This window comes from Hydrogenophaga sp. A37 (assembly GCF_002001205.1).
Classification (GTDB): domain Bacteria; phylum Pseudomonadota; class Gammaproteobacteria; order Burkholderiales; family Burkholderiaceae_C; genus Hydrogenophaga.
In genome coordinates, this window is the sequence record NZ_MUNZ01000071.1 from 1 (window position 1) to 53,384 (window position 53,384).

61 protein-coding genes and 1 tRNA gene (1 of these 62 running past the window's edge) are annotated in these 53,384 nt (G+C 64.6%); 37 read left to right on the forward strand and 25 right to left on the reverse strand.

The annotated features are described in order from the left end of the window. Positions 1-121: 121 nt before the first annotated feature. Together B0E41_RS05085 and B0E41_RS05090 are read left to right on the forward strand one after the other, a co-directional pair. Positions 122-1,084, forward strand: coding sequence for a phosphatidate cytidylyltransferase (locus B0E41_RS05085; protein ID WP_077329609.1), 963 nt, complete (start codon positions 122-124; stop codon positions 1,082-1,084). Between the two features lie 76 nt (positions 1,085-1,160). After that, positions 1,161-2,570 (forward strand): DUF2130 domain-containing protein, encoded by a 1,410-nt coding sequence (locus B0E41_RS05090; protein ID WP_077329611.1) that lies wholly within the window; start codon positions 1,161-1,163, stop codon positions 2,568-2,570. Positions 2,571-3,117: 547 nt separating this feature from the next. Here B0E41_RS05090 and B0E41_RS05095 read toward each other — a convergent pair. The 4 genes from B0E41_RS05095 to B0E41_RS05110 all read right to left on the reverse strand — a co-directional run bounded on the left by B0E41_RS05095 (position 3,118) and on the right by B0E41_RS05110 (position 5,717). Then, positions 3,118-3,753 (reverse strand): ImmA/IrrE family metallo-endopeptidase, encoded by a 636-nt coding sequence (locus B0E41_RS05095; RefSeq protein ID WP_077329613.1) that lies wholly within the window; start codon positions 3,751-3,753, stop codon positions 3,118-3,120. Between the two features lie 22 nt (positions 3,754-3,775). Further along, a complete protein-coding gene (locus B0E41_RS05100; RefSeq protein ID WP_077329615.1) occupies positions 3,776-4,135 on the reverse strand; it encodes a hypothetical protein in 360 nt (119 codons plus the stop codon). Between the two features lie 460 nt (positions 4,136-4,595). Further along, a complete protein-coding gene (locus tag B0E41_RS05105; protein ID WP_077329617.1) occupies positions 4,596-5,309 on the reverse strand; it encodes an RES family NAD+ phosphorylase in 714 nt (237 codons plus the stop codon). Between the two features lie 12 nt (positions 5,310-5,321). Further along, on the reverse strand, positions 5,322-5,717 hold the full coding sequence (locus tag B0E41_RS05110) for an antitoxin Xre/MbcA/ParS toxin-binding domain-containing protein (protein ID WP_077329619.1): 396 nt from the start codon (positions 5,715-5,717) through the stop codon (positions 5,322-5,324). 289 nt (positions 5,718-6,006) lie between these two features. Here B0E41_RS05110 and B0E41_RS05115 point away from each other — a divergent pair, with 289 nt between their 5' ends. From B0E41_RS05115 to B0E41_RS05125, 3 genes are read left to right on the forward strand one after another with little or no spacing between them, the layout of a single operon-like run. Then, positions 6,007-6,465, forward strand: coding sequence for a hypothetical protein (locus B0E41_RS05115; protein WP_143433677.1), 459 nt, complete (start codon positions 6,007-6,009; stop codon positions 6,463-6,465). Positions 6,466-6,477: 12 nt separating this feature from the next. After that, the gene (locus B0E41_RS05120) at positions 6,478-7,287 is read left to right on the forward strand and encodes a DUF2145 domain-containing protein (RefSeq protein ID WP_253194623.1); all 810 of its coding nucleotides are present in this window, start codon (positions 6,478-6,480) and stop codon (positions 7,285-7,287) included. Positions 7,288-7,333: 46 nt separating this feature from the next. Next, a complete protein-coding gene (locus B0E41_RS05125; RefSeq protein ID WP_077329624.1) occupies positions 7,334-8,440 on the forward strand; it encodes a zinc ribbon domain-containing protein in 1,107 nt (368 codons plus the stop codon). A gap of 22 nt (positions 8,441-8,462) precedes the next feature. Here the strand turns inward: B0E41_RS05125 and yiaA are convergent, their stop codons facing one another. From yiaA to B0E41_RS05160, 6 genes are all read right to left on the reverse strand, one after another. Beyond that, positions 8,463-8,906, reverse strand: coding sequence for an inner membrane protein YiaA (gene yiaA / locus B0E41_RS05130; RefSeq protein WP_077329626.1), 444 nt, complete (start codon positions 8,904-8,906; stop codon positions 8,463-8,465). Between the two features lie 32 nt (positions 8,907-8,938). Beyond that, positions 8,939-10,132, reverse strand: a complete 1,194-nt coding sequence (locus B0E41_RS05135) for an MFS transporter (protein WP_077329627.1) — start codon at positions 10,130-10,132, stop codon at positions 8,939-8,941. A gap of 48 nt (positions 10,133-10,180) precedes the next feature. After that, positions 10,181-11,347 (reverse strand): tRNA guanosine(34) transglycosylase Tgt, encoded by a 1,167-nt coding sequence (gene tgt / locus B0E41_RS05140; RefSeq protein ID WP_077329628.1) that lies wholly within the window; start codon positions 11,345-11,347, stop codon positions 10,181-10,183. 152 nt (positions 11,348-11,499) lie between these two features. Then, complete coding sequence (locus tag B0E41_RS05145) at positions 11,500-11,871, reverse strand: c-type cytochrome (RefSeq protein WP_077329629.1); 372 nt, start codon at positions 11,869-11,871, stop codon at positions 11,500-11,502. 134 nt (positions 11,872-12,005) lie between these two features. Beyond that, entirely contained in the window at positions 12,006-13,292 is a 1,287-nt protein-coding gene (locus tag B0E41_RS05150) for a PQQ-dependent sugar dehydrogenase (protein WP_077329630.1), read from the reverse strand. 414 nt (positions 13,293-13,706) lie between these two features. Further along, the gene (locus tag B0E41_RS05160) at positions 13,707-14,645 is read right to left on the reverse strand and encodes a LysR family transcriptional regulator (protein ID WP_077329632.1); all 939 of its coding nucleotides are present in this window, start codon (positions 14,643-14,645) and stop codon (positions 13,707-13,709) included. Between the two features lie 108 nt (positions 14,646-14,753). Here B0E41_RS05160 and B0E41_RS05165 point away from each other — a divergent pair, with 108 nt between their 5' ends. From B0E41_RS05165 to B0E41_RS05175, 3 genes are read left to right on the forward strand one after another with little or no spacing between them, the layout of a single operon-like run. After that, entirely contained in the window at positions 14,754-16,058 is a 1,305-nt protein-coding gene (locus B0E41_RS05165) for an aromatic ring-hydroxylating dioxygenase subunit alpha (RefSeq protein WP_077329633.1), read from the forward strand. Further along, positions 16,055-16,546 (forward strand): aromatic-ring-hydroxylating dioxygenase subunit beta, encoded by a 492-nt coding sequence (locus B0E41_RS05170; protein WP_077329635.1) that lies wholly within the window; start codon positions 16,055-16,057, stop codon positions 16,544-16,546. The genes B0E41_RS05165 and B0E41_RS05170 overlap by 4 nt, the downstream gene beginning before the upstream one ends. Before the next feature lie 2 nt (positions 16,547-16,548). Continuing rightward, positions 16,549-16,860 (forward strand): non-heme iron oxygenase ferredoxin subunit, encoded by a 312-nt coding sequence (locus B0E41_RS05175; RefSeq protein WP_077329637.1) that lies wholly within the window; start codon positions 16,549-16,551, stop codon positions 16,858-16,860. A gap of 12 nt (positions 16,861-16,872) precedes the next feature. Here B0E41_RS05175 and B0E41_RS05180 read toward each other — a convergent pair whose 3' ends face one another. From B0E41_RS05180 to queA, 4 genes are all read right to left on the reverse strand, one after another. Then, positions 16,873-17,361, reverse strand: coding sequence for a DUF2269 domain-containing protein (locus tag B0E41_RS05180; RefSeq protein WP_077329639.1), 489 nt, complete (start codon positions 17,359-17,361; stop codon positions 16,873-16,875). Between the two features lie 61 nt (positions 17,362-17,422). Continuing rightward, positions 17,423-17,794: a DoxX-like family protein gene (locus B0E41_RS05185; protein ID WP_077329641.1), complete on the reverse strand. Its 372-nt coding sequence runs from the start codon at positions 17,792-17,794 to the stop codon at positions 17,423-17,425. A 5-nt stretch (positions 17,795-17,799) separates the two neighbouring features. Beyond that, entirely contained in the window at positions 17,800-18,924 is a 1,125-nt protein-coding gene (locus tag B0E41_RS05190) for a saccharopine dehydrogenase NADP-binding domain-containing protein (RefSeq protein WP_077329643.1), read from the reverse strand. Between the two features lie 9 nt (positions 18,925-18,933). Next, positions 18,934-20,037: a tRNA preQ1(34) S-adenosylmethionine ribosyltransferase-isomerase QueA gene (queA, locus tag B0E41_RS05195; RefSeq protein ID WP_077329645.1), complete on the reverse strand. Its 1,104-nt coding sequence runs from the start codon at positions 20,035-20,037 to the stop codon at positions 18,934-18,936. 79 nt (positions 20,038-20,116) lie between these two features. Between queA and recG the strand changes: the two genes are divergently transcribed. Beyond that, positions 20,117-22,216, forward strand: a complete 2,100-nt coding sequence (gene recG, locus B0E41_RS05200; RefSeq protein ID WP_077329647.1) for an ATP-dependent DNA helicase RecG — start codon at positions 20,117-20,119, stop codon at positions 22,214-22,216. Between the two features lie 5 nt (positions 22,217-22,221). Here recG and B0E41_RS05205 read toward each other — a convergent pair whose 3' ends face one another. Next, on the reverse strand, positions 22,222-22,707 hold the full coding sequence (locus B0E41_RS05205) for a hypothetical protein (protein WP_077329649.1): 486 nt from the start codon (positions 22,705-22,707) through the stop codon (positions 22,222-22,224). 149 nt (positions 22,708-22,856) lie between these two features. Here B0E41_RS05205 and B0E41_RS05210 point away from each other — a divergent pair, with 149 nt between their 5' ends. Together B0E41_RS05210 and B0E41_RS05215 are read left to right on the forward strand one after the other, a co-directional pair. Beyond that, positions 22,857-23,816: a hydrogen peroxide-inducible genes activator gene (locus tag B0E41_RS05210; protein WP_077329651.1), complete on the forward strand. Its 960-nt coding sequence runs from the start codon at positions 22,857-22,859 to the stop codon at positions 23,814-23,816. An 81-nt stretch (positions 23,817-23,897) separates the two neighbouring features. Beyond that, entirely contained in the window at positions 23,898-24,821 is a 924-nt protein-coding gene (locus B0E41_RS05215) for a 4-hydroxybenzoate octaprenyltransferase (RefSeq protein ID WP_077329653.1), read from the forward strand. 323 nt (positions 24,822-25,144) lie between these two features. Here B0E41_RS05215 and B0E41_RS26465 read toward each other — a convergent pair whose 3' ends face one another. From B0E41_RS26465 to B0E41_RS05230, 4 genes are all read right to left on the reverse strand, one after another. Continuing rightward, a complete protein-coding gene (locus B0E41_RS26465; protein ID WP_143433679.1) occupies positions 25,145-25,594 on the reverse strand; it encodes a hypothetical protein in 450 nt (149 codons plus the stop codon). A 262-nt stretch (positions 25,595-25,856) separates the two neighbouring features. Beyond that, positions 25,857-26,684 carry a pyrroline-5-carboxylate reductase gene (gene proC, locus B0E41_RS05220; RefSeq protein ID WP_077329655.1) on the reverse strand — a complete coding sequence of 276 codons (828 nt, stop codon included), beginning with the start codon at positions 26,682-26,684 and terminating at the stop codon, positions 25,857-25,859. A gap of 26 nt (positions 26,685-26,710) precedes the next feature. Next, a complete protein-coding gene (glpK, locus tag B0E41_RS05225; RefSeq protein ID WP_077329657.1) occupies positions 26,711-28,204 on the reverse strand; it encodes a glycerol kinase GlpK in 1,494 nt (497 codons plus the stop codon). Between the two features lie 29 nt (positions 28,205-28,233). Further along, positions 28,234-28,995 (reverse strand): DeoR family transcriptional regulator, encoded by a 762-nt coding sequence (locus tag B0E41_RS05230; protein WP_077329659.1) that lies wholly within the window; start codon positions 28,993-28,995, stop codon positions 28,234-28,236. 155 nt (positions 28,996-29,150) lie between these two features. Between B0E41_RS05230 and B0E41_RS05235 the strand changes: the two genes are divergently transcribed. From B0E41_RS05235 to B0E41_RS05360, 26 genes are all read left to right on the forward strand, one after another. Further along, on the forward strand, positions 29,151-30,308 hold the full coding sequence (locus B0E41_RS05235) for an ABC transporter ATP-binding protein (RefSeq protein WP_077329661.1): 1,158 nt from the start codon (positions 29,151-29,153) through the stop codon (positions 30,306-30,308). Between the two features lies 1 nt (position 30,309). After that, positions 30,310-31,383 carry an ABC transporter ATP-binding protein gene (locus B0E41_RS05240; protein WP_077329663.1) on the forward strand — a complete coding sequence of 358 codons (1,074 nt, stop codon included), beginning with the start codon at positions 30,310-30,312 and terminating at the stop codon, positions 31,381-31,383. 61 nt (positions 31,384-31,444) lie between these two features. Beyond that, on the forward strand, positions 31,445-32,335 hold the full coding sequence (locus B0E41_RS05245) for a sugar ABC transporter permease (protein WP_077329665.1): 891 nt from the start codon (positions 31,445-31,447) through the stop codon (positions 32,333-32,335). Then, positions 32,332-33,144 (forward strand): carbohydrate ABC transporter permease, encoded by an 813-nt coding sequence (locus B0E41_RS05250; protein ID WP_077329667.1) that lies wholly within the window; start codon positions 32,332-32,334, stop codon positions 33,142-33,144. Before B0E41_RS05245 ends, B0E41_RS05250 begins: the two co-directional genes overlap by 4 nt. Then, a complete protein-coding gene (locus tag B0E41_RS05255; RefSeq protein ID WP_077329669.1) occupies positions 33,144-33,452 on the forward strand; it encodes a DUF2160 domain-containing protein in 309 nt (102 codons plus the stop codon). The genes B0E41_RS05250 and B0E41_RS05255 overlap by 1 nt, the downstream gene beginning before the upstream one ends. 101 nt (positions 33,453-33,553) lie before the next feature. Further along, positions 33,554-35,287: an ABC transporter substrate-binding protein gene (locus tag B0E41_RS05260; RefSeq protein ID WP_077329671.1), complete on the forward strand. Its 1,734-nt coding sequence runs from the start codon at positions 33,554-33,556 to the stop codon at positions 35,285-35,287. Positions 35,288-35,361: 74 nt separating this feature from the next. Next, positions 35,362-36,948 (forward strand): glycerol-3-phosphate dehydrogenase/oxidase, encoded by a 1,587-nt coding sequence (locus B0E41_RS05265; RefSeq protein ID WP_077329730.1) that lies wholly within the window; start codon positions 35,362-35,364, stop codon positions 36,946-36,948. Between the two features lie 210 nt (positions 36,949-37,158). Then, complete coding sequence (gene rplN / locus B0E41_RS05270) at positions 37,159-37,527, forward strand: 50S ribosomal protein L14 (RefSeq protein ID WP_056268999.1); 369 nt, start codon at positions 37,159-37,161, stop codon at positions 37,525-37,527. A gap of 9 nt (positions 37,528-37,536) precedes the next feature. Continuing rightward, positions 37,537-37,857: a 50S ribosomal protein L24 gene (gene rplX, locus B0E41_RS05275; protein WP_077329673.1), complete on the forward strand. Its 321-nt coding sequence runs from the start codon at positions 37,537-37,539 to the stop codon at positions 37,855-37,857. A 2-nt stretch (positions 37,858-37,859) separates the two neighbouring features. Next, positions 37,860-38,399 (forward strand): 50S ribosomal protein L5, encoded by a 540-nt coding sequence (gene rplE / locus B0E41_RS05280; RefSeq protein ID WP_077329675.1) that lies wholly within the window; start codon positions 37,860-37,862, stop codon positions 38,397-38,399. 8 nt (positions 38,400-38,407) lie between these two features. Continuing rightward, positions 38,408-38,713 carry a 30S ribosomal protein S14 gene (gene rpsN / locus B0E41_RS05285; protein ID WP_077329677.1) on the forward strand — a complete coding sequence of 102 codons (306 nt, stop codon included), beginning with the start codon at positions 38,408-38,410 and terminating at the stop codon, positions 38,711-38,713. Between the two features lie 18 nt (positions 38,714-38,731). Beyond that, a complete protein-coding gene (gene rpsH / locus B0E41_RS05290) occupies positions 38,732-39,127 on the forward strand; it encodes a 30S ribosomal protein S8 (RefSeq protein ID WP_077329679.1) in 396 nt (131 codons plus the stop codon). Between the two features lie 24 nt (positions 39,128-39,151). Then, positions 39,152-39,685, forward strand: a complete 534-nt coding sequence (gene rplF / locus B0E41_RS05295; protein WP_077329681.1) for a 50S ribosomal protein L6 — start codon at positions 39,152-39,154, stop codon at positions 39,683-39,685. Between the two features lie 11 nt (positions 39,686-39,696). Then, positions 39,697-40,062: a 50S ribosomal protein L18 gene (gene rplR, locus B0E41_RS05300; protein WP_077329683.1), complete on the forward strand. Its 366-nt coding sequence runs from the start codon at positions 39,697-39,699 to the stop codon at positions 40,060-40,062. An 18-nt stretch (positions 40,063-40,080) separates the two neighbouring features. Continuing rightward, positions 40,081-40,599 (forward strand): 30S ribosomal protein S5, encoded by a 519-nt coding sequence (gene rpsE, locus B0E41_RS05305; protein ID WP_077329685.1) that lies wholly within the window; start codon positions 40,081-40,083, stop codon positions 40,597-40,599. 11 nt (positions 40,600-40,610) lie between these two features. Beyond that, positions 40,611-40,793, forward strand: a complete 183-nt coding sequence (rpmD, locus tag B0E41_RS05310) for a 50S ribosomal protein L30 (protein WP_056268982.1) — start codon at positions 40,611-40,613, stop codon at positions 40,791-40,793. A gap of 16 nt (positions 40,794-40,809) precedes the next feature. Beyond that, positions 40,810-41,241 (forward strand): 50S ribosomal protein L15, encoded by a 432-nt coding sequence (gene rplO / locus B0E41_RS05315; protein ID WP_077329687.1) that lies wholly within the window; start codon positions 40,810-40,812, stop codon positions 41,239-41,241. A 23-nt stretch (positions 41,242-41,264) separates the two neighbouring features. Continuing rightward, complete coding sequence (secY, locus tag B0E41_RS05320; protein ID WP_077329689.1) at positions 41,265-42,572, forward strand: preprotein translocase subunit SecY; 1,308 nt, start codon at positions 41,265-41,267, stop codon at positions 42,570-42,572. A 16-nt stretch (positions 42,573-42,588) separates the two neighbouring features. After that, positions 42,589-42,807, forward strand: a complete 219-nt coding sequence (gene infA / locus B0E41_RS05325) for a translation initiation factor IF-1 (RefSeq protein WP_077329691.1) — start codon at positions 42,589-42,591, stop codon at positions 42,805-42,807. A gap of 41 nt (positions 42,808-42,848) precedes the next feature. Then, a complete protein-coding gene (gene rpmJ, locus B0E41_RS05330) occupies positions 42,849-42,962 on the forward strand; it encodes a 50S ribosomal protein L36 (protein ID WP_066157211.1) in 114 nt (37 codons plus the stop codon). A 23-nt stretch (positions 42,963-42,985) separates the two neighbouring features. Continuing rightward, positions 42,986-43,351, forward strand: a complete 366-nt coding sequence (gene rpsM, locus B0E41_RS05335; protein ID WP_077329693.1) for a 30S ribosomal protein S13 — start codon at positions 42,986-42,988, stop codon at positions 43,349-43,351. Positions 43,352-43,369: 18 nt separating this feature from the next. Next, positions 43,370-43,774, forward strand: a complete 405-nt coding sequence (gene rpsK, locus B0E41_RS05340; RefSeq protein ID WP_077329695.1) for a 30S ribosomal protein S11 — start codon at positions 43,370-43,372, stop codon at positions 43,772-43,774. A gap of 162 nt (positions 43,775-43,936) precedes the next feature. After that, positions 43,937-44,560 (forward strand): 30S ribosomal protein S4, encoded by a 624-nt coding sequence (gene rpsD, locus B0E41_RS05345; RefSeq protein WP_077329697.1) that lies wholly within the window; start codon positions 43,937-43,939, stop codon positions 44,558-44,560. A gap of 93 nt (positions 44,561-44,653) precedes the next feature. Further along, on the forward strand, positions 44,654-45,640 hold the full coding sequence (gene rpoA / locus B0E41_RS05350; protein WP_077329699.1) for a DNA-directed RNA polymerase subunit alpha: 987 nt from the start codon (positions 44,654-44,656) through the stop codon (positions 45,638-45,640). A gap of 74 nt (positions 45,641-45,714) precedes the next feature. Then, positions 45,715-46,110 (forward strand): 50S ribosomal protein L17, encoded by a 396-nt coding sequence (rplQ, locus tag B0E41_RS05355; RefSeq protein ID WP_077329701.1) that lies wholly within the window; start codon positions 45,715-45,717, stop codon positions 46,108-46,110. A 17-nt stretch (positions 46,111-46,127) separates the two neighbouring features. Further along, positions 46,128-46,204 (forward strand) — tRNA-Met (locus B0E41_RS05360). 117 nt (positions 46,205-46,321) lie between these two features. Here the strand turns inward: B0E41_RS05360 and B0E41_RS05365 are convergent. From B0E41_RS05365 to B0E41_RS05390, 6 genes are all read right to left on the reverse strand, one after another. Beyond that, positions 46,322-46,714, reverse strand: a complete 393-nt coding sequence (locus B0E41_RS05365) for a RidA family protein (protein WP_077329703.1) — start codon at positions 46,712-46,714, stop codon at positions 46,322-46,324. Positions 46,715-46,728: 14 nt separating this feature from the next. Then, positions 46,729-48,465 (reverse strand): AMP-binding protein, encoded by a 1,737-nt coding sequence (locus B0E41_RS05370; RefSeq protein ID WP_077329704.1) that lies wholly within the window; start codon positions 48,463-48,465, stop codon positions 46,729-46,731. Between the two features lie 13 nt (positions 48,466-48,478). After that, a complete protein-coding gene (locus tag B0E41_RS05375; protein WP_077329706.1) occupies positions 48,479-49,684 on the reverse strand; it encodes an acyl-CoA dehydrogenase family protein in 1,206 nt (401 codons plus the stop codon). 176 nt (positions 49,685-49,860) lie between these two features. Beyond that, positions 49,861-50,715: an enoyl-CoA hydratase family protein gene (locus B0E41_RS05380; protein ID WP_077329708.1), complete on the reverse strand. Its 855-nt coding sequence runs from the start codon at positions 50,713-50,715 to the stop codon at positions 49,861-49,863. A gap of 6 nt (positions 50,716-50,721) precedes the next feature. Continuing rightward, positions 50,722-51,225: a MarR family transcriptional regulator gene (locus B0E41_RS05385; RefSeq protein ID WP_077329732.1), complete on the reverse strand. Its 504-nt coding sequence runs from the start codon at positions 51,223-51,225 to the stop codon at positions 50,722-50,724. Positions 51,226-51,287: 62 nt separating this feature from the next. Beyond that, positions 51,288-53,384, reverse strand: the 3' portion of a protein-coding gene (locus B0E41_RS05390) for a bifunctional salicylyl-CoA 5-hydroxylase/oxidoreductase (RefSeq protein WP_077329710.1). It continues 369 nt past the right edge of the window; only the last 2,097 of its 2,466 coding nucleotides appear in the window; its start codon lies off the right edge, out of view; its stop codon occupies positions 51,288-51,290.

Below are 53,384 nucleotides of genomic sequence, written 5' to 3' on the forward strand. Positions count from 1 at the left end.
GCCGATGGCGCCCACCATGATCCACCAGGCATTGATGCGCGAGCTGAGGTTGTCGATGACGGTGTGCGGCGCCCCCCTCAGCGCCCGCGAGCCGCGAAACCCAGACACCCGGGAGCGGCGCATGAACGCAGACACTTTCTTTCACCTCTTCACGCCTACGGGCTGGTTGTTCGTCGGCGTCACGGGCGTGCTCGTGCTCGCCTCCAGCATCGCCGCCATGCTCAAGTGGCGCGTGGCCCACGGCGCGCCGCACACCGTCATCGACAACCTCAGCTCGCGCATCAATGCCTGGTGGATCATGGTGGGCGCCATCGGCATCGCCTTCCTGTTCGGCAAGAACGGCGTGGTCGTGCTGTTCTTCCTGATCTCGTTCCACGCGCTGCGCGAATTCCTGAGCCTGGCCTACACCCGGCGCGGCGACCACACCGCCATGGCCGCGGCCTTCTACGTGGCCCTGCCCATGCAGTATTTCCTGGTGTGGACCGAGTGGTACGGCATGTACTTGATCTTCATCCCGGTCTACGCCTTCCTGCTGCTGCCCATCCTCGCGGCCACGGGTGGCGACACCCAGCGCTTCCTGGAGCGCGCCTCCAAAGTGCAGTGGGGCCTGATGGTCAGCGTGTTCTGCATCAGCCATGTGCCGGCCCTGCTCACGCTGCCCGTGACCGGTTTCGAAGGCAAGAACATGCTGCTCATCGCCTTCCTGGTGATCGTGGTGCAAGGCAGCGACGTGCTGCAGTACATCTGGGGCAAGCTGCTGGGCAAACACAAGGTGGCGCCCGTGCTCTCGCCCTCCAAGACCTGGGAAGGCCTCATCGGCGGCGTGGCCAGCGCCACCTTGCTGGGCGCGGCCCTGCATGGCATCACGCCCTTCTCACCGCTGCAGGCCGCCGGCATGGCGCTGCTGATCTGCCTGATGGGTTTCTTCGGTGGCCTGGTCATGTCCGCCATCAAACGCGACCGTGGCGTGAAAGACTGGGGCAGCATGATCGAAGGCCACGGCGGCATGCTCGACCGCACCGACTCCGTGATCTTCGCCGCGCCGGTGTTTTTCCATGCGGTGCGGTACTGGTGGGTGCCTTGACGCGGTTCTCTTCAACCATCGCGCAATCGCCCCTGTCATGAAATGTGCCAAGGCTGAAGCCAGGAAGAACCCAGATATGCACGACATCATCTGCCCACACTGCCGCAAAGCATTCAAGATCGACGAGGCCGGGTACGCAGACATCCTCAAGCAGGTGCGCGACAGCGAGTTCGATCAGCAACTGCACGACCGGCTGGAACTGGCCGAGCAAGACAAGCGCAACGCCGTCGAGCTGGCCACCACCAAGGTCGCGGGTGAACTGCAGAAGGCCGCATCCGCCAAAGACTCGGAAATCCAGGAGCTGAAAGCCAGGCTCGATGCCGGCGAGGTCGCCCGCAAGCTCGCGGTGGCCGAGGCACTGAGCACGGTGGAGAAGCAGCGTGACCAGCTCGCCAACGAACTGGAGCAGGCCAGGCGCGACAAGCAAGCCGCATCCGATCTGGCCGAAGCCAAACTCGTCAACGGACTGCAGCAGGCGGCGGCCACGAAGGACGCTGAAATCCAGGGGTTGAAAGCGAAGCTGGATGCCATTTCGGTGGCGCAGAAGCTGGCGATCAACGAGGCCGTGGGCTCGGTCGAGAAAGAGCGCGACGAACTGAAGAGCAGCCTCGCACGCGCGGAGCTGGAAAAACAGCTGGCCGAAAAGTCGCTCAAGGACAAATACGAAACGCAGATCAAAGACCGTGACGACGCCATCGAACGCCTGCGCGACATGAAGGCCCGCCTGTCCACCAAGATGGTGGGCGAAACCCTGGAGCAGCACTGCGAGACCGAGTTCAACCGCATCCGGGCCACCGCATTTCCACGGGCCTACTTCGAAAAAGACAACGACGCCCGCACGGGCAGCAAGGGCGACTACATCTTCCGCGACACGGACGAAGCCGGCACAGAAATCGTCTCCATCATGTTTGAGATGAAGAACGAAAACGACCGCACTGCCACCAAGAACAGGAACGAAGACTTTCTGAGGGAACTCGACAAAGATCGCAGCGAGAAGGGCTGCGAATATGCGGTGCTGGTCTCGCTGCTGGAGCCCGAGAGCGAGCTCTACAACACCGGCATCGTCGACGTCTTCCACCGCTTCCCAAAGATGTATGTGGTGCGGCCGCAGTTCTTCATGCCCATCATCACGCTGCTGCGCAATGCGGCGATGAACTCGCTGAAATACAAGTCAGAGTTGGCGCTCGTGAAGTCGCAAAACATCGACATCACCAACTTCGAAGCCGGCCTGGAGGAATTTAAGAGCGCCTTCGCGAAAAACTACGACCTCGCCTCCCGACGGTTCCAAACCGCCATCGACGAGATCGACAAATCCATCGATCACCTGCAAAAAACCAAGGACGCCCTGATGGGCACCGACCGGAACCTGCGGCTGGCCAACGACAAGGCGCAGGACGTGACCATCAAGAAGCTGACGCGCGGGAACCCGACGATGGCGGCGAAGTTTGCTGAACTCAAGGAGCAGAAACCTGCGGATGGTGGGTAGGCAGGGTCTCGGTCGTGAGTGCGTGGGGAATGGGATTTCGGTGGCGGGTTAAGGCTGGGAGCTGTCGTAAGAAGCCGGTTCGCGACCACACAGTCCCGACCTACATAGGAAAGTAGAGTACCGCTCCTGCGCGCTGCGGCTGGGTCTGCCCTGATGACGACTGTGCTCGACGATCTCTTTATAAGAAAAGGGCCTGCGTCGCCGCAGGCCCTTGTGTAGAAGGTGACCATAGTCACCCAGCCGTCGAGGACGGGTAGCCGCGCAAGGCCTAAGGCCTCACTTCTTCTTGTCGTCGTCGACCCAGAAGCGGAAGAATTGACCCTTCTTGGGGTAGATCACGCGCCCATTCTTGCGAATGGAGCGACAGTAGATCCACCGGCCATTAGGGCTATGTTCGTTGGTAGTCATTTGACACCTCAACATCAGTGGGGTTACCCGGGATTTTTCGATGCCGAGGGTGATTCATGGGTAGAATCGCGCCGTCCGCCAAGACAGCTCCCCTCGGTGATTTGGAAGACCCGCTTCACCAAACCAAAAGCCTCAAAGGTCACCCCCTTTGGGGCTTTTTCCTTTTCTCGATCGCTGATCTGATTTCCTCTTCAACACTGGGGGACATTGAGATGAGCCCCCTATCCAAGAGTTTGTAGAGGCGGACCAGGGCAGCTGAATAGCTGACGCCACACAGCTCCATGAGAGCTTGCACCGTGCCAACGCGAGAGCACGCTTGCCTGGACATCATCACGGCCGAGGTCAGTGAATTGGCCTGCCACTCGGCATCTTCATAGACCGGATGATTTCCAAGCTGTGCGCCGCGATGCAGCGTGACGTGGTGACGCAAAGCGATGTGAGCCACTTCGTGCACTGCGGTGCTAGCCGAGAAGCAGCTGCCGGTGAAAAGCCCGTCGTAGACATCCTGTCTGAGGGCGATCAGCTTGTCATCGGGAACGGTATAGCCCGCGCAGTCAACCATCTCGTGGATGTCCAGCACCCGGAAGTCGTATCCCGCGCGAGTCATGGCAATCTCAAGCAGACGCCAAGCGTCAACCTTGAAAGGCATCCCCTTCACCGTAGGGATGCCCGGAGCCAGCTCGATTGCCACGCCCTCCAACGACATGAATCCCTGGGGCGCAACACGATGGCCCCTGATCTTCAAGTCATGCTTACCGTTCTCGAATGTCGTCATGCAGTTTCCTGGTTTTTTGAACTTACATCTGGCTCTCAATCCACCGGTCAACAGAAGCGTTTACCGGTTTGCCGGCTCGCAGCGCTCGCGCAAAAGCAGCAACACGTCTGCGAGACTCGCTGGTCAAGTCTTCAACGCTCACGGAAGCCATCGACTCACTGATCGCTGCACGCAAGCGTCGAATGTCTTGAATGGGCGCGCCACACTGCGTGAAAAACACACAGGTTTCCTCGCCCACCTTCTCCGTCAATCTCTTGTCCCCGTACTCGATGCCACTGAGGTACGCGGAGCTGATCTCCAAAAAATCGGCCATTGCTTTGAGCGGCTGGTCGTACGCCAACCTCAGCTCACGGACAACTCGACCAAACGTTGTCAATTTCATTTCAGTTCTCCTGGTATTCGCCCGGCCTTTCCTCGGACCGTTGATGGTTGAACCTGACCTACCGGGCGATAAAAGTATATCTAAGTTCTTCTCCATTTGGATAACTTTTTTTCTGTTCAGAGCAGTTGCACAGAACCCGACCCGGAAGGAAAGTCAAAAGAACGACGCTGAGTGCAGGTGAACGTCTGCGGTAGCGGGTACACAGCACCAACTGAACAGATTTTTCAGCGGGGAGGTTAAGCCCATGGCCGCAGGCATCGCCTGCATTGCTCTGGGCCACTCAAATGGCCAGCGGCTTCTTGGTTGCTCGAATGCCAGCTTTGCCGCATGACGATGAACTGCGCTGCGACCACCAACGACCGGACTCGCTGCAAAGCGACCTTAAAGACTCAAGATGCGTTCCGTCCAAGACTGCCCAGTGCCAATGGCTGCCGCCGCTGGCAACGGGTCTTCAGCGTCGTCAAAGTCCCGCTGCACTCAACGTGATCCACGTTGCGCCGGGCTGCTTTTCCACCACGATCTGCCCGCCCTCCAGCCTGTAGGTCAACTGGCAGTTGTGCCGTGGGTCGGAAAGCACGGCAGGGTTGAAGATGGCCAGGTTTTCTCCAGCAGGTCGGCGTACCGACTGCGTCAGCAGCCCGGGGTGGCCCTCGCGGTGAATCCGAGCCCCAACGGTCTGGCAAAACGTGTAGTCCGATGGGTGCAAGAGGTCTGGTTGGGCGGCCGCAGCTTGGCGGAAATCGAGCAGCGCCGCGTTGCAGGCCACCCAATACACCTTGCGCTCTGCGATGACCGCCATCTGCTCAAAGCCTGCATCTCCGAGCAAGCCCCGATACCAGTGGTAGGCCGACTCATGGACCGTGGTTTCAACCGATTCCGACCCGTACCAGACACCAAAAGAGCCATCAGAAAACCGGCTGGTCTGCCAGTGTTTGAACGGCCAGTTGATGGCGTTGAACCAATGCGCATCTTCGAATGGCCGGTCAATGATGGGCTTGTGCGATGAATACGGTGGTGGCTTGACCGCGTCTTCCACCTTCTGCGCCAGCAGCCACTCGGCTGGGTCGTCTGTCAGGTCATCGAAGAGGTCTTGCGATGCTTGCAGGGACACGATGTTGCGAGCCACATCCTGGTGAATATCGGCCAGCTTGATGTGGGCAAACAGCGAGTTCATTCAGTGGCTCGTTCAAACGCCACGCGCGCGGTCAAGGTAGCCACGCACCATCAGCAAGCCCGCAAACCCCCACTCCTTCACCACCTCGACGGGCGTGAGGTTGTCGAAGGCCTTGTTGCGGGTGGTCATCCAACGGTAGGCCAGCTCACGGTTTTGAGGAAACAGCAGGCGCAGGTTCTTGTGGATACCCAGCAAGTGGCCCACGCGCTCGTACTGGTCGCGGCTGGTGCCAATGGGTTTGCCACTGCGGTAGTTGGACAAGGCTGCCCGGTTGCTGGTGGCAATACCCAGCAGTGCTGCCTGATCCTCGGTGCTCAACTTCCAGTGGTCGAGCAAGGCCATGACCATCTTGGCCAGAGCGCCACGGTCTTGTGACGCGGTCACTTCACGTTCAGCTGTTGCGCCCATGATGGGCTCCTAGTCTTGGCTTGTTCTGGCCCAGCAGGCTAGCACAAAGTTCTTTATCAAACAAATATTGTTTTGATAAAAACAAGCTGGCATTTCGCCCACGCAGCGGAAAGCGGGAAAGGTACCGGATATCGATCCTCAAAGAGCCAACATCTGATTCCGGTACACAAGGAAGGCCTTTCCCGCTCACGCCCGCCCCACCATCCGCCCCATGTTCAACAACCCACCGAGGTTTCACATGGCAAGCACCCGTTCCCCCCTCATCGTGATGCGCGACAAGCGCCAAGGCATGACACGTTCTTTTCTGACCAAGACTTTTCTCGCCGCCGGCCTGGTGCTCGCTTTGGCTGCCGGCCCGGCGCGAGCCCAGAGCGAAGCTTCGCTGGTGCTCTCGGCGTTGCCGGTGGCGTCGGTGGTGGGGGTGGCGGGCAGTGCCGCCGCGGGCGCGGTGGCGGTGAGTGCGCTGCCGGTGGCGCTCACGGTGAGTGGCGCGGTGCTGGTGGTGAAGACGGTCGAGGTGTCTGCGCGCGGCACGGTGATCGTGCTGGAGCGGGCGTCCGACGGCGCGCGGGCCAGTGTGGAGCTGACGGGGCGCGCCGCCTCGGGCGTGGCCGCCAGCGCGGGCACGGCGGTGGCGGTGAGTGTGATCGGCACGGGCGTGCTGCTCTCGGCGGCGGGTGAGGTGCTGTGCTTCATCCCCAACGAGCTGGGGCGGGCCTTGCTCCACAACGAACGCATCACCTATTGATAGAGGGTCACCATGAACAAGACACTTCAAGCGATGCCCACCGCGCTGGCCCTGGCCGCCGCGCTGCTGATGGTGCCCGCCGCGCACGCCGGCCGCTCGTGTGAGCAGCGACCGGTGACGCCGCAGACGCTGACGCAGGGCCTGGCGCTGGCGCAGCAGACGGCGCAGGCGCTGGACGCGGAGTTCGCCCGCAGCGGCGCACGCGTGGTGGTGCTGGGCCGCGCGGGGCAGGACCTGGGCAAGTACCAACTGCGCTACTCGCACCTGGGCTGGGCCTACAAGACGGCCGAAGGGCCGTGGCGCGTGTTGCACAAGCTCAATCAGTGCGGCACCGGCACCGGTTCGATTTACCGCCAAGGCCTGGGTGAGTTCTTTCTGGACGACCTGTGGCGGCACGAGGCGGTGTGGTCGGTGCCCGCGCCCGCGTTGCAGGCGCCGCTGTTGGCGCTGCTGACCGATCCGGCGCGCAGCCTGCGCCTGCATCAGCGCGACTACAACATGGTGGCCTACGCCTGGGGCACGCGCTACCAGCAGTCCAACCAGTGGGCGCTGGAGACGCTGGCGATGGCGGCGGAGCCGGGGGTCACCAGCCGTGCGCAAGCGCAGGCCTGGCTGGGCTTCAAGGGCTACCAGCCGAGCACGCTGCGCCTGGGCGCGCTGACCCGGCTGGGCGCGAGCGCCGGTTCCGCGCACATTCGCTTCGACGACCACCCGAACGACAAGCGCTTCTCGGACCGCATCGAAACCGTGACGGTGGACTCGGTGCTCGACTGGCTGGCGCGCACCGGCCTGGGTTCGGCGCCGCAACGGATCGCGCTGTGAGCGGGTTCACAATGCCTTCGATAACTTTGTCTTGGAGGGAAACAACATGAGCAAGACCCTGCGTCTGTCCGAAAAGTGGTTCCACCGCGGCCTCTGGTTGGTGGCGTTCCTGTTTGCGTGGTTCCTGACCGGGCTGGGCAGCACCATCGTGGGCGATCTGCCGCAGGTGGAGCAGACCCGCTCGCTGGAAGACTTCATGGACCCGCAGCGCACGCCCGTGCTCAAGGCATCCATCAAGACCGCCGAACGCGCCGCCGAAGAGGCGCAAGCCGCGCTGGACCAGGCGCAGCTCAAGCTGCAGACCGCGCGTGCCGACAACCGCGCCGCGCGCGAGACCTTCGACAACTGGCTGGCGACACGCCGCGTGACGCAGCGCGCGGAGCAGGACGAAGAGGTCTTGCAGCGCACGCGTGAACTCGACGGTCTGCGGCAGGCCGAGCGCGTCGCGTTGACGGCCGTGGAAAAACAGCAGCAGGTCGCGCTGGACGCGCGTCAGGCGCAGCAGCGTGCGCAGGCCGAGTTGCGCACCCTCGAAGACGCGGCCCGCAGCACCTATGTGGACGAGCAGCGCGCGCAGGAGCTGCGCGTGTTCGGCTACCGGTTGGCGCTCACGCTGCCCTTGCTGGCGCTGGCCGGCTACCTGTTCAAGAAGCACCGCAAGGGCTCGTCGTGGCCCTTCGTCTGGGGCTTCATCTTCTTCGCGCTGTTCGCGTTCTTCGTGGAGCTGGTGCCCTACCTGCCGAGCTACGGCGGCTATGTGCGCTACATCGTCGGCATCGTGCTCACGGTGATCGGCGGGCGCTACGCGATCCAGGCGCTGCAGCGCTACCTGGAGCGGCAGAAGCTGGCCGAGGCGCAACCGGCCCAGACGCGCCAGCGCGAGATGGACTACGACCAGGCGCAGGCGCGCATGACGAAGAACATCTGCCCGGGCTGCGAGCGCACGGTGGACATGAAGGACGGCAAGACCGACTTCTGCCCGCACTGCGGCCTGTGCCTGTTCGACCACTGCGGGCACTGCAGCACGCGCAAGAACGCGTTTGCGCGCTACTGCTTCTCGTGTGGGGCGTCGGCGAAAGAGCCGGTGGCTGAGTCGGGGAAAGTTGCGGCGGATCTGCCGCCGCAGGCGCCCGAAGGCGCCGCTGCCGCCTGACGGCCGCAGCGGCTGTGCCGGTTTATTCGGCCGCTGCGCCGTCGATCTCGGGGTGGGCGCTGCGGAACTGCGCCACGTCGCGGATGTTCTTCTGCACCGCGACCGCGCCGAACAGCGCCAACAGGAAGGCCATGGCGTAGAAGCCTTTTTCGCTGGCGGCCAGCGTCGCGTTCCACAGGCCCACGGTCAGCAGCGACACCGACAGGCCCAGGGACACCCAGCACAGGCCGTAGTAGATGCCGGTGACGGGAATGCCCTCGATGCGGTCGCGCACCGACTTCTGCAGCGACACGGCGGAGAACAGGCCGTACATCAGCAGCGTGAAGTAGTAGCCCTTTTCGTTGAGCAGCATCTGGGCGTTCCACAGACCCAAGAGGTAGACCACGGCTCCGAGCAGCAGGGCGGCCCAGGAGGCACCAATGAAGGCGCCGGTGGGGCGCTGGGCGGCGTAGACGGGTGTGGGCATGGGAGTCCTCCAGGGTTGTTGGTGGCCGGACTTTACCGGAAGCCTGTAACTTTTTGTCGCTCTTCGCGCACCAGCCGCCACATGGCCCACAGCCCCAGCGCCGGGCCGAGCGCCAGCCACGGCAGCAGCGCGCCCAGGCGGGTGGTTTCAGCCAGCGAGACGAACAGCAGGATGCTCACGATGGAGATGCCGAAACCGATGCTGTTGGTGAGCGTGAGCACGCTGCCCACGGCCTGCGGCGGCGCGTTGCGCGCGGTGAGGGTAGAAAACTGCGGCGAGTCGCCAGAGACGGTGATGCCCCAGAGCACCAGCCAGCCGTAGAACAGCAGCGCGGGTGCGTCGATCACGAACGGCGTGGACAGGCAACACAGGCCGCTGATCGCCAGCTGTGTCGACGCCACGCGCGCGCTGCCCCAGCGCAGCGCCACCCAGCCGCCGCCTGCGCAGCCGATCACGCCCGCGCCCAATACCCAGAACGCGGCCCACGACAGATCGGCACCCTGCAGCCGGGTGGCCAGCACCAGCGGCACCATGACCCACATGGTGTAGAGCTCCCACATGTGGCCGAAGTAGCCCAGCACCGAGGCGCGCACGCGGGCGTCGGTCCAGAGCGCACCGAGCGCGCGCCACTGCAGCGTGCTCACGCGGGCCTGCGCGTGGGGCGGGTCGTTGGTACCGAAGTACAGCAGCAGACCACCCGCTGCGGCGAGCGCGGCCACCCCGAGCATCAGCGTGGGCCAGGGCAGGGCGCCGCTGAGCGCGCGCAGCGCGTGTGCACTGGCCGAGCCGAGCACCAGCGCGCCGATCAGCAGGCCGAGCGCAGCGCCCAGGCCCTTCGTGTACCACTGCGCCGCGATCTTCATGCCCACGGGGTAGATGCCGGCGAGGAACACGCCGGTGAGAAAGCGCCAGACCAGCAAGGCTTCGTAGTGCGTGACCATGGCCCACGCGCCCACGGTGCAGGCCGCGCCTGCGAGCGCGCAGAACAGGAACACGCGGCGCGGCGCGAAGCGGTCGGCGATGGCAAGCAGGGCGAAGACCAGCGTGCCGACGATGAAGCCGAACTGGAGCGCCGAGGTCAGCGGCCCCACGGCGCTGGCCGGCCAGCCCAGCTCACGCTGCAGATCGGGCATGACCGCATTGACCGCGAACCAGAGGGACGTGCCGGCGAACTGCGCTGTCACCAGCACGGGCAGGATGTGGCGGGGAACTTGAGGCTGCGTCATGGCGCGCAGCTTATCCGTGTGCGGTGTGGCTGTCGTGCCGCGCAGGCGTCAGACGCCGCGCGCGCGGTCGGCCTTGAACTGCGCGCGGAAGGCTTCGAAGCGGCCGGCGTCCAGTGCCTCACGCACCTCGCGCATGAGGTTGAGGTAGTAGTGCAGGTTGTGGATGGTGCTCAGCATCGGGCCGAGCATCTCGCCGCAGCGATCGAGGTGGTGCAGGTAGGCGCGGCTGAAGCCGTCGCGTCCGCCCGCGTCCCAGCTGACTCCAGCGCGGCCGGCACAGGCGTGGCAAGTGCAGGTGGTGTCCAGTGGCTGGTGGTCGGTCTTGTGGCGGGCGTTGCGGATCTTCAGGTCGCCGTAGCGCGTGAACAGCGTGCCGTTGCGCGCATTGCGCGTGGGCATGACGCAGTCGAACATGTCCACGCCGTCGGCCACGCCCTGCACCAGGTCTTCGGGTGTGCCGACGCCCATCAGGTAGCGCGGCTTGTGCGCGGGCAGGCGGTGGGGCGTGTGCGCCATGATCTGCAGCATCTGCTCTTTGGGCTCGCCCACGCTCACGCCGCCCACCGCGTAGCCGGGGAAGTCCATCTCGACCAGCGCCTCCAGCGACTCCTGGCGCAGGTGCTCGAACATGCCGCCTTGCACGATGCCGAACAGCGCGTTGGGGTTTTCGAGCCGGGCAAATTCGTCTTTGGAGCGCACGGCCCAGCGGCGGCTCATCTCCATGCTCTTGCGGGCTTCGGCCTCGGTGGTGAGGTGGCCGTTGGTCTCGTAGGGCGTGCACTCGTCGAGCTGCATCACGATGTCGCTGTTGAGCCCGGTCTGGATCTGCATGCTGACCTCGGGCGACATGAACAGCTTGTCGCCGTTGACGGGGGACGCAAAGGTTACGCCTTCTTCGGTGATCTTGCGCATGGCGCCGAGCGACCAGACCTGGAAACCACCCGAGTCGGTGAGGATGGGCTTGTGCCATTGCTCGAAAGCGTGCAGGCCGCCGAAGCTGGCCATGACCTCGCGGCCGGGGCGCATCCAGAGGTGGAAGGTGTTGCCCAGGATGATCTGGGCGCCCATGTCGTGCAGGCTGGCTGGCATGACGCCCTTGACCGTGCCGTAGGTGCCCACGGGCATGAAGATGGGGGTCTCGACCACGCCGTGGTTGAGGGTGAGGCGGCCACGGCGTGCGTGGCCTTCGGTTTTGAGCAGGTCGAACTGGAGCATGGGGCGAATTGTCGCCGAGCGCCCGACGCCGTCGCAGACCGCCCATGCCTGTCCGGAGCGCGTGCCCCATCCAGCAAGCGCCGAAGATCCGGCTTTTCCGGTCCAAGGGCGCTGTTCCCCTCGGGGAAAGCCGCGTCAGCGGCGCAGGGGGGTTACTTCAACCCGAGGATCCACGACACCAGCTTGGCGGCGTCTGCTTCGGTGATCGCCACCTTGTTCGGCGGCATGGCCAGACCGCTGACCTTGTCTTTCCAGTGGCTCTCGTAGGGGCTGGAGCCGGCCAGCACGGTGGTGGTCAGCTGCTTCTGCGCGCCCTTCTGGTTCTTGTATTTGGCCGACACGTCGCGCCAGGCCGGGCCGATGGGTGGCAGGCCGTTGGGGCCCTTGGCGCCGGGCTCGATGTGGTGGCAGGTCATGCAACCGCTGCCGGTGGCGAGTTTGAGGGCGGCCTCGTCGTCGACAGGGGCGGCCCAGGCGGGGGCGGCCAGCAGAACAAGGGACAGAGAAAGCAGGCTGCGTTTCATGGGGAGCTCCGGTGGTTTTTGAGGGAATGTCCTCAGGCTATCAGCAGGTTTTCGCTCCGGATTGATCCTTGTCAAGTTGCGCCACCTGCGTCGCAACTTGAGACACACGGTGGCCTGCACGCCACGGCGCCGGGCTACTGGGCCACGGGCGCGCTGTCGGGGGCCACCACCAGCACCGTGCGGTTGCGGTCCTCGACCACCCAGAGCCGGCCCTGGCTGTCGAGCGTGATGCCGGCGGGGTTGCCCTGCGGCCGCAGCCCGGGCATGGCCATCCAGCCCGAGACGATGTTCTCGCGCTCGCCGGTGGGGCGGCCGTCCGGGCCGAGCCGCCAGGCAACGATGCGATGCCCTTGCGAGCGGTAGCCATGCCAGACCGCGAGCAGGCGGTCGCTCCAGGGTTGCTCCGCCTGGCCCGCCGGCACGGGTGGCACGGCCAGCAACTGCAGTGGGGCCACATGGGCCGGCCAGGCGGCGAACGGCACCTGGTGGTCGGGCTTGTCGCATTGGGCGCGCTTCTCGTAGCCGCGCGCTGCCAGACTGCGGCCGGCTTCGCTGCTCACGCAGTAGGGCCAGCCGTGGTGGGTGCCGCGGCGCAGTTCATTGAGTTCTTCGGCGGGCAGACGGTCGTCGCTGTAGTCCACCGAGTTTTCGGCTTGCCAGAGGCGTTCGTTGCCGTTGGTCTTGTCCTGTGTCAGCGCCAGACCCAGCGAATTGCGCAGGCCCAGCGAAAACGGCCGGAACACCTGCAGCTTGAAATCGGGGCCGCCCAGGTGCACTTCGTACACCGCGGCGCGTGGGCGCGGGCTGGCGGCCTCGGGGCAGGGCAGGGCCTGCTGTTGCTGCCCGTCGCGGCAGGCGTCGGTGGCCGAGCCCATGTTCAGGAAGAACCGCCCCCTTCGCCCGAACACCAGCTCCTTGAGCGGGTGGGCGCCATCGCTGGGCAGGTCGCGCAGCACGTCTTCGCGCTCGATGTGGGCCAGCGGCGTGCGCCAGATGGTGCCGGCCTCGCCGATGTAGATACGCCCGTCGGGTCCTTTTGCCAGACCGTGCGGCCGGTCCAGACCCTTGGCCAGTACCCGCACGCGGCCCTTGTCGCCGGCCTGTCCGGCGGTGTTGAGTTCCAACAGGCGACCGCGGTGCAGGTCCCAGCTGCCCATGTCGGTGATCCAGAAACGCCCGGGGGCCACTTCGAGCAGGCGCCGGGGCATCAGCAGGCCGTCGCGCGCGTCGGCCACCAGGCCCACGCACCAGCCCTTGGGCGCGGTCAGCGCCACGCGCGGGTAGCCAGCGCATTGGCCCTGGGTGGCGTAGGCGGAAGCGTCGGCGGCGTGGGTCAGGGGCGTCCACCAGGCGCCCAGCAGCAGGCCCAGTGCAGACAGGAGGGGGATCAGACGGGAGGGAAGGGAGCAGGGCGGCCGCATCGCCCGATTCTAGGCATGGGCCTGGCGCGCCCAATTCCCTCCCAGCCTCTCAGTGCAGGGGCGCTGGCTGGATGATGGGACCGTTGGCTGTGGCGGGCTGCTGGGCGGTCACGGTGTCCGAGCTGTCCCAACCCCAGGCCAACAAAAGCGCCAGGCTCAGAGACAGGAGCAATGCAACACCCAGGCGGAACAACATTTCAATCACAGAGGCACTCTCGGCGGAGTTGAGGACAGGCGCCATTGTGCCCGTGGCGCCTGCGCGTCCCGCCTGGGTTCGCTGCCCCGGGGCCTCAAATGCAGCGGTCCCAGTGGAACAAGTACCACCTTTGTGGTGTTTTGACACCAACCGATGCAGGTCTTCCTTTTGGTGACGTTGCTTTGCCCCCCCCGCGTCCTTGTTGCACGCGGCCGGCGTTACCCGGCGGGCGTGTCGGCGGCGCCCGCGACCGCCGTTCCAAAGCGCCGCGCCACCAGGCCGCGCAGCCACTGGTGGCCGGGGTCGCGGTGCAGGTGGGCGTGCCAGAGCTGGGCGATGGTGCTGCTCGGCAGCTTGAGCGTGAGCGGGCGGGCGACCAGGCCGAAGGGCGCGCAGGCCCGCTCGGCGAAACGCTCGGGCACGGTCGCCACCAGGTCGGTGCTGCCCAGCACATGGCCGAGCGCCACGTAGTGCGGCACGGTGAGCTGCACCGTGCGCGCCATGCCCAGCCGCTCCAGCGCAGCTTCCACCTGGCCGTGGCCGGTGTTGGCCGAGACCACGCGCACGTGGGTGGCCTGGCGGTACTGGGCGGTGGTGAGGGGTTTTCGTGCGGCCAGCGGGTGGCCCTCGCGCATCAGTGCCACGTAGCGCTGGCGAAACAGCGCCTGCTGGAAGAAGCCGGCCTGCAGCTGGGGCAGCGAGCCCAGGGCCAGGTCCACCCGGCCGGCGGCCATGTCCTCGCGCAGGGCGGCGTCGGCCACCTGCACGCAGCGCAGCGTCACGCCCGGCGCCTCGCGGGCCAGGGCGTCCATCAGCACCGGCAGGAAATAGATCTCGCCCACGTCGGTCATGGCCAGCGTGAAGCAGCGCTCGCTGCGCGCCGGGTCGAAGCTGGCGCGCACGTTCAACGCGCCCTGCAGCACCCGCAGCGCCTGCGCCACGGGCTCGGCCAGCTGCAGCGCGTAGGGCGTGGGCGCCATGCCGGCCGGCGTGCGCAGGAACAGCTCGTCGTCCAGCAGGTCGCGCAAGCGCCGCAGCGCGTTGCTCACCGCAGGCTGGCTCAGGCCCAGCGACTCGGCCACGCGCGAGACCCGGCCGTCCTGCACCAGGCGGTCGAACACCACCAGCAGGTTGAGGTCGATGTCGGTGAGTTTCATGTCGGGCCTGTATTCATGATGTGAATACAGCGTATCACGCCGATTCCCTTGCCGGATGGGGGCGTGCCGGCCATCATTCGCAGCACAAGCGCACCCACGGAGACAGCCATGAACCAGACCAGCGGGCCGGACGCCCTGCATTGGGAAGCCGGCGGCACCAGCCGCATTCCCTTCGCCGTCTACACCGACCAGCAGCGCCACCAGCGTGAGCTGGACCGCTTTTTTTACAAAGGCCACTGGTGTTACGTGGGCCTCGAAGCCGAGATCCCCAACGCCGGCGACTTCAAGCGCACCGCGGTCGGTGAGCGTTCGGTGATCATGACCCGCGCCGCCGACGGCGCCATCCATGTGGTGGAAAACGTCTGCGCGCACCGCGGCATGCGCTTCTGCCGCAAGCGCCACGGCAACCAGACCGAGTTCGTCTGCCCTTACCACCAGTGGAGCTACGCGCCCAACGGCGACCTGCAGGGCGTGCCGTTCCGGCGCGGCGTGCGGCAGGACGGCAAGGTCAACGGCGGCATGCCGGCCGACTTCAACCCCAAGGACCACGCGCTGACCAAGCTGAAGGTGGCGGTGCGCGGTGGCGTGGTGTTCGCCTCGTTTGACCATGAGGTCGAGTCGCTCGAAGACTACATGGGGCCGACCATCCTGCAGTACTTCGACCGCTTGTTCAACGGCCGCCAGCTCACCATCCTGGGCTACAACCGCCAGCGCATCCCGGGCAACTGGAAGCTGATGCAGGAGAACATCAAGGACCCGTACCACCCCGGCCTGCTGCACACCTGGTTCGTCACCTTCGGTCTCTGGCGTGCCGACAACAAGAGCGAGCTGCGCATGGACGCGCACCACCGTCACGCGGCCATGGTCTCCACCCGCGGCAGCATGGGCCAGGCCAGCGGCCAGGCGTCGCAGGTGACACAGGTCTCCAGCTTCAAAGAGAGCATGCAGCTGGAGGACCCGCGCTTTCTGGACATCGTGCCCGAGCCGTGGTGGCAACTGGGCGAGAAGATGCCTACCGCTGTCATGACGACCTTGTTTCCGAGCGTGATCTTCCAGCAGCAGGTCAACAGCGTGAGCACGCGCCACATCCAGCCCGACGGCCACGGCGCCTTCGACTTCGTGTGGACACACTTCGGCTTCGCGGACGACACAGCAGAGATGACCGAGCGCCGCCTGCGCCAGGCCAACCTGTTCGGCCCGGCCGGCTTCGTGAGCGCCGACGACGGCGAGGTGATCGAGTTCTCGCAGCAGGCCTTCGAGAGCAAGCCACAGCACCGCGCGCTGGCCGAGCTGGGCGGGCGCGAGGTGGGTGAGACCGATCACATGGTGACGGAGACGCTGATCCGGGGGATGTACGAGTACTGGCGGAAAGTGATGGAAGCCCCGGAAAAATCGGCTGGGGGTACGGCATGAGCGCGCTGGTCAAAGTGAACTTCGACACTTGGCAGGCGCTGCAGCAGCTCTACAGCGACTACGCATCCGCCGTGGACAGTGGCCAGTGGGAGCTCTGGCCGGAGTTCTTCACCGTGGACGGTGTCTACAAGCTGCAACCGCGCGAGAACCACGAACGGGGCTTTCCGTTGTCCACCCTGGCCTTCGACAGCCAGGCCATGCTGCGCGACCGCGTCTACGGCATCAAGGAAACGCTGTTCCACGACCCGTACTACCAGCGCCACGTGGTCGGCGCGCCGGTGGTTCGGCAGATCGACGAACAGGGCCGGTGGCACTGCGAGGCCAACTACGCGGTGTTCCGCACCAAGCTGGATGGTGCCAGCAGTGTGTTCAATGTCGGGCGCTACTTGGACATCGTGGTCAACACGCCGCAGGGCTTCAAGTTCGCCCAGCGCCACTGCATTTACGACAGCGAAATGATCCCCAACTCCATCATTTACCCCATCTGATCATGAGCAACTGGACCGACGTGGCCGCCGAGGCCGATCTGTTTGAAGGCGCGGGCATTCCGGTGGCGCCGGGCGGGCGCGACATCGCGCTGTTTGCCGTGGACGGCGAGGTGTTTGCCACCGACAACCTCTGCACCCACGGCAACGCCCGGCTGTGCGATGGTTTTGTGGAAGGGCACGAGATCGAGTGCCCGTTCCACCAGGGCCGCTTCGACCTGCGCACGGGGGATGCGACTTTCGCGCCCTGCACCGAGGCCATCAAGGTCTGGCCGGTGAAGGTGGAGGGCGGGCGTGTGCTGCTGGACCTGGGCTGATCGCGGGCCGGGTCAACCGCCCCACGGAACAGGCAGGTCCGGCTTCATGACCATCAACGCGAACACCGCCAGCATGGCCACAAAGGCCGGGTAGCCCAGGCTTTCCCACCAACGCGCAAAGCGCCAGTAGCGCTCGGGCAGCTCGCCGCCGCTGCCTGCGGTGTGCGCCGCCATGCGTGCCATCTGCAGTTGCAGCCACACCACCGGCAGCCACAGGGCGCCGGTCAGCGCATACAACGCCAGCGACCAGCCGATCCAGGGCGTGTTCAGCGGCCAGCCCGCCAGGTGCGCCATGGCGATGCCCGTCACCGGCTGCACGATGACCGCGGGCGTGGTGAACCAGAGGTCGGCGCGCACCACCAGCCGCGACACCACAGCCTGCGCCGCCAGGTTGCCGCTGCGGTTGGTGAAGAACATGAAGAACGCGGTGCCCAGGCCGGTGCCCACCAGCAACACGCTGGAGACGATGTGCAGGGTTTTCAGCAGCAGGAAAGTATTCACAGGGCTACCCTCCGTGCTGCGCACTTCGGGGCTGAGCGCCTTCGGAGCGGCCGGGCGGCGCTCATGCGCGTGTGTCCAGGCGCCACAGCAACAGCAGCGCAGCGGCGATGGGGATGTTCTTGCTGAGCGGCCCCAGCGGGTGCAGCCACCAGCCGGGATCGATGGCCGTGGCCAGCAGCGTCATGAGCCCCATGACGATCAGCGCCGCACCGTAGGCGGGGCGACCGGGGCGCCACCACAGCCACAGGCCCAGCAGCGCATCGGTGGCGGCACCGGCGGCGATCAGGGCCGGCTTGAGCCCCGGCCAGGTGTCGGGCAGCGAGGCCAACAGCGCCAGGCTCTGGCCGTGCCATTCCCACAGCGAAACGAAGGCCGTCCACAGCCAGACAAAGACCAGGCTGAAGCGCAGCCAGCGAAGTTCGGTGTGTGCCATGGGCGTCAATCGGTGTCGGTGACCATGCCCCAGCGCGCGAATTCCGGGGTGAAGTCGTCCAGCGCCAGCAAACCCGTGGCCGTGTGGGCGCCGGGTGCCGGGCCGTCGCCACACGCGAGGCGCCGCGCCAGCAGGATGGCCGCCATGCAGGGGATTTGTGGGCCGTGATCGTGGTCGGCGGCGATGTCCCAGCGCGTGTCGGCGTGCTGTCCTTGCGCATCCAGCCCGGCCACCTGCACGTACATGCCGCCCAGCGCGCTGCCCCATCGGTCGAACAGCGGCGCCCCGCGCAGCAGCCAGGGCGCCAGGGCCTGCGGGCGCGGCAGCAGGCCCCAGTGGCGCAGCGCCGCCAGCCAGGCGAAAGCGGTTTGAGACAGCGGCACTTCCAGCGCGGCCCGGAACACCACCGCTTCTTTCACCTGGTAGTGCACGGGAAACAGTTCCAGGTCGGGGATGTCGCACAGCGCGGCCCGGCGCGGCTGCATGCGCGGGAACCGAACCGGCACCGGGTCGGCCCAGCCCAGGGCCTGTTGCCAGCGCCCTTCGCGCCAGATGTCCACCGGCGTGCCGCAGTAGCTGAGCACGGACGCCAGCGTGGCGACACCGCGCGGGGCGGTCTGGGCCGGGGCGATGCAGACGTAGATGCTGTGGATGGCCTGCCAGCCCTGCGTCAGGTGGTCCACCACCGCAGAGGAGAGCGCCGGCACGGTGCTCGCGCCGCTGACGGCACAGCGATGCGCCGCGGCGAAGCGCGCTTGCATGGCCGCAGGGAAGTCGCACACGAAGCGGCGGCCGTCGGCCAGGTCGATGTAGTGCGCACTGGCGTCGGCGCAGGCCTCGGCCACCGTGTAGCCCTGCGCCTGAAAGGGGCCGGCGGTGTGGATCACCAGACCGACTTTTGCAGCCTTCAGCCGCGCGGCGAGGTTCGCATCGGTGGCGTCGATCACCATGGCTTGGGCGGCCGATCCGGTTTGTTGGGCCAGCGCTTTCGAACGGGCCTCGTTCCGTCCGCCGATCAGCAGCTGGATGCCCGGGTCGTTGGCGAGCGCCTGGACGATGCGGGTGCCGAAGTTGCCGTAGCCGCCCAGTACGAGCACGTTGAGGGGTGGGTGGGTGAGCGTCTGTGGCATGGGGTGATCTCAGCGGCGCCGTTCCAGCAGCATGGCGTCGCCATAACTGAAGAACCGGTAACCCTGCGCCACCGCGTGGCGGTACAGCGCCATCACATGTTCGTACCCGGCGAAGGCGCTGACCAGCATCATCAGCGTGCTCTTGGGCAGGTGGAAGTTGGTGACCAGCACGTCCACCACCTGGAAGCCAAAACCCGGTGTGATGAAGATGTTGGTGTCGCCGCTGGTTTCGCCGGACCGCGCCCAGCTCTCCAGCGTGCGCACGCTGGTCGTGCCCACCGCGACCACACGGCCACCGCGTGCACGGCAGTCGGCAATGGCTTGCACGGTCTGGGGCGGGATCGCGTAGCGCTCGTGGTGCATCACGTGCTCTTCAATGCGCTCTGTCTTCATGGGTGCGAAGGTGCCGGCGCCCACGTGCAGCGTGACGTTGGCGCGCTGCACACCGTGCGCTTCCAGCGCCGCCAGGACACCCTCGTCGAAATGCAGCGCGGCGGTGGGGGCGGCCACCGCCCCCGGCACGCGCGCAAACACGGTCTGGTAACGGCGCTCGTCGTCGGCATCGTCCGCGTGCGTGATGTAGGGCGGCAGCGGCACGTGGCCGTGGCGCGCCATCAGTTCGTAAGGCGTTTCGCCGGCTGGGCCCTGCAGGCGCAGGCGGAACAGTTGCCCTTGTTCATCGGGCCAGCGACCGATGAAGACGGCATCGAAACCGCCGCCATTCAGTCCACCGGCGAGGTGCAGCAAACCACCGGGTTGTGGCTTCTTGCTCACGCGGATGTGCGCCACCACTTCCTGCCCCGAGCCGTCCAGTGCCTCGTGCGGCAGCAGCACGCGCTCGATCAGGATCTCGAATTTGCCGCCGCTGGCCTTCTCGCCGAACAGCCGGGCCTTGACCACTTGCGTGTCGTTGAACACCAGCAGGTCGCCGCGCTTCAGAAGGCTGGGCAGCTCGCGGAAGATGCGGTCGACAGGCGGGGCGCCCGTGCCGTCGAGCAGGCGTGAGGCGCTGCGTTCGGCGGCCGGGTGCTGGGCAATCAGGGCGTCCGGAAGGATGAAATCGAAGTCGGCGACGGTGAAGGCGCGGGTCGGCGGGGTGGTGGATGTGGACATGCTGCTTGAGGGCCGGACAAGGCCCGTTCCAAGTGAAAGAGACAAAAGAGGTGGATAAAAAGACAGGCAGAATTGTCCCATGCCCGACGCCAAGCCAGCCCCAGCCAAGGCGCTCTCTGCCCCACAGAAAGCCCTGCACAAACTGGGGCTCACGCGCGACATCGATCTGGCGCTGCACCTGCCGCTGCGCTATGAAGACGAAACCCGCGTGGTGCGCCTGAGCGACGCGCGCGAGGGCCAGACGGTGCAGGTCGAAGGCACGGTGACGCACCAGGAGATCACCATGCGCCCGCGCCGCCAACTGCTGGTGACGCTGGAAGACGGCTCGGACACCTGCACCCTGCGCTTCTTCAGCTTCTACCCCTCGCATCAGAAAGCACTGGCCGTGGGCGCGCAGGTGCGGGTGCGCGGCGAAATCCGCGGCGGCTTCATGGGCCGCACCATGATGCACCCGGCCTTTCACGCGGCCGGCGGCGAGCTGCCCGACGCGCTCACCCCGGTCTACCCGACCAGCGCCCAACTGCCCCAGGCCTACCTGCGCAAGGTGGTGGCCAGCGGGCTGGGGCGGGCCGATCTGTCAGAGACCATCCCGCCCGAACTGCTGGGCAGCCTGCAGCGGGCGGTGCACGGCACCTGGACCCTGCGCGACGCGCTGCGCTACCTGCACCACCCGGGGCCGGACGTGTCGCTCGACGCGCTCGAAGACCGCAGCCACCCGGCCTGGCAGCGCCTGAAGGCCGAAGAGCTGCTGGCGCAGCAACTCTCGCAACTGACGGCCAAACGCGAACGCGATGCCCTGCGCGCGCCAGAGCTGCGCACGGCGCCCGGTGGTCTGCACGAACAGTTGCTGGCCGTGTTGCCATTTGCCTTGACCGGTGCGCAGCGCCGCGTGATTGAGGAGATCGCTCGCGACCTGGCGCGCCCTGTGCCCATGCACCGCCTGCTGCAGGGCGACGTGGGTTCGGGCAAAACGGTGGTGGCCGCGCTGGCCGCCGCCATCGCCATCGACTCGGGCTGGCAGTGCGCGCTGATGGCGCCCACCGAAATCCTGGCCGAACAACATTTCGCCAAACTCATCGGCTGGCTGGAGCCGCTGCTCGCGCCGCTGGGCAAACGCGTGGCCTGGCTCACCGGCAGCCAGAAGAAAAAGCAGCGCACCGAGATGCTGGGGCTGATCGCCAGCGGCGAGGCCGCGCTGGTGGTCGGCACACACGCGGTGATCCAGGACCAGGTGGTGTTCCAGAACCTGGCGCTGGCGATTATTGACGAGCAGCACCGGTTTGGCGTGGCGCAACGGCTGGCGCTTCGTTCAAAGATGACCGAGGGCGAGGACGGGCAGGCGCGCGAGCCGCACCTTCTGATGATGTCGGCCACGCCGATCCCGCGCACGCTGGCCATGAGCTACTACGCCGACCTCGACGTCTCCACCATCGACGAGCTGCCACCCGGTCGCACGCCCATCGTGACCAAGGTCGTGTCCGACCAGCGCCGCCACGAGGTGATTCAGCGCATCCGCGCCCAGGTGGCCGAGGGACGGCAGGTCTACTGGGTCTGTCCGCTGATTGAAGAGAGCGAGGCGCTGGACTTGTCCAACGCCACCGAGACGCATGCTGAACTCTCTCAGTCCCTTCCAGGCGTTCTGGTCGGCCTGCTGCACTCGCGCATGCCGGTCGCGGAAAAGAAAGCGGTGATGTCGCTCTTCACCAGCGGTCACATGAGCGTGCTCGTGTCCACCACCGTGATCGAAGTCGGCGTGGACGTGCCGAACGCTTCCTTGATGGTGATTGAACACGCCGAGCGCTTCGGCCTCAGCCAGTTGCACCAGTTGCGCGGGCGCGTGGGGCGCGGCGCGGCGGCCTCGGCCTGCGTGCTGCTCTACACCCCGCCCGACGGCGGGCGCCTGGGCGAAACCGCGCGCGAACGGCTCAAGGCCATGGCCGAAACCAGCGACGGTTTCGAGATCGCTCGCCGCGACCTGGAGATCCGTGGCCCGGGCGAGTTTCTCGGTGCCCGTCAGTCGGGCGCCGCGCTGCTGCGCTTCGCCGACCTCGCCACCGACGGCCACCTGCTCGACTGGGCACGCCAGGCTGCTGCACAGATGCTGGCCCAGCACCCGGCCGCCGCCGAAAAGCACATCGCCCGCTGGTTGGGCGGGCGAAGCGAGTTTCTGAAGGCCTGAGATGATCAACGTCTGACGGTGGCGCGGCTCATGTCAAGCGTGGTCGGGAATCCTTCGGCGTCCACGGGAGAGCCTTCTGGTGATTCGAACCAGCGGTCGCCCTCGACGTAGTGGATGTCCTTTTCAGCGTTGTTGCCGAGCGTCGCCGTGACCTTGTCGACTGTCTTGCCGCTGGCAGAGCCCGTGCCATGAATGGTCAAGGAGGCGGGAAGTGTCTCAGTGGCGGACGGTGTGCCCCCGCAACTTGCATTGGCGAAAGCACGCCAAGTCAGCGTTCCAGATACGAGGTTGTCATTGGACTTGTTCAAGGTGACTTCGCCGGCGACTGACGACGATCCGTCAACCTCGCACGGAATGTCCCAGACGCCCACGTACTTGCCGGCCGGCGAGCTGTCTACCGGGTCATCACCGCCAGGGCCGCAGGCGCTCAGCAGCAGGGGTGTGGCGAGGGCGAGCGCCCAGAAGTGCTTTTTCATGTTCATGTCCTCCATGAGGGGTTGGTGTTGTAGAGCCGTTCCAGCAGCCCCGTTGCGGGCAATGTGCGGCACGGCAATATAACAATTTGTCACCAAACGCCTCTTGATCGAGCACAAGTTTGCTCATGGGGGAGCGGGTTCGGAGTCAGCGCAAAATACCGGCCATGACCCTGACCGAACTCAAATACATCGTGGCCGTGGCGCGCGAAAAGCACTTCGGCAAGGCCGCCGAGGCCTGTTTCGTGTCGCAGCCCACGCTGTCCGTCGCGATCAAGAAGCTCGAAGAAGAGCTCGAACTCAAGATCTTCGAGCGCAACGCCAGCGAGATCGCGGTCACGCCGCTGGGTGAAGAGATCGTGCGCCAGGCCCAGACCGTGCTGGAGCAGGCCGCGGCGATCAAGGAGATCGCCAAGCGCGGCAAAGACCCGCTGGCCGGCCCGCTGCGCCTGGGCGTGATCTACACCATCGGCCCGTACCTGCTGCCCAACCTGGTGCGCCAGGTGATCGAGCGCACGCCGCAGATGCCGCTGATGCTGCAGGAGAATTTCACCGTCAAGCTGCTGGAGCAGCTGCGCCTGGGCGAGATCGATTGCGCCATCCTGGCCGAGCCGTTTCCGGACACCAACCTCGCCATCGCCCCGCTCTATGACGAGCCGTTTCTGGCCGCGGTGCCGGTGGGTCATCCGCTGGCCCAGCAGAAAAACATCACCAGCGAAGAACTCAAGCGCGAGACCATGCTGCTGCTCGGCACGGGGCACTGCTTCCGCGATCACGTGCTGGAGGTCTGCCCCGAGTTCGCACGGTTCTCGAACGACGCCGAGGGCATCCGCAAGAGCTTCGAAGGCTCGTCGCTGGAGACCATCAAACACATGGTGGCCGCCGGCATGGGCGTGACACTGGTGCCGCGCCTGTCGGTGCCCGGCTCGGCGCTCGATGGTTCGCCCGCGAACGCGCACGATTTCGGCGATTCGTCTTTTGTGCGCTACCTGCCGTTTGAGGGCGAGCCACCCACGCGCCGCGTGGTGCTGGCCTGGCGGCGCAGCTTCACGCGCTACGAAGCCATAGCCGAATTGCGCAACGCCATCTATGGGTGTGAGTTGCCCGGGGTGATGCGCTTGTCTTGATTTGAGTTCCCCCCTGCGCCGCTTTGCGTCTTCCCGGTGTGTGCGGGTCCATCGTGCGCTCACGCCTCTGGAATGCTGACCATGTTTGATCGTCTGAATCTCTACCTCGACCTGATCCGCTGGAACCGCCCGGCGGGCTGGCTGCTGCTCTTGTGGCCCTCACTGTCGGCGCTGTGGGTGGCGGCGGGTGGTTTCCCCGGCGTGCATCTGCTGGCCGTGTTTGTGCTCGGCACCATCCTCATGCGCAGCGCCGGCTGCTGTGTCAACGACGTGGCCGACCGCGAGTTCGACAAACACGTCAAGCGCACCGCGCAGCGGCCCGTGACCAGCGGGCGCGTGGGTGTGAAGGAAGCGCTGGGCGTGGGCGCGGTGCTCGCGTTCGCGGCCTTCTTGCTGGTGCTCACCACCAACGTCGCGACCATGGTGTGGTCGTTCCTGGGGCTGATGTTGGCGCTGGTCTACCCCTACGCCAAGCGCCATGTGTCCATGCCGCAGGCGGTGCTGGGCGTGGCCTTCAGCTTCGGCATTCCGATGGCGTTTGCGGCGGTGAACGGGGGCCCGGCGCTGGAGCTGTTCGGCGGCACAGCGCCGTGGACTTCACAGGGGTTCTGGGCCGGCGTCTGGCACAGCGTGCCGCCGCTGGCCTGGGTGTTGATGGTGGGCAACCTGTTCTGGGTGCTGGCCTACGACACCGAGTACGCCATGGTCGACCGCGACGACGATCTGCGCATCGGCATGAAGACCTCGGCCATCACGCTGGGCGACGCCGACGTGCCGGCCGTGACGGCGTTCTACCTGGTGTTTCTGGGCATCTGGACCGCCGCGCTGTGGGCGGTCGTGAACCCCCTGGTCTGGGGCGGGATGCTGCTGGTGGCGCTGGGCCAGGTGGTCTGGCACTGGCGCCTGATCAAAGACCGCACGCGCGACGGTTGCTTCAAGGCCTTCCGCCAGAACCACTGGCTGGGCTTCACGGTGTTTGTCGGCGTGGTGCTCGGGCTGGTTTGACGTGCGATGCGTTTCTGTCGTGGCGTTACTTCGGCCCACGCAAGCGCCGCGCCCTGCTCCGCGGCTGTCCCCCGGCGGCTGGAGCCGCCTCCTCCTTTATGCCGCTGCGCAGGGCACGCCGCTTGCGTGGGGCGCTGCTGCTGGCGGGCCCGCGGCCAGGCGGTATTGGCGCTGTACGGTGACGTCTATCGGCCAGGAGCGGAAGTCATAAATAGCCTAAAAGTATCGAAGCAGTAGAGTTTTCAATCCGAGTTCAACCATCGGTCCTATTTAGGCATTGACTGAGCCTGGTGGGCCGGCAAAAAATTGGCCACTTTGGGGAATTAATTTTTCTTAAATTCCTTGACGCGGTAGGCGAGGTATTTGGCCTGTGTACGATTCTCATCTCCATTGCATTCGGAAAATGTTTTTGCCCATAGGCCGCGGTCAATATTGCCCGATTCAATTTCGTCGAGAACTTGGGCGTATAGAGTTCGTTCATCAATTCTTTCTGGTGTAGATGATGTCTCACTCCTGTGATCTTGTTCAATCACCTGCGGGTGGTTCCAACGGTTTCGGAGGTAAATGCTATTGATGATCCAAAGCAGCGGATTTAGAGTGAGTACGGTTGCAATAATAAATGCCCAGCGGTTCTTTGTAAGCAGCGTGAGCGACAGCACTATGTGAAATAAAACGTAGAGCCAGATCCAGCCTTCCATCTGGCGATGAAAATAAACGGGGACGAAAAAGCCCCCAATAAATTGAAGTCCTCCCCAAATGTTCCACCATGTCATTCCAAGCGGTGGAGATTGGGTTTCCTGTTGGTCGCAGAATTCATGATTTAGAAAGTGAATTGAAGACGTTATTTTGCCATTTTCGAGATTTGCTGAGACTAACCGCTTAGATGATCCTCTTCGGGTCGATTCCGGTCTTCGCTCGCCAATCCCTCTTGCGGATGCGGTGTGCTTTGCGCAGCGGCATCAAGGAGGAGGCGGCTCTAGCCGCCGGGGGACAGCCGCGGAGCAGAGCGCACCGTATCCGCGAGCCGCGCAAAGACTACTTGCCGAATTCGGCGCCCAGTTCGGCGGCGCGGGTCTGCGCCGCGACCAAGGCTTTTTCGAACAGCGCCTTCATGTCCGACGCTTCCATCGAAGTAATGGCCGCATAGGTGGTGCCGCCCTTGGAGGTGACGCGCTCGCGCAAGGTTTGCAGCGGGTCGGTGGAGCGCTGGGCCAGCGTGGCGGCGCCTAGAAAGGTGCCGATGGCGAGTTGCTGGGCCACCTCGGGCGCGAGGCCCATCTTCGCGCCCGCGTCGCGCATGGCTTCGAGGAAATAGAACACGTAGGCTGGGCCTGAGCCCGAGATCGCGGTCACCGCGTCCAGGTCCGCTTCCACGTTCACCCAGACCAGTTCACCCGTGGTGCGGACCACGCGCTCGACCAGCGCCTTGTCGTCTTCGGTGACGGCGGCGCGCGCCATCAGACCGGTCATGCCCAGGCCGACCAGGGCCGGTGTGTTGGGCATGGCGCGCACGATGCGCTGTGTGCCCAGCCAGGCGGCCATGCTCTCGCTGGTGATGCCGGCGGCCACGCTCAGGTGCAGGGCCTGACCGAGGAAGGGGGCGGCGGCCAGCGCCGCGTCTTTGAAGGTCTGGGGCTTCACCGCCCAGACCACGAGCTCGGAGGGTTTCAAGCTGGCGCCAGCGGTGGGCAGCACGGTCATGCCCGGGAACTGCTGCGCCAGCTTCGTGCGCTGCTCGTCCCAGGGTTCGACCACCTGCAAGGCGGTGGTCGGGTGGCCCTGGCGGACCAGGCCGCCGATGATGGCGCTGGCCATGTTGCCGCCGCCGATGAAGGTGATGAGGGGGTGGGTGGATGGATTCATGCGGCGATTGTCGCTGCCACCGGCGCTCAAACTGCCGTCGTCTGCCTGACAGCGTGTTCCCACTCGGCCATTTTTTCGGCGGCCCGCTCGCGCGACAGCGTCGGATGAAACGTGCGCTCGGCGCGCCACTGTTTGGAGAGCTCGTCCTGCCCGGCGTACAGACCACACTGCAGGCCGGCCAGGTAGGCCGCGCCGAGGGCGGTGGTCTCGATCACGGCGGGGCGCACCACCGGGATGCCCAGCAGGTCGGCCTGGATCTGCATCAGCAGGTCATTGACGCAGGCACCGCCGTCCACGCGCAGCTCGGCCACCGGCACGCCGCCGCTGGCGACAGCGTCGCGGCTCATGGCGTCGAGCAGGGCGGCGCTCTGGAAGGCGATGCTCTCCAGCGCGGCGCGCGCGATGTGGGCGATGGTGCTGCCGCGCGTGAGGCCGACGATGGCGCCGCGGCTCTCGGGCTGCCAGTAGGGCGCGCCCAGGCCGGTAAAGGCCGGCACCATGATCACGCCGCCGGCGTCGGGCACGCTCTCGGCCAGCGCCTGCACCTCGCTGCTGGAGGGGATGGCACGCAGCCCGTCGCGCAGCCACTGCACCACGGCGCCCCCGATGAAGACGCTGCCCTCGAATGCGTACTGCGGCTTGCCGGGCGGCTGCGCGGCGGCAGTGGTGATCAGGCCGTTCTGGCTGGTCTGGAAACGCTCGCCGTTGTGCATCAGCATGAAGCAGCCGGTGCCGTAGGTGTTCTTGGCCATGCCGGCCTGGAAGCAGGCCTGACCGAACAGCGCGCTCTGCTGGTCGCCCGCCACGCCGCCGATCACCAGCGGCGCACCCAGCCACTCGGAGCGCACCTCGCCGAAGTGGGCGCTGGAGGGCAGGGCGGTGGGCATCATGGTCGCCGGGATGTGCATGGCTTGCAGCAGCTCGTCGTCCCAGCGCTGTGTGTGGATGTTGAACAGCATGGTGCGTGCCGCGTTGCTGTGGTCGGTGACATGCGCCGCGCCGCCGGTGAGCTGCCAGATCAGCCAGCTGTCCACCGTGCCGAAGGCCAGCTCGCCGGCCTCGGCCTGGGCGCGCGCGCCGGGCACGTGGTCGAGGATCCACTGCAGCTTGGTGCCCGAAAAATAGGCGTCGATGCGCAGGCCGGTTTTCTGCAACACGGTGTCAGAGAGCCCGCGCTCGCGCAGCGCCACGCAGGTGCTTTCGGCGCGGCGGTCCTGCCAGACGATGGCGTTGTAGACCGGCTCGCCGGTCTTGCGGTTCCAGACCACGGTGGTCTCGCGCTGGTTGGTGATGCCCACGGCACGGATGTCGGCCGCCTTCAGCCCCGCCTTGGCCAGCGCCTCGCGCGCCGTCTCCAGCTGCGTGGTCCAGAGATCGCGCGGGTCGTGCTCGACCCAGCCGGGTTGTGGGTAGATCTGGCGGAACTCGCGCTGCGACATGGCGACCACGCGGCCGGCGGGGTCGAACACGATGCTGCGCGAACTGGAGGTGCCCTGGTCCAGGGCCAGCAGGTAACTCATGGGATGTCTCGTCTGTTGTGTCGAAAGGGTCAGGCGACGACGCATTCCACGTCGCCCTGGGCCAGCAGGGTGTCGAACGGCGGGGGCGGGGTCTCGTCGGTGAACACCACGTCCACCTCGTTCAGCCGCGCCAGCTCCACCATGGCCGGGCGGTTGAACTTGCTGCGGTCGGCCGCGAGCCAGACCTCGCGCGACTGTTCGATGATGGTTCGCGCCACTTTGACCTCGCGGTAGTCGAAGTCGCGCAGCGTGCCGTCGGCCTCGATGGCGCTGATGCCGATCAGGCCGATGTCGACCTTGAACTGGCGCATGAAGTCCACCGTGGCCTCGCCCACGATGCCCTGGTCGGCGCCGCGCACCAGGCCGCCGGCCACGATGACCTCACAGTCCGGGTTGCTGCTCATCAAGGCGGCCACGTGCAGGTTGTTGGTGATCACGCGCAGACCCCGGTGGTGCATCAGCTCGTGGGCCACGGCCTCGATGGTCGTGCCGATGTTGAGGATCAGCGAGCAGCCGTGGGGCACGCGCTGCGCGATGGCGCGAGCGATGCGCGCCTTGGCGTCTGACTCCATCGCTTGCCGCTGGCGGTAAGCGATGTTTTCGGTGGTCGAGCCCGGCAGGCGCACGCCGCCGTGAAAACGCGAGAGCAGCCCGGCCTCGGCCAGGCGCTGCACGTCGCGGCGCACCGTCTGCAGGGTCACGCCGAAACGCTCGGCCAAAGCTTCAATGGTCTGCGGACCGTGGGTGCGCACCACGTTCAGCAGCAATGTGTGTCGGGGGGCCAGGTTCATGAGGTGAGAGCAGTCAGAAAGCTATGACCCGAACATAACGGAAAAGGAAAATCGCCGGTTAAGGGTAAATACCGAAACTAGAAGAACATAAACGAACAATAGAATCGCCGAAACGAAAACAAAACAACGGCCTCAGGCCCTTTTCTGGACGATCCATGCAGTTATCCCTGGAGCAAGTGGGCAAGACGGTCGGGCCCGCGGCCCACCTCTATCCCATGAGCCTGATCCCCGCGCCGAACGCCGTCACGGTGTTGCTGGGTGCGACGCAGGCGGGCAAGACCAGCCTGATGCGCATCATGGCCGGCCTCGACGTGCCGACCACGGGCCGCGTGCTGGTGGACGGGCGCGACGTGACCGGCATGCCGGTGCGCGAGCGCAACGTGGCCATGGTCTACCAGCAGTTCATCAACTACCCCTCGATGACGGTGTTTGACAACATTGCCTCGCCGCTCAAACTGAGTGGGCAATCCAGGGCCGACGTGGACCGCCGGGTGCGCGAGCTGGCCGATCGGCTGCACATCGACATCTTTCTCGACCGCCTGCCCGCCGAGCTCTCGGGCGGCCAGCAGCAGCGTGTGGCCTTGGCGCGCGCCCTGGCCAAGAACGCGCCGCTGATGCTGCTCGACGAACCCCTGGTGAACCTGGACTACAAGCTGCGCGAAGAACTGCGCGAGGAGCTGACCCAGCTGTTCGCCGCTGGCGACTCCACCGTCATCTACGCCACCACCGAGCCGGGTGAGGCCCTGCTGCTGGGGGGCTACACGGCGGTGATGGACGCGGGCGAGCTGCTGCAGTACGGCCCCACGGCCGAGGTCTTCCACCGTCCCAACTCGCTGCGCGTGGCGCGGGCCTTCAGCGACCCGCCGATGAACCTGCTGTCGGCCGAGGTCGCAGAGGGCGGCGCGCGTCTCAGTGGCGGCCTGCTGCTGGCGGTGAACCTGCCGCCCCACGCGAGCCGCGCATTGACCCTGGGCATCCGCGCCAGCGCCGTGCGCGTGGCGGCCCGCCCGGGCGACGTGGCACTGCCAGGCACCGTGGAGCTGGCCGAAATCTCCGGCTCCGACACCTTCGTGCACGTGCACACAGCGGTCGGCGAGATCGTGGCCCAGCTCACCGGCGTGCACGACTTCGCGCTGGGCAGCGCGATCACGCTGCACGTGAACCCCGCGCAGGTGTATGTCTTCAATGACGCCGGCGACCTGCTGTTTGCCCCCGAGCGCCGGAAGGTGGACATGGCGCCCCCACGTTCACTTCGTTCACTGCCCCCCGAGGGGGCGCAAGCCTCCCTTGGGGCGGCCCGGCGGGAGTCCTGACATGAGCCGCATCGACCTCGACCTCGCCCACTCCTACAAGCCGAACCCGAAGGCCGATGGCGACTACGCGCTGCTGCCTTTGAAGATGAGCTTCGAAGACGGCGGCGCCTACGCCCTGCTCGGCCCCTCGGGCTGTGGCAAGACCACCATGCTCAACATCATGTCCGGCCTGCTCGTGCCCTCACACGGCACGGTGAAGTTCGACGGCCAGGACATGACGCGTGCCACACCGCAGCAGCGCAACATCGCCCAGGTGTTCCAGTTCCCGGTGATCTACGACACCATGACCGTGGCTGAGAACCTGGCCTTTCCGCTGAAGAACCGCAAAGTGCCGGACGAGCAGATCAAGACCCGCGTGGGCCAGATCGCCGAGATGCTGGAGATGAGCCACCAGCTCGACATGCGCGCGGCCGGCCTCTCCGCTGACCAGAAACAGAAGATCTCGCTGGGCCGTGGCCTGGTGCGGCCAGACGTGTCGGCCGTGCTGTTCGACGAGCCGCTGACCGTGATCGACCCGCACCTGAAATGGCAGTTGCGCCGCAAGCTCAAGCAGATTCACCACGAGTTGAAGCTCACGCTGATTTATGTCACACACGACCAGGTCGAGGCCCTGACTTTCGCGGACCAGGTGGTGGTCATGACACGCGGCAAGGTGGTGCAGCTGGGCACACCCGACGCGCTGTTCGAGCGCCCGGCCCACACCTTCGTCGGTCACTTCATCGGCTCGCCGGGCATGAACTTCCTGCCCGCGAGCGTGAGCGGAGGGCGGGTGCAGGTGGACGGGCAGGCCATGCCCGACGGCGGTCAGCGCTTGCCCGACGGCGAGCTGCGTCTGGGCATCCGCCCCGAGTACCTGGTGATCGGCCCGCAGGGCCAGCCCGGCACGCTGCCCGCCACCGTGCGCCAGGTGCAGGACATCGGCACCTACTTTCTGGTGACGCTGGAATCGGCCGGTCAGGCGGTGAAAGCCCGACTGGCGCCCGACGCGGCCCTGCCGGCCCTCGGTGCCGCCGTCGGTTTGCAGGTGGTGGGCGAACACACCTGCTATTACAAGAACGAGGAGCTCGTCGCATGAGCGCAGCGCAGGGCCGCCCCAAGCAAGCTCGCGCCGCAGTGCAACGCACGGAGGTATTCGAATGAGCACAACAACCAAACCTGTCAACCAGAAGGCCTGGTTCCTGATCCTGCCGGTCCTGGTCTGCGTGGCCTTCTCGGCCATCCTGCCGCTGATGACGGTGGTGAACTACTCGGTGCAGGACATCATTTCGCCCGAGCGCCGCGTCTTCGTCGGCACCGAGTGGTTTGCCGCCGTCATGCGCGACGAAGACCTGCACGCCGCGCTCTGGAACCAGTTGAAGTTCTCGGGTGCCGTGCTGCTGGTGGAGATTCCGCTGGGCATCGCGCTGGCGCTGTCCATGCCGGCCGACGGCTGGAAGGCCTCGGCCACGCTGGTGATCGTGGCGCTGTCGCTGCTGATCCCGTGGAACGTGGTGGGCACGATCTGGCAGATCTTTGGCCGTGCCGACATTGGGCTGATGGGCCACACGCTGCAGACCCTTGGCATCGAGTACAGCTACACCGGTGACGCCTTGCACGCCTGGCTCACCGTGCTGCTGATGGACATCTGGCACTGGACGCCGCTGGTGGCGCTGCTGGCCTACGCCGGACTGCGCAGCATTCCCGACGCCTACTACCAGGCCGCGCGCATCGATGGCGCCAGCAAGTTCGCGGTGTTCCGCTACATCCAGCTGCCCAAGATGCGCGGCGTGCTGATGATCGCGGTGCTGCTGCGCTTCATGGACAGTTTCATGATCTACACAGAGCCCTTTGTGTTGACCGGCGGCGGACCCGGCAACGCCACGACCTTCCTCAGCCAGTACCTGACGCAGAAGGCCGTGGGGCAGTTCGATCTCGGCCCCGCCGCCGCGTTCTCGCTGATCTATTTCCTCATCATCCTGCTGTTCTGCTTCGTGCTCTACAACTGGATGCAACGCCTCGGTGAAGCAGAGAAAGAGGTGCAATCGTGAACGATCGCAGATTCAAAAAGAGGACGTTGTTCCTCATCGCCTACTTGGTCTTTGCCTTGCTGCCCATCTACTGGATGGTCAACATGAGCTTCAAGACCAACGAAGAGATCGTCTCCAGCTTCAGCCTTTGGCCGCAGGCGTTCACCTGGGACAACTACCAGCTGATCTTCACCGACGAGAGCTGGTACTCCGGCTACATCAACAGCCTGATCTACGTGGGCATCAACACGGTGATCTCGCTGACCGTGGCGCTGCCGGCGGCCTACGCGTTCTCGCGCTACAGCTTCCTCGGCGACAAGCACGTCTTCTTCTGGCTGCTCACCAACCGCATGACGCCGCCGGCGGTGTTCCTGCTGCCGTTCTTCCAGCTCTACACCACCGTGGGACTGATGGACACGCACATCGCGGTGGCGCTGGCGCACCTGCTGTTCAACGTGCCGTTGGCGGTGTGGATTCTCGAAGGCTTCATGTCGGGCATCCCGCGTGAAATTGACGAGACCGCCTACATCGACGGCTACAGCTTTCCGCGCTTCTTCCTGACCATCTTCCTGCCCCTGATCAAGGCCGGCGTGGGCGTGGCGGCCTTCTTCTGCTTCATGTTCAGCTGGGTGGAGCTGCTCATGGCGCGCACGCTCACCAGCGTCAACGCCAAGCCCATCGTGGCCACCATGACGCGCACCGTGAGCGCGAGCGGCATGGACTGGGCCACGCTGGCCGCTGCCGGCGTGTTGACCATCGTGCCCGGCGCGATCGTGATTTGGTTCGTCCGGCACTACATCGCCAAGGGCTTCGCCATGGGGAGAGTTTGATGTTTGAGTGGATGGCTTGGACCACGCCGGTGGCCGTTTTCTTCACCTGCATCGTGTTCATGCTCGCGGGCATGACGTTCTGGGAGCTCAAGTCGCCCACCACGATGCGCAAGGGTTTTCTGCCGATTGCCACCACACGTGGCGACCGGCTCTTCATCGGCCTGCTTAGCGCGGCCTACATCAACCTGGCTTTCGTCGGCATGTCGGGCCACTTCGCGGAGTGGTTCTCGCTCTCCGAGGATCCGAGCATCTGGTTCAGCTTCGTGTTGTCCATGGCCGCACTGGCCCTGGTGATGCGCAAAGGCTGAGTGGTTCGAGGGAATACGGCCCGGCGCTGCCCCGGGGCCGTGGTCACCCACCGCCATGCGGGGCAGCAACACATTCATCCACCCGAAAGAAGGAGACATTCATGAAGTTTCGTTACTCCACCCTCGCGCTGGCAGCCGCCTGCGCCGTGGGTTCCCAGGCAGCGTGGGCCGATGAGGCCGCCGCCAAGAAGTGGATCGACGCCGAGTTCCAGCCCTCAACGCTGAGCAAGGACCAGCAGACCGCCGAGATGAAGTGGTTCATCGATGCTGCCAAGAAGCTGCAGGCCAAGGGCGTGAAGGAAATCTCGGTGGTGTCCGAAACCATCACCACCCATGAGTACGAGTCCAAGACCATGGCCAAGGCCTTCGAGGAGATCACGGGCATCAAGGTCAAACACGACCTGATCCAGGAAGGCGACGTGGTCGAGAAGCTGCAGACCTCGATGCAGTCGGGCAAGTCGATCTACGACGGCTGGATCTCCGACTCCGACCTGATCGGCACCCACTACCGCTACGGCAAGGTCCTGAACCTGACCGACTACATGGCCGGCGCGGGCAAGGACTTCACCAACCCCGGCATCGACATCAAGGACTTCATCGGCACCAAGTTCACCACCGCGCCCGACGGCAAGCTCTATCAGTTGCCCGACCAGCAGTTCGCCAACCTGTACTGGTTCCGCGCCGACCTGTTCGAGCGCAAGGACATCAAGGACAAGTTCAAGGCCAAGTACGGTTACGACCTGGGCGTGCCGCTGAACTGGAGCGCCTACGAAGACATTGCCGAGTTCTTCACCAATGACGTGAAGACCATCGACGGCAAGGCGATCTACGGGCACATGGACTACGGCAAAAAGGACCCGTCGCTGGGCTGGCGTTTCACCGATGCCTGGCTGTCAATGGCCGGCACCGCCGACATCGGCGCACCCAATGGCCTGCCGATCGACGAGTGGGGCATCCGTGTCGCCGACGACAAGTGCACGCCCGTGGGCGCCTCGGTCGAGCGTGGCGGCGCCACCAATTCGCCGGCGGCCGTGTACGCGCTGACCAAGTACGTGGACTGGATGAAAAAGTACGCGCCCAAGGAAGCTTCGGGCATGACCTTCGGCGAAGCCGGTCCCGTGCCTGCTCAGGGCCAAATCGCGCAGCAGATCTTCTGGTACACGGCCTTCACCGCCGACATGACCAAAAAGGGTCTGCCGGTGGTGAATGAGGACGGCACGCCGAAGTGGCGCATGGCTCCAGGCCCCAACGGCCCGTACTGGAAGCAGGGCATGCAGAACGGCTATCAGGACGTGGGTTCGTGGACCTTCTTTGCCAATCACGACGCCAACAAGACGGCCGCCGCCTGGCTCTACGCCCAGTTCGTGACCGCCAAGACCACCAGTCTGAAGAAGACCATGGTTGGCCTGACCCCGATCCGCGAGTCCGATATCCAGAGCAAGGCCATGACCGACATGGCGCCCAAGCTGGGTGGCCTGGTCGAGTTCTACCGCAGCCCGGCCCGCGTGGCCTGGAGCCCGACCGGGACCAATGTGCCCGACTACCCCAAGCTGGCCCAGCTGTGGTGGAAAAACGTGGCCCAGGCCGTGACGGGTGAAAAGACCCCGCAGGGCGCGATGGACAACCTGGCCAAAGAGATGGACGACGTGATGGCCCGCCTGGAACGTGCCGGCATGGCCAAGTGCGCGCCCAAGCTCAACAAGAAGGAAGACGCCGCCAAGTGGCTGAGCACCAAGCAGGCGCCGTGGGCCAAGCTGGCCAACGAAAAGCCCAAGGGTGAAACCATCGCCTACCAGTCCCTGCTGGACGCCTGGAAGGCCGGCAAGGCGCGTTGATGCGTTCCTGTTGATCTGACGTTGTTGCAACCCACCGCATGCGCTCAGCGGCGCATGCGGTCACCTCCCCATTCATGACACGCGCAGAACTGCTTCAATCGCTGGCCCAGCAAGCTGTTTTCGACCTGGTGGTGGTCGGTGGCGGCGCGACAGGCTTGGGCGTCGCACTCGATGCAGCGCTGCGCGGTTTCTCCGTCGCCTTGCTGGAGTCCCAGGACTTCGCTGGCGGCACCTCTTCCCGCTCCACCAAGCTGCTGCACGGCGGCGTGCGCTACCTTGCACAGGGCAACGTGGCCCTGGTGCGCGAAGCCTTGGCCGAACGCGCCACGGTGCTGCGCATCGCGCCCCACCTGGCCCAGCCGCTCCCCTTTGTCATGCCGTCCTACGGCTGGTGGCAGACGCCGTTCTACGGCGCGGGGCTCAAGCTGTACGACCTCATGGCCGGTCGTGCCGGCCTGGGCCGCACCGCCTTCCTGTCACGGGCCGAGACCCTGGCCGCGCTGCCCGGCGTCAACCCGCAGGGGTTGCGTGGTGGTGTGCGCTATTGGGATGGGCAGTTTGACGACGCCCGCCTGGCGCTGACGCTGGCCCTTACCGCAGAGGCCGCTGGCGCCCGGGTGGTCAACTACGCGCAGGTCACGGGCATCCAGCGCCAGCCCGATGCCTCGCCCGCCCTGACCGAGCTGGAGGTGCGTGACGTGCTCACCGGCGATCTTCACCGTGTCAGAGCCCGGTGTGTGGTGAATGCCACCGGGGTCTGGGTGGACGATCTGCGCGCCAAGGCCTGCCGCGTAGGCCAGGACCCGCTGCCCGAGCGCATGGTGAGCCCGAGTCAAGGTGTTCACGTCGTGGTGGACCGCGAATTCATGCCGGGTGACCACGCCCTGCTGGTACCCAAGACCCGCGACGGCCGCGTGCTGTTCGCCGTGCCCTGGCTGGGCAAGCTGATTCTCGGCACCACCGACACACCGCGCCAGGATCTACCGCGCGAGCCGCAGGCGTTCTCCGAGGAGCTCGATTTCATCCTCGGCGAGGCGGGCAGGGTGCTGAGCCGCCCGGTTCGCACCGAGGACATCCGAAGCATCTGGGTGGGCCTGCGTCCCTTGGTCGCGCCACCGTCCACCGCCGAGGGTGGTACCAAGGTGTTGTCGCGCGAACACACCATCGTGGTCGACGGCAATGGGCTGGTCACGGTCACCGGTGGCAAGTGGACCACCTACCGGGCCATGGCCGAGGACGTGCTCCAGCGTTGCTTTGCCAGTGCGCTTTTGCCAGCCCGCGCAGGCGGATTGAGCGAGCGCCACACCCTGGTCGGTGCGCCCGACGCGCGAACCCACGCCACGCCCTTGCACCAGATGCCCGGACCCCATATCTACGGCACCCGGGCGCATCAGGTGGCCCGGTGCCCGGGCGTTTCGCGCGAACTGGGCATGGGTCTGACCGAGGCCATGGTGCGGTACGCCGTTCGATGTGAGCACGCACACACAGTGGAAGACGTTCTGGCCCGCCGTTGGCGCGCCCTATTTCTCGATGCAAGAAGGGCCGCCAGGATGGCTCCCGCGGTGGCAGCGATCATGGAAGACGAGCGCTGCACCGCGCCTGCCTTGGCCTATTTCGAGGCGCTGTGCGCCCACTATCTGCCCGCAGCCACACATTTGTGAGTGCAAAACACGAGAGTTGGTTGACAAGCTAAAAATGCAGTGCAATAATCTACGGCTTCGCTCCTAAAAGTGAAGTATCCGCCCAGCGACGCTGGTTGTGACTTGGTGAGCAGTAAGTCTGCAAATCAATCGTGACTGGCAACGACGGGCCCAAGACTGATCACTTTCGGCCGTGGTGGCCGAAGGGATTCAAGTTGGGACTTAAATCAAATGATCCAAACGCAATCTCGACTCGATGTTGCTGACAACACGGGTGCCAAATCCGTGATGTGCATCAAGGTGCTCGGTGGCTCCAAGCGCCGGTACGCCAGCGTTGGTGACGTCATCAAAGTCACCATCAAAGAAGCAGCGCCCCGTGGCCGCGTCAAAAAAGGCGAGGTGTACAACGCTGTGGTGGTTCGCACCGCCAAGGGCATCCGTCGTCAAGACGGCGCTCTGATCAAATTCGATGGCAACGCAGCTGTGTTGCTCAATGCCAAGCTGGAGCCCATCGGCACCCGCATCTTCGGACCGGTGACGCGCGAGTTGCGCACTGAAAAGTTCATGAAGATCGTGTCCTTGGCGCCTGAGGTTCTCTGAGGAATCACCATGAACAAACTCCGTAGTGGCGATGAAGTCATCGTGATTGCCGGCCGCGACAAGGGCAAGCGCGGTAAGGTGGTGCTGCGTGCCGACGACAGCAAGTTGCTCGTCGAAGGCGTCAACATCGTGAAGAAGCATGCCAAGCCGAACCCCATGAAGGGTGTGACCGGCGGCATCGTGGAAAAGACCATGCCGATTCACCAGTCCAATGTGGCCATCTTCAATGGCGCCACGGGCAAGGCTGATCGTGTGGGCATCAAGCTTCTGGCGGACGGCAAAAAAGTGCGCGTCTTCAAGTCCAGCGGCGACGAAATCAAGGCGGCCTGAACATGACACGCTTGCAAGAAATCTATCGCGACAAGATCGCTCCTGGCCTGGTCGAGCAGTTCGGCTACAAATCGGTCATGGAAGTGCCTCGCATCACCAAGATCACGCTCAACATGGGCGTGAGCGAGGCGGTTGCCGACAAGAAGGTCATGGACAACGCCGTGGGCGACCTGGCCAAGATCGCTGGCCAGAAGCCGGTGGTGACCAAGGCCCGCAAGGCCATCGCGGGTTTCAAGATCCGTGAGCAGCAGCCCATTGGTTGCATGGTCACCCTGCGCGGCGCCCGTATGTACGAATTCCTCGATCGTTTCGTCACCGTGGCGCTGCCCCGGGTGCGCGACTTCCGCGGTATTTCGGGCAAGGCATTTGACGGCCGTGGCAACTACAACATCGGCGTCAAAGAGCAGATCATTTTCCCTGAGATCGAGTACGACAAGGTGGATGCCTTGCGCGGCCTCAACATCAGCATCACGACGACCGCCAAAAACGATGCAGAGTGCAAGGCTCTGTTGGTTGGTTTCCGTTTCCCGTTCAAGAACTGAGGTGGCGCGTGGCTAAACAAGCACTACTCCAACGCGAAATCAAGCGCGAAAAACTCGCAGCCAAGTTCGCCAAGAAATACGCTGAGCTCAAGTCGGTTTCGACCAGTGCCAAGCATTCTGACGAAGAGCGTGATGCAGCCCGTCTGGCGCTGCAGAAGCTGCCCCGCAACGCGAACCCGACCCGTCAGCGCAACCGCTGCGAGATCACTGGTCGTCCGCGTGGCACCTTTGCCCACTTCGGCCTGGCTCGCGCCAAGGTTCGCGAAATGGCTTTTGCCGGTGAAATTCCCGGCATCACCAAAGCCAGCTGGTAAGCACTAGGAGAACCACAAATGAGCATGAGTGATCCTATCGCTGACATGTTGACCCGCATCCGCAACGCACAAATGGTTGAAAAAGCCAGCGTCACGATGCCGGCCTCCAAGGTCAAAGCCGCGATTGCCCAGGTCCTGAAGGACGAGGGTTACATCGACGGATTCCAGGTCAAGAGCAATGATGGCAAGAACGAACTTGAGATTGCTCTCAAGTACTACGCTGGCCGTCCTGTGATCGAGCGCATTGAGCGCGTGAGCCGTCCTGGTCTGCGTGTCTACCGTGGCCGCAACGCCATCCCCCAGGTCCAGAATGGCCTGGGTGTGGCGATCGTCACCACGCCCCAAGGTGTGATGACCGACCGCAAGGCACGCGCCACCGGTGTCGGTGGTGAAGTCCTGTGTTACGTCGCCTGATGCGGGCATTGAGGAGCTACTGAAATGTCACGTATTGGAAAGCAGCCTGTTTCTGTCCCTGCCGGGGTGGAAGTGGCCGTCAACGACAACCTGATCAACGTCAAGGGTGCCCTGGGTGCCCTGGCGCTGGCGCAGAACGCGCTGGTCAAGGTGGAAAACAACGCTGGCTCGCTGTCGTTCACCCCGGTGAACGAATCTCGCGAAGCCAATGCCATGTCCGGCACCATGCGTCAGCTGGTGAACAACATGGTCAATGGTGTGAGCAAGGGCTTCGAAAAGAAGCTGACGCTGATCGGTGTGGGTTACAAAGCCCAGGCTCAAGGCGCCAAGCTCAACCTCACGGTGGGCTACTCGCACCCCGTGGTGATGGACATGCCAGCCGGCATCAAGGTGGAAACCCCCACGCCGACCGAGATCCTAATCAAGGGATCGGACCGTCAGCGCGTGGGCCAGATCGCTTCTGAGGTGCGTGCAGTGCGCCCTCCCGAACCCTACAAGGGCAAGGGCATCCGTTATGCGGATGAGAAGATCACGATCAAGGAAACCAAGAAGAAATAAGGATCAGGATCATGTTGACCAAAAAAGAGCAACGTCTCCGCCGCGCCCGTCAGACGCGCATCCGCATTGCGCAACAGGGCGCTGTCCGCCTGACCGTGAACCGCACCAACCTGCACATCTACGCCAGCGTCATCTCCGACGACGGCTCCAAGGTGCTGGCATCGGCTTCGACGGCCGAAGCAGAAGTGCGTGCCCAGATCGGTGGCGCTGGCAAAGGCGGCAACGCCGTTGCTGCTGCCCTGGTTGGCAAGCGCATCGCTGAAAAGGCCAAAGCCGCAGGTATCGAGAAAGTGGCGTTTGACCGCTCCGGTTTTGCTTACCACGGCCGGGTGAAAGCCCTGGCAGACGCGGCCCGTGAAGCCGGTCTGCAGTTCTGATCAAACGGAATACACAAAATGGCTAAATTTACGGCTAATGTAAAAAACGAAGCGAGCGACGACGGTCTGCGCGAGAAGATGATCGCGATCAACCGCGTGACCAAGGTGGTCAAGGGTGGTCGCATTCTCGGCTTCGCAGCACTGACCGTGGTCGGTGACGGCGATGGTCGCGTTGGCATGGGCAAGGGCAAGGCCAAGGAAGTTCCGGTGGCCGTGCAGAAAGCCATGGAAAAGGCGCGTCGCAACATGATCAAGGTGTCGTTGAAGAACGGTTCCCTGCACCACAGCGTGCACGGCGAACACGGTGCTTCCAACGTCATGATGTTGCCTGCGGCAAAAGGTACCGGCATCATTGCTGGTGGCCCAATGCGCGCCGTTTTTGAAGTGCTGGGCATCACCGACGTCGTGGCCAAAAGCCATGGCTCAAGCAATCCCTATAACTTGGTGCGGGCCACGCTGGACGCATTGCAGAACTCGACCACGCCGGCCAGCGTCGCCGCCAAGCGCGGCAAGTCGGTTGAAGACATCCTGGGCTGATTGGAACGATCATGACCACACAAAACACCGTCAAGGTCCAACTGGTGCGCAGCCCCATTGGTACCAAGCAGTCGCACCGCGACACCGTGCGTGGCCTCGGCCTTCGCAAGCTCAACAGCACCAGCGAGCTGCAGGACACGCCTGCCGTGCGCGGCATGATCAACAAGATCAGCTACCTGGTCAAGGTACTCTGAACCGGAGTCGCAAGACATGGAACTCAATAGCATCAAGCCCCAAGAAGGCGCCAAACACGCCAAGCGTCGCGTGGGTCGGGGTATCGGCTCTGGCCTGGGCAAGACCGCCGGTCGCGGTCACAAGGGTCAGAAGTCGCGTTCGGGTGGTTACCACAAGGTGGGCTTTGAAGGCGGTCAGATGCCTTTGCAGCGTCGCCTGCCCAAGCGCGGTTTCAAATCTGCGCAGCTGCAGTTCAACGCCGAAGTGACGTTGGCCGACATCGACGCCCTGAATGTCGCGGAAGTGGACATTCTGGTGCTGAAGCAGGCAGGCCTCGTGGCCCACCTGGCCAAGCGCGTCAAGGTCATCAAGACCGGCGAGATCACGCGCGCTGTCACGCTCAAGAACATTGGTGCCACCGCTGGTGCCAAGGCCTCGATCGAAGCCGCCGGCGGCACGCTGGCCTGATCGGACGCGAGCGGAAGAACGCTGTGGCAACTGCCTCCCCTACCCTGGCCAAGACAGGCAAGTTCGGCGACCTGCGTCGCCGGCTTGTGTTCCTGCTGCTGGCGCTGGTGGTGTACCGCATCGGTGCGCACATTCCTGTGCCTGGCATCGACCCCGCTCAGCTCGAACAATTGTTCAAGGGCCAGGCGGGCGGCATCCTGAGCTTGTTCAACATGTTCTCCGGCGGAGCGCTGTCACGGTTCACCGTGTTTGCCCTGGGGATCATGCCGTACATCTCAGCCTCAATCATCATGCAGCTCATGACCTATGTGGTCCCCACGTTTGAGCAGATGAAGAAAGAAGGCGAAGCCGGGCGTCGCAAAATCACGTCGTACACCCGGTATGGCACTTTGGGTCTTGCCATCTTTCAGGCCGCCGGCATCGCGCTCGCTTTAGAAAGCCAGGCGGGTCTGGTCATTGATCCTGGCATGGGTTTCCGTCTGACCGCCGTGGTGAGCTTGGTGGCCGGAACGATGTTCCTGATGTGGCTGGGTGAGCAGATTACCGAGCGCGGCTTGGGCAATGGCATCTCGATCCTGATCTTCGCGGGCATCGCGGCAGGCCTTCCCAGTGCGGTTGGGGGTTTGTTGGAGCTGGTTCGTACTGGCGCCATGAACATCCTGGTGTCCATCTTCATCATTGCGCTTGTGGTCCTGGTGACCTATTTCGTCGTGTTTGTGGAGCGTGGTCAGCGCAAGATTCTGGTGAATTACGCGCGCCGTCAGGTGGGCAACAAGGTGTATGGCGGCCAGTCGTCTCACCTGCCGCTCAAGCTGAACATGGCCGGTGTAATTCCGCCGATCTTTGCTTCCAGCATCATTTTGCTGCCGACCACGGTCGTCAGCTGGGTGAGCACTGGCGACTCCACCCGTTGGCTTCGTGACATTGCTTCTGCATTGTCGCCAGGGCAACCCATTTATGTGGCGCTGTACGCGGCGGCCATCGTGTTTTTCTGCTTTTTCTACACCGCGCTGGTGTTCAACAGCCGAGAAACCGCTGACAACCTGAAGAAGAGTGGCGCGTTCATACCCGGGATTCGTCCAGGTGACCAGACGGCTCGCTACATCGACAAGATTCTGCTGAGATTAACGCTGGCGGGGGCGATCTACATCACTGCGGTTTGTCTGCTTCCTGAGTTTTTGATACTGAAGTACAACGTGCCGTTCTACTTTGGTGGCACGTCGCTGTTGATCATCGTGGTGGTTACCATGGACTTCATGGCCCAGGTGCAAAACTACATGATGTCGCAGCAATACGAATCATTGTTGAAGAAGGCCAGTTTTAAGAATTGATCCTGCTTTTGGTCATATGTCTAAAGACGATGTGATTGAGATGCAAGGGGAGGTGATTGAAAACCTGCCCAATGCGACCTTCAGGGTCAAGCTGGAAAACGGACATGTGGTTCTGGGCCACATATCCGGCAAGATGCGGATGCATTACATCCGGATTCTGCCGGGTGACAAGGTCAAAGTGGAGCTCACGCCCTACGACCTGACCAGGGCGCGGATTGTGTTCCGCGCGAAGTGACAGGTCAGCGGTTGAATGTTTTGAATATCTAGGAGAAGACTATGAGAGTTTCGGCGTCGGTCAAGAAAATGTGCCGCAACTGTAAGATCATTAAGCGCAAGGGCGTCGTGCGAGTTATCTGCACGGACCCGCGCCACAAACAGCGTCAAGGCTGATTCGGAAGTTCAGAGGACCCAACATGGCTCGTATTGCAGGCATCAACATTCCGCCGCACAAGCACGCCGAAATCGGCTTGACGGCAATTTTTGGCATTGGCCGTACCCGCGCCCGCAAGATTTGCGAGGCCTGCGGTATCGACTACACCAAGAAGATCAAGGATCTGAACGACGCGGAACTCGAAAAAGTCCGTGACCAGGTCGGCGTCTACACGATCGAAGGCGATCTGCGCCGTGAAACCACGATGAACATCAAGCGTTTGATGGACATCGGCTGCTACCGTGGTTTCCGTCATCGCCGTGGTCTGCCGGTTCGTGGTCAGCGCACCAAGACCAACGCTCGCACGCGCAAGGGCCCCCGCAAGGCCGCCCAGTCGCTGAAGAAATAACCGGATTGAAGGACCCTTATGGCCAAGTCTCCCTCCAGCGCCGCATCTGCTCGCGTTCGCAAAAAGGTTCGCAAGAACGTTGCTGACGGCATCGCGCACGTGCACGCATCGTTCAACAACACGATCATCACCATCACCGACCGCCAAGGCAACGCTTTGTCCTGGGCATCGTCGGGTGGGCAGGGGTTCAAGGGCTCACGCAAATCCACCCCGTTCGCTGCCCAGGTGGCATCGGAAGTGGCAGGTCGCGCCGCCATTGAACAAGGCATCAAAAACCTGGACGTTGAGATCAAGGGCCCAGGTCCGGGGCGCGAATCCTCGGTGCGCGCTCTCGGCGCGTTGGGTATCCGCATCAACTCCATTGCTGATGTAACCCCCGTGCCCCACAACGGTTGCCGCCCTCAGAAGCGTCGCCGCATCTGACCCACCGTTTACGGTGGTGCCGCTCGCGCGGTACAATCAAAAGCTTTTTTGAGCGCCACCGCAGTCACCTGCGGTGGCATTTTTTGCTAAGCCCACCGCCATCCTTTGCGAAGGAAGGCTCCCGCGACATCTTGGTTGCGGCAGAAACCATAGGACATCAACGTGGCACGTTACCTCGGCCCCAAGGCCAAACTTTCCCGCCGTGAAGGCTCCGACCTGTTGCTCAAGAGCGCCCGCCGCTCCATCAGCGACAAGGCCAAGTTCGACTCCAAGCCAGGCCAGCATGGCCGTACCTCGGGTCAGCGTACCTCCGATTTCGGTCTGCAGCTGCGCGAAAAGCAGAAAGTCAAACGCACCTACGGCGTGCTGGAACGCCAGTTCCGCCGCTACTTCGCTGAAGCTGATCGCCGCCGTGGCAACACCGGTGCCAACCTGCTGTTCCTGCTGGAAGCGCGTCTGGACAATGTGGTGTTCCGCATGGGCTTTGCCTCGACCCGCGCTGAAGCGCGTCAGATCGTGTCGCACAAGGCGATCACGGTCAACGGCAAGTCCGTGAACATCCCCTCCTACTCGGTGAAGGCCGGCGACGTGATCGCGGTGCGCGAGAAGTCCAAGAAGCAGGCGCGTGTGATCGAGGCCCTGGAACTGGCCAAGCAAATTGGTTTCCCTGCGTGGGTGGATGTTGCCTCTGACAAGGCCGAAGGCGTGTTCAAGAAGTCACCCGACCGCGATGAGTTTGGTGCCGACATCAATGAATCGCTGATCGTCGAACTGTATTCGCGTTAATTTCGTTCCCGGTCTCCGCCTGTGGGTGGTGGCCGGGCCATGCTCCGTCTGCCTTATCGGTGTAACGAGCCGAGGGTACTGAAGGAAGTCTGAATGTTGAACAATCTGCTCAAGCCCAAAACCATCAACGTCGAGCAACTCTCGACCAACCGCGCCAAGGTGACCCTGGAGCCTTTCGAGCGTGGCTATGGTCATACACTGGGCAACGCGCTTCGCCGCGTGCTGCTGTCTTCGATGGCCGGCCATGCGCCGACCGAGGTCACCATCGCTGGTGTGGTGCACGAGTACTCTTCCATTGACGGCGTCCAAGAGGACGTGGTCAACATGCTCCTGAACCTCAAGGGTGTGGTCTTCAAGTTGCACAACCGCGACGAAGTCACTCTGAGCCTTCGCAAAGATGGCGAAGGGCTGGTCACTGCCGCCGACATCCAGACCCCACACGACGTGGAAATTGTCAATCCGGGTCACGTGATTGCCACGCTGTCGGCCGGCGCCAAGCTGGACATGCAGATCAAGGTGGAAAAAGGCCGCGGCTACGTGCCCGGTAGCCTGCGTCGCAACGACGACCAGTCGCGTTCGCTGGGTCGCATCGTGCTCGACGCATCGTTTTCGCCGATCAAGCGCGTAAGCTACACCGTCGAAAGCGCTCGCGTTGAGCAGCGCACCGATCTGGACAAGCTCGTGCTGGAGATCGAGACCAACGGTTCCATCGGTCCTGAAGAAGCCGTGCGTGCATCGGCCAAGATTCTGGTGGAGCAACTCGCTGTGTTTGCGCAGCTCGAAGGTGTGGAACTCTCCGCTTTCGACGCACCGGCGCAGCGCAGTTCGCAGCAGTTTGACCCGATCCTGCTGCGTCCGGTGGACGAGCTGGAACTCACGGTTCGTTCGGCCAACTGCCTCAAGGCCGAGAACATCTATTACATCGGTGACCTGATTCAGCGCACCGAGAACGAGCTGCTCAAGACCCCCAACCTGGGTCGCAAGTCGCTCAACGAGATCAAGGAAGTGCTCGCCTCTCGCGGGCTCACCTTGGGTATGAAGCTCGAAAACTGGCCGCCGGCTGGTCTCGACAAACACTGATCCCGTCGGTCAACGTCGGACGAACTCCCAGTACCTGATCCGGCTGGGGGCAAAACACTGAAAAGGAAATCACCATGCGTCACGGACACGGACTTCGCAAACTCAACCGCACCAGCGAGCACCGCCTCGCCATGCTGCGCAACATGATGAACTCGCTGCTCACGCACGAAGTCATCAAGACCACGGTGCCCAAGGCCAAAGAGCTGCGTCGCGTGGTCGAACCCATGATCACCCTGGCCAAAGTGGCCACCGTGGCCAACCGCCGCCTGGCATTTGACCGCCTGCGTGACCGCGATGTGGTTGTGAAGCTGTTCAACGAACTGGGCCCCCGCTTTGCAGCGCGTCCCGGTGGTTACACCCGCATCCTAAAGATGGGCTTCCGCGTGGGCGACAACGCTCCGATGGCGCTCGTTGAACTGGTGGATCGCGCAGAAGAGGCTGCCCCGGCGGCAGACGACGCGAAAGCGTGATAGAATACAAGGCTTGACGCGGAGTGGAGCAGCCTGGTAGCTCGTTGGGCTCATAACCCAAAGGTCGCAAGTTCAAATCTTGCCTCCGCAACCAATCTGGAACTGACCAGAGTTCCTCAACAAAGCCCGCTTTCAGTGGGCTTTGTTGTTTCTGCATGGTGGTCGATGGAGCCCGTGGTGTGCCTCGTGTTGCTCCCTATGGATCGGTGCATCAATCCGGCAGCACCGCTGTCACTTCGATCTCCACCTTGGCTCGCGCTTCCACCAGGCGACTGACTTCCACGCAGGTCATGGCCGGAAAGTGTTTGCCCATCACGTCTCGGTAAGCCGATCCCAGCTCGCGCAATCGGGTGTTGTACTCGTCGCGGTCGGTGATGTACCAGGTCATGCGCACCATGTGTTCGGGACTGGCACCGGCGCACGCCAGCACGGCGTGGATGTTCTGCAGGGCCTGCTTGGTCTGGTGGATGAAGTCGTCGCTCTCGAATTGTTGGTCACCGTTCCAGCCGATCTGGCCACCGACGAAAACCATCGTTCCGCGCGCGGCAATGCCGTTGGCGTAGCCCTTGGGAGTGGCCCAGCCGGGCGGGTGCAGGTGTTTCATGGGTTCTTCTTTGCTCAGGTTCGGGCTTCGGTTGCCATCTTGCGCAGCGCAAAGCGCTGGAGCTTGCCGGTCTCGGTGCGCGGGAGTTGGGGCACGAACACCACGTCGCGCGGGTACTTGTACGGTGCCAGTGTTTGCTTCACATGGTCCTGCAGGATCTTCACTTGCGTGCTGTCCCCGGTCTCGCCGGGCTTGAGCACCACGTAGGCCACGATCACCATGCCACGTTCTTCGTCCGGTCGCCCTACAACGCCGCATTCGGCGACCGAAGGATGCTGGAGCAATGCGGCCTCCACCTCCGGGCCGGCGACGTTGTAGCCGGCGGTGATGATCATGTCGTCGGTGCGTGCCTGGTAGACGAAGTAGCCGTTGTCGTCCTGGCTGAAGGCGTCTCCGGGGAAGTTCCAGCCGCCTTGCACATAGTTGGACTGGCGCGGATCGTCCAGGTACTTGCAGCCGGTCGGGCCTTTCACGGCGAGGCGGCCAACTTCACCGCGTGGCAGTTCTTCGCCTTGCTCGTTGACGATCTTCGCTTCGTAGCCTGGCACCACAAGGCCGATGGCGCCACGCTTCACATCGGCTGGCGCGGCCGAGATGAAAATGTGAAACATTTCGGTGGCGCCGATGCCGTCCAGCATTTCCAGGCCGCTGGCTTCCTTCCAGAGCTGGCGCGTGGCGTCAGGCAGGCCTTCACCCGCGCTCACGCTGATGCGCAGCCGTCCGATGCCGTGTTGCCTGGCAAACGCCGCCATCTGGCGGTAGAAGGTGGGCGCTGTGTAGCAAATGGTGGCGCCCACCTGGCCGATGAGCTTGACCATGGCCTCTGGTGTGTACGGAATGCTCGGGAAGTAGACCGAGGCGCCGACCCACATGGGAAAGACCAGCAGGCCGCCGAGGCCAAAGGTGAAGGCCAGCGGTGGCGAGCCCATGACGATGTCGTCGGGGGTGGCGCGCAGCACGTGGCGCGGCCAGGTCTCGCAGGCCGCGAGCACGTCGCGGTGCGTATGAACCGCCGCCTTCGGGCTGCCGGTGGTGCCGGACGTGAAAACCAGCAGCGCGATGTCGTCGGCGCTGGTGGGGCAGGGCGTGGCGCTGTCGCTCTGTTGGCGGGCCAGGGCTTCGAGCGAAAGACTTTGAGCCCCCAACCCTGGCGAAGCCAGGCCCCCCAAGGGGGTGCCATCGTCCTTGGCGCGGCCCAGCGGACGCTGGGGCAGCACCACGGCCGTGTCGCTGGTGTTGAATAGGCGCAGCGGCATGCTCGCCGCTTCCGGGCTCAGCGCCAGGGCGGCTTTGAGCTCGTCCTGCAGCTTCACGTCGCACAGTGCGGCTGAAGGCTCGGACTTGTCAATGATCGCCTTGAGTTCGGTCGCGCGCAGCAGCGGCATGGTGGCCACGGCGATCAACCCGCTCTGTACCACGGCCAGCCAGGCCAGCGCCATCGCCACCGAGTTGCCTCCGCGCAGCAGCACCCGGTTGCCGGGCTGCAGCCCCAACTGCTCCAGCACATGTGCCATGCGGTTCACCTCGGCGCGGGCCTGTGCGTAGCTCAGCGTGCGCTCGTCGCTGCGCAAGAACGGCCGGTCAGCGTGGCCGCTGGCCGAGGCGCGATCAAACAGCGCCTGCACTAGGTTGAGCTGCGCGGGCAGCTGTTGCAGTTCCGGCAGGTCGTAGCGCAGCTCAGGCCACTGCTCGCGCGGCGGCAAACGATCATGGACGAAGCGGTCGGTTTGGGCGGAAGGATGTGGGGCCATGGCGGTCTCCGTGTCAGGCCTTCAAGGCGTGTTTGCCCAGGATGAGCAACTGCACCTCGCTCGCGCCTTCGTAGATGCGCAGCGAGCGGATGTCGCGGTACAGGTGTTCGATGGTCTGGCCCACCTGCACACCACGGCCGCCAAACATCTGCAGCGCCATGTCGATGACCTTCTGCGCGTTCTCGGTGGCGGTGAGCTTGGCGCTGGCTGCCGCGGCGGTGTAGGCCGGTGTGCCGGCGCCGCTGGTGCTGCTGCTGTCGCGCATCCAGGCGGCGCGGTAGGTGAGCAGTGCGGCTGCGTCGATCAACGCGCACATCTCGCCCAGCTTCGCCTGCGTGAGCTGGAAGTCGGCCAGGGTCTGGCCGAACATCTTGCGCGTCTTGGCGTGGGCCACGGCCTCGCTGAAGGCGCGGCGCGCCATGCCCAGCGCGGCGGCGGCCACCGAGGCGCGGAAGATGTCCAGCGTCTGCATGGCGAGCTTGAAGCCGCCGTTGACGCTGCCCACCAGGGCGTCGCTGCTGACGTGGCAGTCCGTGAACGTGAGCGTGGCGAGCGGGTGCGGGGCCATCACCTGGATGTGCTCGCTGGCGTCCAGACCGGGTGCATCGGCGTCGGCGATGAAGGCGCTGATGCCGCGCGCACCAGCGTCTGGATCGGTCTTGGCGAACACCAGGTAGAAGTCCGCCATGCCGCCGTTGCTGATCCAGGTCTTCTGGCCATGGAGTTGCCAGCCGGTGGGTGTCTGCGTGGCGCGCAACGCCATCGCGGCCACGTCGGAACCTGCGTCGGGTTCGCTCAGCGCAAAGGCGGCGATCTTCTCGCCGCTGGCCACGGCGGGCAGATAGCGTGCTTGTTGTGCGGGCGTGCCCGCAAGCGTGATGGCGCCGCTGCCCAGTCCCTGCATGGCGAACGCGAAGTCGGCCAGCGGGGAGTGGTAGGCCAGGGTCTCGCGCAGGATCACCAGCGCGCGCGAGTCCAGCGCGGGCAGGGCGCCGCCGTGGGCCTCGGGCACGCAGTAGCGCAGCCAGCCGGCCGCGCCCAGGCGTTGTACCCACTCTTTGCAGGCGGCGCGGTCGTCGGATTCGTCCACGCGTTGTTCGCGCGCCCAGGCCCCGAGGCCGTTGGCCAGCGCGCGGTGGGCGTCGTCGAAGAAGGGCAATTCGAGGTGCGCGGTCGGCGCCAGCGCGCCGTGCGGGTGGGGGTGTTCAAAGGCGACCATGGACGTCTTCCCTGATGCGGTGTGTCACCCGCAGCGATTGAAGTGAGGCTTGGCTGGCGGGCCCCTCACCCCCGCCCTCTCCCCGGAGGGGCGAGGGAGTGAAGCCCCCTCGCCCGCTGGCGGGAGAGGGTTGGGGTGAGGGTGTTTGCGTGCGGTGGCGCGGGCAAGGTGTCATCTCAATCCCCCTCAAAGGCTGGGCGCTGCTTGGCCGCAAACGCCTCGTACGCGCGCCGGAAATCCTGCGTCTGCATGCAGATGGCCTGGGCCTGGGCCTCAGCTTCGATCGCCTGGTCCAGCGTCATGGCCCACTCCTGGTGCAGCATGGTCTTGGTCATGCCGTGTGCAAAGGTGGGCCCTTGTGCGAGCTGGGTCGCGAGCTTGTGCGCGGCGGGCAGCAAGGCATCGCTCTCGTGCAGTGCGTTGAAGAAGCCCCAGGCCTGGCCTTCGGTGGCCGACATGGCGCGGCCGGTGAACAGCAGTTCGCTCGCGCGGCCCTGACCAATCATGCGCGGCAGCAGGGCGCAGGCACCCATGTCGGCGCCGGCCAGGCCGACGCGGGTGAACAGGAAGGCGACCGTGGCGCCGGGCGTGCCCAGGCGCAGGTCCGAGGCCAACGCCATCATCGCGCCGGCCCCCGCGCAAACGCCGTCGAGCGCGGCCACGATGGGCTGCGGGCAGGCGCGCATGGCGCTCACCAGTGCGCCGGTCATGCGGGTGAAGGCCAGCAGCTCGGGCATGCTCATCTTCGTGAGCGGGCCGATGATTTCGTGCACGTCGCCGCCCGAGCAGAAGTTGCCGCCCGCGCCGGTGAGCACCACGGCCTTGATGTCGGTGGCGCGCTGCAGGGCCAGGAACCAGTCGCGCAGCTCGGCGTAGGAATCAAACGTCAGCGGGTTCTTGCGTTCGGGGCGGTTGAGCGTGAGCGTGGCCACGCCGTCGGCGACGCTGAGGGCGAAGTGCTTGGGCGTGGCGCCGGCCATCGCGCTGTACTGCGCGCGCATGGGGTTGTGATCGGGGATGGGGTGTTTCATTCGGGCCTACTCTGCTTCGGTGACGATGCGTTGGTTGATGTCCAATTGATGCTGTTTGACCTTGCCCAGCAGCTTGTGCAGGCTGTCGAGGTCGCGGGGTGACAGGCCATCGAAGGCCTCGACGATCCATTGTTCGTGTTGCGTCGCCATGTGTTCAAAGGCGCTGCGGCCCGCAGGTGTGAGCCGCACAAGGAACGCCCTGCGATCCCCTTCGACCGCCATGCGTTCCACCAGGCCTTCGGCCACCAATTGGTCGGTGATGCCGGTGACGTTGCCGCCGGTGACCATGAGCCGGTGCGACAGTTCCTTCATCTTCAGACCCTCCGGGTGGCGTTCGAGCTGTGCCATCAGGTCGAAGCGCGGCAGCGTGGTGTCGAACTGCTCGCGCAGCCCGCCCCGCACGCGTTTTTCGATCAGCTGCGAGCAGGTCAGCAGGCGCAGCCAGAGGCGCAGTTCCTGCGCGTGTTCGCTGTGGGCGCGGGCTTCGAGATCGAGGGTGTCGGTGAGCATGGGCATTCCTCCGTTCCATCGGGTTGTGGTGCGAGCTTGCTTGGGGCGGTCCTGCGCTGCGCTCATTGGGCTTCCGCCGGGTCGGTGGTGGCGGTCGCTACCAGCAGCGCCTGCTGGCGCGCGATCTCGCGGTACAGCTGATCGCGACCACTCAGGTAGGGCTGTGGCCAATCGATGGCGCGGGTCTGCAGCTTGGCGGCCTCATGCAATGTCCAGGCCGGGTCGGCCAAGTGCGGCCGGGCCACGGCGCAGAGGTCGGCGCGGCCGGCGCCGATGATGCTGTTGGCGTGGTCGGCCTCGCTGATCGCCCCCACGGCCATGGTGAGGATGTCCACCTCGTTGCGCACGCGGTCGGCGAACGGTGTCTGGTACATGCGGCCATAGACCGGTTTGGCCTGGCGCGTGGTCTGGCCCGAAGACACGTCGATCACGTCGCAGCCGGCGGCCTTGAACAGCCGAGCCATGGCCACCGCGTCATCGGGCGTGTTGCCGCCAGGTGCCCAGTCGTGCGCCGAGATGCGCACGCTCATGGGCTTGTCGGCTGGCCACGCGGCGCGCATGGCGGCGAACACCTCCAGCGGGTAGCGGCAGCGGTTGACCAGCGAGCCACCGTATTCGTCGGTGCGCTGGTTGGTGAGTGGACAGATGAAGGCCGAGAGAAGGTAGCCATGGGCGCAGTGCAGTTCCAGCCAGTCGAAGCCGGCGGCGGCGGCGCGCTGGGTGGAGGCGACAAAGGCGGCGGTCATCGCGTCCATGTCGGCGCGGTTCATGGCTTTGGGCACCTGGTTCTGTTCGCCGTACGGCACGGCGCTGGCCGAGAGCAGCGGCCAGTTGCCGTGTTGCAGCGGTTCGTCGGTGGTTTCCCACCCCAGCTGTGTCGAACCCTTGGGGCCGCTGTGGCCGATCTGGATGCCGATCTTGGCGCTGCTGTTGCGGTGTGTGAAGTCCACGATGCGCTGGAAGGCGGCCTGTTGCGCGTCGTTCCACAGACCCGGGCAGCCGGGGGTGATGCGGCCTTCGGGTGTCGGGCTGGTCATCTCCACCATCACCAGCGCCGCGCCACCCACGGCGCGCGCGCCCAGGTGCACCAGGTGCCAGTCGCCCGCCACGCCGTCGGTGGCTTTGTACTGCGCCATGGGCGAGACGACGATGCGGTTCTTCAGCTCGACGCTGCGCACCTTCAACGGCAACAGCATGGGCGGTGTCGGGTGCTTCTTCGGCGCGTTGCTGGGTACGGCCTTGGACTCCAGCCAGCTTTCGTAACCTTCCAGCCATTCCGGATCGCGCAGGCGCAGGTTCTCGTGGCTGATGCGCTGGCTGCGCGTGAGCAACGAGTAGCTGAACTGTTGAATGTCCATGCCGGTGTAGCGGTCCACATTTTCGAACCACTCAGTGGAGTTGCGCGCCGCGTTCTGGATTTTCAGAACCTCCACGCTGCGGCGGGCTTCATAGCCTTGCAGCACGGTGGCCATGTCGGCGCCCGCGTTCTTCGAGAACTCGTCCGCCAGATCGATCGCGTCTTCCAGCGCCAGTTTGGTGCCGCTGCCGATGGAGAAGTGCGCGGTGTGCGCCGCATCGCCCATCAGCACGATGGGAATGCGGCGGCCGCGGTCCGGCGCTGGGCCGCCCCGAGCCGGACCAGCCCCCTCGGGGGGCAGCGACCCGCGCAGCGGTGGAGCGTGGGGGTCGGCAATGTCCTGCCAGTGCACCCAGGTGTCGCAAATCACGCGCGGAAAGCGGATCCAGTTGGCCGAGCCGCGCAGGTGTTTGGCGTTGCTGATGAGGGCGTTGCCGTCCAGGTACTTCGCGAACAGCCTTTCGCAGAAGGCGACGCCGTCTTCCTGGCTCATGTCCTCGATGCCGTGCGCCTTCCACACGGCTTCCGGTGTCTCGACGATGAAGGTGGAGGTGTCGGCGTCGTACTTGTAGGCGTGGGCCTGGAACCAGCCGTGTTCGGTCTGCTCGAACGCGAAGGTGAAGGCGTCAAAGGTCTTCTTCGTGCCGAGCCAGACGAAGCGGCACTGGCGCGTGTCGATGTCGGGCTGGTAGGTGCTTTCATAGCGTGTGCGGATGCGGCTGTTCAGGCCGTCGCTCGCGATCACGAGGTCGGCGTTGTACTGTGCGGCCAGCGCCTGGTCGTCGGTCACGTCGGTCTCGAA

What these genes read in the sequence shown, in the direction of transcription:
- recG (WP_077329647.1), top strand. Translation starts at nt 20,117, where the DNA reads ATGCCCGACGCCAAGCCAGCCCCAGCCAAGGCGCTCTCTGCCCCACAG.
- B0E41_RS05235 (WP_077329661.1), top strand. Translation starts at nt 29,151, where the DNA reads ATGCAGTTATCCCTGGAGCAAGTGGGCAAGACGGTCGGGCCCGCGGCC.
- rplR (WP_077329683.1), top strand. Translation starts at nt 39,697, where the DNA reads ATGTTGACCAAAAAAGAGCAACGTCTCCGCCGCGCCCGTCAGACGCGC.
- B0E41_RS26465 (WP_143433679.1), bottom strand. Translation starts at nt 25,594, where the DNA reads ATGACATGGTGGAACATTTGGGGAGGACTTCAATTTATTGGGGGCTTT.
- rplE (WP_077329675.1), top strand. Translation starts at nt 37,860, where the DNA reads ATGACACGCTTGCAAGAAATCTATCGCGACAAGATCGCTCCTGGCCTG.
- B0E41_RS05150 (WP_077329630.1), bottom strand. Translation starts at nt 13,292, where the DNA reads ATGCGGCCGCCCTGCTCCCTTCCCTCCCGTCTGATCCCCCTCCTGTCT.
- B0E41_RS05370 (WP_077329704.1), bottom strand. Translation starts at nt 48,465, where the DNA reads ATGGCCCCACATCCTTCCGCCCAAACCGACCGCTTCGTCCATGATCGT.
- rplN (WP_056268999.1), top strand. Translation starts at nt 37,159, where the DNA reads ATGATCCAAACGCAATCTCGACTCGATGTTGCTGACAACACGGGTGCC.
- B0E41_RS05105 (WP_077329617.1), bottom strand. Translation starts at nt 5,309, where the DNA reads ATGAACTCGCTGTTTGCCCACATCAAGCTGGCCGATATTCACCAGGAT.
- rplQ (WP_077329701.1), top strand. Translation starts at nt 45,715, where the DNA reads ATGCGTCACGGACACGGACTTCGCAAACTCAACCGCACCAGCGAGCAC.
- B0E41_RS05100 (WP_077329615.1), bottom strand. Translation starts at nt 4,135, where the DNA reads ATGAAATTGACAACGTTTGGTCGAGTTGTCCGTGAGCTGAGGTTGGCG.
- B0E41_RS05095 (WP_077329613.1), bottom strand. Translation starts at nt 3,753, where the DNA reads ATGACGACATTCGAGAACGGTAAGCATGACTTGAAGATCAGGGGCCAT.
- B0E41_RS05265 (WP_077329730.1), top strand. Translation starts at nt 35,362, where the DNA reads ATGACACGCGCAGAACTGCTTCAATCGCTGGCCCAGCAAGCTGTTTTC.
- B0E41_RS05125 (WP_077329624.1), top strand. Translation starts at nt 7,334, where the DNA reads ATGAGCAAGACCCTGCGTCTGTCCGAAAAGTGGTTCCACCGCGGCCTC.
- rplX (WP_077329673.1), top strand. Translation starts at nt 37,537, where the DNA reads ATGAACAAACTCCGTAGTGGCGATGAAGTCATCGTGATTGCCGGCCGC.
- B0E41_RS05205 (WP_077329649.1), bottom strand. Translation starts at nt 22,707, where the DNA reads ATGGAGGACATGAACATGAAAAAGCACTTCTGGGCGCTCGCCCTCGCC.
- rpoA (WP_077329699.1), top strand. Translation starts at nt 44,654, where the DNA reads ATGTTGAACAATCTGCTCAAGCCCAAAACCATCAACGTCGAGCAACTC.
- B0E41_RS05160 (WP_077329632.1), bottom strand. Translation starts at nt 14,645, where the DNA reads ATGAAACTCACCGACATCGACCTCAACCTGCTGGTGGTGTTCGACCGC.
- glpK (WP_077329657.1), bottom strand. Translation starts at nt 28,204, where the DNA reads ATGAGTTACCTGCTGGCCCTGGACCAGGGCACCTCCAGTTCGCGCAGC.
- B0E41_RS05190 (WP_077329643.1), bottom strand. Translation starts at nt 18,924, where the DNA reads ATGCCACAGACGCTCACCCACCCACCCCTCAACGTGCTCGTACTGGGC.
- B0E41_RS05260 (WP_077329671.1), top strand. Translation starts at nt 33,554, where the DNA reads ATGAAGTTTCGTTACTCCACCCTCGCGCTGGCAGCCGCCTGCGCCGTG.
- rpsM (WP_077329693.1), top strand. Translation starts at nt 42,986, where the DNA reads ATGGCTCGTATTGCAGGCATCAACATTCCGCCGCACAAGCACGCCGAA.
- queA (WP_077329645.1), bottom strand. Translation starts at nt 20,037, where the DNA reads ATGTCCACATCCACCACCCCGCCGACCCGCGCCTTCACCGTCGCCGAC.
- B0E41_RS05135 (WP_077329627.1), bottom strand. Translation starts at nt 10,132, where the DNA reads ATGACGCAGCCTCAAGTTCCCCGCCACATCCTGCCCGTGCTGGTGACA.
- rpmJ (WP_066157211.1), top strand. Translation starts at nt 42,849, where the DNA reads ATGAGAGTTTCGGCGTCGGTCAAGAAAATGTGCCGCAACTGTAAGATC.
- rpsE (WP_077329685.1), top strand. Translation starts at nt 40,081, where the DNA reads ATGGCTAAATTTACGGCTAATGTAAAAAACGAAGCGAGCGACGACGGT.
- B0E41_RS05215 (WP_077329653.1), top strand. Translation starts at nt 23,898, where the DNA reads ATGTTTGATCGTCTGAATCTCTACCTCGACCTGATCCGCTGGAACCGC.
- proC (WP_077329655.1), bottom strand. Translation starts at nt 26,684, where the DNA reads ATGAATCCATCCACCCACCCCCTCATCACCTTCATCGGCGGCGGCAAC.
- B0E41_RS05115 (WP_143433677.1), top strand. Translation starts at nt 6,007, where the DNA reads ATGACACGTTCTTTTCTGACCAAGACTTTTCTCGCCGCCGGCCTGGTG.
- B0E41_RS05185 (WP_077329641.1), bottom strand. Translation starts at nt 17,794, where the DNA reads ATGGCACACACCGAACTTCGCTGGCTGCGCTTCAGCCTGGTCTTTGTC.
- B0E41_RS05145 (WP_077329629.1), bottom strand. Translation starts at nt 11,871, where the DNA reads ATGAAACGCAGCCTGCTTTCTCTGTCCCTTGTTCTGCTGGCCGCCCCC.
- yiaA (WP_077329626.1), bottom strand. Translation starts at nt 8,906, where the DNA reads ATGCCCACACCCGTCTACGCCGCCCAGCGCCCCACCGGCGCCTTCATT.
- infA (WP_077329691.1), top strand. Translation starts at nt 42,589, where the DNA reads ATGTCTAAAGACGATGTGATTGAGATGCAAGGGGAGGTGATTGAAAAC.
- B0E41_RS05365 (WP_077329703.1), bottom strand. Translation starts at nt 46,714, where the DNA reads ATGAAACACCTGCACCCGCCCGGCTGGGCCACTCCCAAGGGCTACGCC.
- B0E41_RS05090 (WP_077329611.1), top strand. Translation starts at nt 1,161, where the DNA reads ATGCACGACATCATCTGCCCACACTGCCGCAAAGCATTCAAGATCGAC.
- B0E41_RS05165 (WP_077329633.1), top strand. Translation starts at nt 14,754, where the DNA reads ATGAACCAGACCAGCGGGCCGGACGCCCTGCATTGGGAAGCCGGCGGC.
- B0E41_RS05110 (WP_077329619.1), bottom strand. Translation starts at nt 5,717, where the DNA reads ATGGGCGCAACAGCTGAACGTGAAGTGACCGCGTCACAAGACCGTGGC.
- rplO (WP_077329687.1), top strand. Translation starts at nt 40,810, where the DNA reads ATGGAACTCAATAGCATCAAGCCCCAAGAAGGCGCCAAACACGCCAAG.
- rpsH (WP_077329679.1), top strand. Translation starts at nt 38,732, where the DNA reads ATGAGCATGAGTGATCCTATCGCTGACATGTTGACCCGCATCCGCAAC.
- B0E41_RS05375 (WP_077329706.1), bottom strand. Translation starts at nt 49,684, where the DNA reads ATGGTCGCCTTTGAACACCCCCACCCGCACGGCGCGCTGGCGCCGACC.
- rplF (WP_077329681.1), top strand. Translation starts at nt 39,152, where the DNA reads ATGTCACGTATTGGAAAGCAGCCTGTTTCTGTCCCTGCCGGGGTGGAA.
- B0E41_RS05085 (WP_077329609.1), top strand. Translation starts at nt 122, where the DNA reads ATGAACGCAGACACTTTCTTTCACCTCTTCACGCCTACGGGCTGGTTG.
- B0E41_RS05120 (WP_253194623.1), top strand. Translation starts at nt 6,478, where the DNA reads ATGAACAAGACACTTCAAGCGATGCCCACCGCGCTGGCCCTGGCCGCC.
- rpmD (WP_056268982.1), top strand. Translation starts at nt 40,611, where the DNA reads ATGACCACACAAAACACCGTCAAGGTCCAACTGGTGCGCAGCCCCATT.
- B0E41_RS05230 (WP_077329659.1), bottom strand. Translation starts at nt 28,995, where the DNA reads ATGAACCTGGCCCCCCGACACACATTGCTGCTGAACGTGGTGCGCACC.
- B0E41_RS05245 (WP_077329665.1), top strand. Translation starts at nt 31,445, where the DNA reads ATGAGCACAACAACCAAACCTGTCAACCAGAAGGCCTGGTTCCTGATC.
- B0E41_RS05210 (WP_077329651.1), top strand. Translation starts at nt 22,857, where the DNA reads ATGACCCTGACCGAACTCAAATACATCGTGGCCGTGGCGCGCGAAAAG.
- B0E41_RS05240 (WP_077329663.1), top strand. Translation starts at nt 30,310, where the DNA reads ATGAGCCGCATCGACCTCGACCTCGCCCACTCCTACAAGCCGAACCCG.
- B0E41_RS05380 (WP_077329708.1), bottom strand. Translation starts at nt 50,715, where the DNA reads ATGAAACACCCCATCCCCGATCACAACCCCATGCGCGCGCAGTACAGC.
- B0E41_RS05385 (WP_077329732.1), bottom strand. Translation starts at nt 51,225, where the DNA reads ATGCTCACCGACACCCTCGATCTCGAAGCCCGCGCCCACAGCGAACAC.
- rpsK (WP_077329695.1), top strand. Translation starts at nt 43,370, where the DNA reads ATGGCCAAGTCTCCCTCCAGCGCCGCATCTGCTCGCGTTCGCAAAAAG.
- B0E41_RS05175 (WP_077329637.1), top strand. Translation starts at nt 16,549, where the DNA reads ATGAGCAACTGGACCGACGTGGCCGCCGAGGCCGATCTGTTTGAAGGC.
- B0E41_RS05170 (WP_077329635.1), top strand. Translation starts at nt 16,055, where the DNA reads ATGAGCGCGCTGGTCAAAGTGAACTTCGACACTTGGCAGGCGCTGCAG.
- B0E41_RS05255 (WP_077329669.1), top strand. Translation starts at nt 33,144, where the DNA reads ATGTTTGAGTGGATGGCTTGGACCACGCCGGTGGCCGTTTTCTTCACC.
- tgt (WP_077329628.1), bottom strand. Translation starts at nt 11,347, where the DNA reads ATGCTCCAGTTCGACCTGCTCAAAACCGAAGGCCACGCACGCCGTGGC.